The sequence below is a fragment of the Psychrobacter nivimaris genome, assembly GCF_904846365.1.
GTDB lineage: Bacteria > Pseudomonadota > Gammaproteobacteria > Pseudomonadales > Moraxellaceae > Psychrobacter > Psychrobacter nivimaris_B.
Genome location: NZ_CAJHAL010000008.1, coordinates 1 through 57,671 on the forward strand (window position 1 = coordinate 1; position 57,671 = coordinate 57,671).

General features: G+C 42.8%; 43 protein-coding genes and 1 pseudogene (1 of these 44 running past the window's edge). 13 read left to right on the forward strand and 31 right to left on the reverse strand.

Going from position 1 to position 57,671, the window contains the following annotated elements:
- Positions 1-71, reverse strand: a pseudogene (locus JMX63_RS14710) (transposase); the annotation flags it as partial.
- A 402-nt stretch (positions 72-473) separates the two neighbouring features.
- On the opposite strand from JMX63_RS14710, the gene JMX63_RS05110 reads away from it, so the two are divergent.
- The 3 genes from JMX63_RS05110 (at position 474) to JMX63_RS05120 (ending at position 5,889) form a co-directional block, all read left to right on the forward strand.
- A complete protein-coding gene (locus JMX63_RS05110; protein ID WP_201571462.1) occupies positions 474-1,772 on the forward strand; it encodes a CNNM domain-containing protein in 1,299 nt (432 codons plus the stop codon).
- A 385-nt stretch (positions 1,773-2,157) separates the two neighbouring features.
- A complete protein-coding gene (locus JMX63_RS05115) occupies positions 2,158-2,652 on the forward strand; it encodes a hypothetical protein (protein ID WP_101205368.1) in 495 nt (164 codons plus the stop codon).
- Between the two features lie 246 nt (positions 2,653-2,898).
- Positions 2,899-5,889, forward strand: a complete 2,991-nt coding sequence (locus JMX63_RS05120) for a LysM peptidoglycan-binding domain-containing protein (RefSeq protein WP_201571340.1) — start codon at positions 2,899-2,901, stop codon at positions 5,887-5,889.
- A 157-nt stretch (positions 5,890-6,046) separates the two neighbouring features.
- Here the strand turns inward: JMX63_RS05120 and JMX63_RS05125 are convergent, their stop codons facing one another.
- Positions 6,047-7,255: a transglycosylase SLT domain-containing protein gene (locus JMX63_RS05125; protein ID WP_160020845.1), complete on the reverse strand. Its 1,209-nt coding sequence runs from the start codon at positions 7,253-7,255 to the stop codon at positions 6,047-6,049.
- Positions 7,256-8,362: 1,107 nt separating this feature from the next.
- Positions 8,363-9,187: a Nif3-like dinuclear metal center hexameric protein gene (locus JMX63_RS05130; RefSeq protein ID WP_201571343.1), complete on the reverse strand. Its 825-nt coding sequence runs from the start codon at positions 9,185-9,187 to the stop codon at positions 8,363-8,365.
- Positions 9,188-9,567: 380 nt separating this feature from the next.
- On the opposite strand from JMX63_RS05130, the gene JMX63_RS05135 reads away from it, so the two are divergent.
- Positions 9,568-10,893, forward strand: coding sequence for a S1C family serine protease (locus tag JMX63_RS05135; protein ID WP_201571344.1), 1,326 nt, complete (start codon positions 9,568-9,570; stop codon positions 10,891-10,893).
- Positions 10,894-11,061: 168 nt separating this feature from the next.
- Here JMX63_RS05135 and yfaE read toward each other — a convergent pair whose 3' ends face one another.
- The 10 genes from yfaE to JMX63_RS05185 form a co-directional block, all read right to left on the reverse strand.
- A complete protein-coding gene (gene yfaE, locus JMX63_RS05140; protein WP_101205363.1) occupies positions 11,062-11,331 on the reverse strand; it encodes a class I ribonucleotide reductase maintenance protein YfaE in 270 nt (89 codons plus the stop codon).
- Between the two features lie 185 nt (positions 11,332-11,516).
- Positions 11,517-12,650, reverse strand: coding sequence for a class Ia ribonucleoside-diphosphate reductase subunit beta (gene nrdB / locus JMX63_RS05145; protein WP_201571357.1), 1,134 nt, complete (start codon positions 12,648-12,650; stop codon positions 11,517-11,519).
- A 74-nt stretch (positions 12,651-12,724) separates the two neighbouring features.
- Complete coding sequence (locus JMX63_RS05150) at positions 12,725-13,093, reverse strand: hypothetical protein (RefSeq protein WP_102090445.1); 369 nt, start codon at positions 13,091-13,093, stop codon at positions 12,725-12,727.
- 37 nt (positions 13,094-13,130) lie between these two features.
- Positions 13,131-13,961: a DUF6602 domain-containing protein gene (locus tag JMX63_RS05155; RefSeq protein WP_201571359.1), complete on the reverse strand. Its 831-nt coding sequence runs from the start codon at positions 13,959-13,961 to the stop codon at positions 13,131-13,133.
- A 181-nt stretch (positions 13,962-14,142) separates the two neighbouring features.
- The gene (locus JMX63_RS05160) at positions 14,143-14,523 is read right to left on the reverse strand and encodes a Mov34/MPN/PAD-1 family protein (RefSeq protein ID WP_201571360.1); all 381 of its coding nucleotides are present in this window, start codon (positions 14,521-14,523) and stop codon (positions 14,143-14,145) included.
- On the reverse strand, positions 14,520-16,178 hold the full coding sequence (locus JMX63_RS05165) for a ThiF family adenylyltransferase (protein ID WP_201571362.1): 1,659 nt from the start codon (positions 16,176-16,178) through the stop codon (positions 14,520-14,522). The genes JMX63_RS05160 and JMX63_RS05165 overlap by 4 nt, the downstream gene beginning before the upstream one ends.
- Before the next feature lie 2 nt (positions 16,179-16,180).
- Positions 16,181-17,122: a nucleotidyltransferase domain-containing protein gene (locus JMX63_RS05170; RefSeq protein WP_201571364.1), complete on the reverse strand. Its 942-nt coding sequence runs from the start codon at positions 17,120-17,122 to the stop codon at positions 16,181-16,183.
- Between the two features lie 112 nt (positions 17,123-17,234).
- Positions 17,235-19,511 carry a class 1a ribonucleoside-diphosphate reductase subunit alpha gene (gene nrdA / locus JMX63_RS05175; RefSeq protein ID WP_201571366.1) on the reverse strand — a complete coding sequence of 759 codons (2,277 nt, stop codon included), beginning with the start codon at positions 19,509-19,511 and terminating at the stop codon, positions 17,235-17,237.
- 502 nt (positions 19,512-20,013) lie between these two features.
- Positions 20,014-20,304, reverse strand: a complete 291-nt coding sequence (locus tag JMX63_RS05180) for a YbeD family protein (RefSeq protein ID WP_057762424.1) — start codon at positions 20,302-20,304, stop codon at positions 20,014-20,016.
- 555 nt (positions 20,305-20,859) lie between these two features.
- A complete protein-coding gene (locus tag JMX63_RS05185; protein WP_201571370.1) occupies positions 20,860-21,819 on the reverse strand; it encodes a bestrophin family protein in 960 nt (319 codons plus the stop codon).
- Between the two features lie 682 nt (positions 21,820-22,501).
- On the opposite strand from JMX63_RS05185, the gene JMX63_RS05190 reads away from it, so the two are divergent.
- The gene (locus JMX63_RS05190; RefSeq protein WP_201571371.1) at positions 22,502-24,001 is read left to right on the forward strand and encodes a SulP family inorganic anion transporter; all 1,500 of its coding nucleotides are present in this window, start codon (positions 22,502-22,504) and stop codon (positions 23,999-24,001) included.
- 255 nt (positions 24,002-24,256) lie between these two features.
- Here JMX63_RS05190 and JMX63_RS05195 read toward each other — a convergent pair whose 3' ends face one another.
- From JMX63_RS05195 to JMX63_RS05225, 7 genes are all read right to left on the reverse strand, one after another.
- Complete coding sequence (locus tag JMX63_RS05195; RefSeq protein ID WP_101204781.1) at positions 24,257-24,565, reverse strand: ArsR/SmtB family transcription factor; 309 nt, start codon at positions 24,563-24,565, stop codon at positions 24,257-24,259.
- A 542-nt stretch (positions 24,566-25,107) separates the two neighbouring features.
- The gene (locus tag JMX63_RS05200; RefSeq protein WP_201571372.1) at positions 25,108-25,638 is read right to left on the reverse strand and encodes a DUF2798 domain-containing protein; all 531 of its coding nucleotides are present in this window, start codon (positions 25,636-25,638) and stop codon (positions 25,108-25,110) included.
- A 30-nt stretch (positions 25,639-25,668) separates the two neighbouring features.
- Complete coding sequence (locus tag JMX63_RS05205) at positions 25,669-26,463, reverse strand: siderophore-interacting protein (protein WP_201571373.1); 795 nt, start codon at positions 26,461-26,463, stop codon at positions 25,669-25,671.
- 16 nt (positions 26,464-26,479) lie between these two features.
- Positions 26,480-26,923: a MarR family winged helix-turn-helix transcriptional regulator gene (locus tag JMX63_RS05210; protein WP_201571374.1), complete on the reverse strand. Its 444-nt coding sequence runs from the start codon at positions 26,921-26,923 to the stop codon at positions 26,480-26,482.
- A 400-nt stretch (positions 26,924-27,323) separates the two neighbouring features.
- Positions 27,324-29,246, reverse strand: a complete 1,923-nt coding sequence (gene rpoD / locus JMX63_RS05215; protein ID WP_101204784.1) for an RNA polymerase sigma factor RpoD — start codon at positions 29,244-29,246, stop codon at positions 27,324-27,326.
- A gap of 530 nt (positions 29,247-29,776) precedes the next feature.
- Positions 29,777-31,984 carry a DNA primase gene (locus JMX63_RS05220; protein ID WP_201571375.1) on the reverse strand — a complete coding sequence of 736 codons (2,208 nt, stop codon included), beginning with the start codon at positions 31,982-31,984 and terminating at the stop codon, positions 29,777-29,779.
- Between the two features lie 139 nt (positions 31,985-32,123).
- Positions 32,124-33,305: an outer membrane protein assembly factor BamD gene (locus JMX63_RS05225; protein ID WP_201571377.1), complete on the reverse strand. Its 1,182-nt coding sequence runs from the start codon at positions 33,303-33,305 to the stop codon at positions 32,124-32,126.
- Between the two features lie 757 nt (positions 33,306-34,062).
- Between JMX63_RS05225 and JMX63_RS05230 the strand changes: the two genes are divergently transcribed.
- Positions 34,063-35,298, forward strand: coding sequence for an RluA family pseudouridine synthase (locus JMX63_RS05230; protein ID WP_227673245.1), 1,236 nt, complete (start codon positions 34,063-34,065; stop codon positions 35,296-35,298).
- A 40-nt stretch (positions 35,299-35,338) separates the two neighbouring features.
- Positions 35,339-36,217 carry a polyphenol oxidase family protein gene (locus JMX63_RS05235; protein ID WP_201571379.1) on the forward strand — a complete coding sequence of 293 codons (879 nt, stop codon included), beginning with the start codon at positions 35,339-35,341 and terminating at the stop codon, positions 36,215-36,217.
- A 225-nt stretch (positions 36,218-36,442) separates the two neighbouring features.
- Here the strand turns inward: JMX63_RS05235 and JMX63_RS14605 are convergent, their stop codons facing one another.
- Together JMX63_RS14605 and JMX63_RS14610 are read right to left on the reverse strand one after the other, a co-directional pair.
- The gene (locus tag JMX63_RS14605) at positions 36,443-37,045 is read right to left on the reverse strand and encodes a YeeE/YedE thiosulfate transporter family protein (protein WP_265089092.1); all 603 of its coding nucleotides are present in this window, start codon (positions 37,043-37,045) and stop codon (positions 36,443-36,445) included.
- Positions 37,039-37,695 carry a YeeE/YedE family protein gene (locus tag JMX63_RS14610; RefSeq protein WP_265089093.1) on the reverse strand — a complete coding sequence of 219 codons (657 nt, stop codon included), beginning with the start codon at positions 37,693-37,695 and terminating at the stop codon, positions 37,039-37,041. Before JMX63_RS14610 ends, JMX63_RS14605 begins: the two co-directional genes overlap by 7 nt.
- Positions 37,696-38,428: 733 nt before the next feature.
- Between JMX63_RS14610 and JMX63_RS05245 the strand changes: the two genes are divergently transcribed.
- From JMX63_RS05245 to guaD, 5 genes are all read left to right on the forward strand, one after another.
- Positions 38,429-39,037, forward strand: a complete 609-nt coding sequence (locus JMX63_RS05245) for a flavodoxin family protein (RefSeq protein ID WP_201571381.1) — start codon at positions 38,429-38,431, stop codon at positions 39,035-39,037.
- Between the two features lie 919 nt (positions 39,038-39,956).
- Complete coding sequence (locus JMX63_RS05250; protein WP_201571383.1) at positions 39,957-41,675, forward strand: xanthine dehydrogenase small subunit; 1,719 nt, start codon at positions 39,957-39,959, stop codon at positions 41,673-41,675.
- A gap of 95 nt (positions 41,676-41,770) precedes the next feature.
- Positions 41,771-44,344, forward strand: a complete 2,574-nt coding sequence (xdhB, locus tag JMX63_RS05255) for a xanthine dehydrogenase molybdopterin binding subunit (RefSeq protein WP_201571384.1) — start codon at positions 41,771-41,773, stop codon at positions 44,342-44,344.
- A complete protein-coding gene (locus JMX63_RS05260; protein ID WP_201571386.1) occupies positions 44,337-45,308 on the forward strand; it encodes an XdhC family protein in 972 nt (323 codons plus the stop codon). Before xdhB ends, JMX63_RS05260 begins: the two co-directional genes overlap by 8 nt.
- 104 nt (positions 45,309-45,412) lie before the next feature.
- The gene (guaD, locus tag JMX63_RS05265; protein ID WP_201571387.1) at positions 45,413-46,819 is read left to right on the forward strand and encodes a guanine deaminase; all 1,407 of its coding nucleotides are present in this window, start codon (positions 45,413-45,415) and stop codon (positions 46,817-46,819) included.
- A 92-nt stretch (positions 46,820-46,911) separates the two neighbouring features.
- Here the strand turns inward: guaD and JMX63_RS05270 are convergent, their stop codons facing one another.
- The 6 genes from JMX63_RS05270 to uraD form a co-directional block, all read right to left on the reverse strand.
- A complete protein-coding gene (locus tag JMX63_RS05270; RefSeq protein ID WP_201571388.1) occupies positions 46,912-47,442 on the reverse strand; it encodes an ureidoglycolate lyase in 531 nt (176 codons plus the stop codon).
- Positions 47,442-48,584 carry an allantoicase gene (gene alc, locus JMX63_RS05275; RefSeq protein ID WP_201571389.1) on the reverse strand — a complete coding sequence of 381 codons (1,143 nt, stop codon included), beginning with the start codon at positions 48,582-48,584 and terminating at the stop codon, positions 47,442-47,444. Before alc ends, JMX63_RS05270 begins: the two co-directional genes overlap by 1 nt.
- Positions 48,585-48,704: 120 nt before the next feature.
- Positions 48,705-49,685 carry an allantoinase PuuE gene (puuE, locus tag JMX63_RS05280; RefSeq protein WP_201571393.1) on the reverse strand — a complete coding sequence of 327 codons (981 nt, stop codon included), beginning with the start codon at positions 49,683-49,685 and terminating at the stop codon, positions 48,705-48,707.
- 81 nt (positions 49,686-49,766) lie between these two features.
- On the reverse strand, positions 49,767-51,122 hold the full coding sequence (locus JMX63_RS05285; RefSeq protein ID WP_201571394.1) for a urate hydroxylase PuuD: 1,356 nt from the start codon (positions 51,120-51,122) through the stop codon (positions 49,767-49,769).
- A 111-nt stretch (positions 51,123-51,233) separates the two neighbouring features.
- Positions 51,234-51,602, reverse strand: coding sequence for a hydroxyisourate hydrolase (gene uraH / locus JMX63_RS05290; RefSeq protein ID WP_201571404.1), 369 nt, complete (start codon positions 51,600-51,602; stop codon positions 51,234-51,236).
- 65 nt (positions 51,603-51,667) lie between these two features.
- Entirely contained in the window at positions 51,668-52,201 is a 534-nt protein-coding gene (gene uraD / locus JMX63_RS05295) for a 2-oxo-4-hydroxy-4-carboxy-5-ureidoimidazoline decarboxylase (RefSeq protein WP_201571406.1), read from the reverse strand.
- 523 nt (positions 52,202-52,724) lie between these two features.
- Here uraD and JMX63_RS05300 point away from each other — a divergent pair.
- Positions 52,725-53,390 (forward strand): TetR family transcriptional regulator C-terminal domain-containing protein, encoded by a 666-nt coding sequence (locus JMX63_RS05300; RefSeq protein ID WP_057759606.1) that lies wholly within the window; start codon positions 52,725-52,727, stop codon positions 53,388-53,390.
- A 142-nt stretch (positions 53,391-53,532) separates the two neighbouring features.
- On the opposite strand, the gene JMX63_RS05305 is transcribed toward JMX63_RS05300, so the two are convergent.
- The 3 genes from JMX63_RS05305 to JMX63_RS05315 all read right to left on the reverse strand — a co-directional run.
- A complete protein-coding gene (locus JMX63_RS05305; protein WP_201571408.1) occupies positions 53,533-54,939 on the reverse strand; it encodes a nucleobase:cation symporter-2 family protein in 1,407 nt (468 codons plus the stop codon).
- 500 nt (positions 54,940-55,439) lie between these two features.
- Positions 55,440-56,732, reverse strand: coding sequence for a PD40 domain-containing protein (locus JMX63_RS05310; RefSeq protein WP_201571410.1), 1,293 nt, complete (start codon positions 56,730-56,732; stop codon positions 55,440-55,442).
- A 136-nt stretch (positions 56,733-56,868) separates the two neighbouring features.
- Positions 56,869-57,671, reverse strand: the 3' portion of a protein-coding gene (locus tag JMX63_RS05315; protein WP_227673246.1) for a cell envelope integrity protein TolA. Its footprint extends 220 nt past the window's final position; the window shows 803 of its 1,023 coding nt (coding positions 221-1,023); the start codon falls outside the window, past its right edge — the gene reads right to left on this strand; it ends in the stop codon at positions 56,869-56,871.

The window sequence follows — 57,671 nt, forward strand, 5'->3', positions numbered from 1 at the left end:
ATGTCATCGAAGCTTTTCATGCTGCTGGCCATTTGCTCAGCCAGTTTCTTGATGTCAGATTGGTTAGTCATTGCTTATTCTCCTGTTAGTGGATTATAAGCAGTTACACAAAGTTTGGGAAACTCTCGGCTAGTAAAGATGTCGTCATACAACCGTTAATAGTAGGGCAATAAAAGTCATCAAAAAACAAAAACTTAAAAATGGTGACTTATTGTGAAATGGTATCATCAATGCTACTATCAAATGGCAATGATTGCATGGATTTAGTATGCTACATATTGAACCATATTACGGCTTATTAAAGCATAGTATGGCTTTGAAATAGCGATTAAATCAGCTTTGAGTAACTATTTATACGATAGACAGATGTCTTTTATTACTTTGTTAAAGATAATCTAAAAATCAATATAAATTGCTCATGACATTATCTTCCTTTTACTCTTTTTAGGTTACCTAACTTGTTCACCACTTTTATGTTTGTACCTCGTTTATGTCGTCCGCGCGCTCATCGTAAAGACGCATCTGCAGAACCTCCCCCGAGAATGACTACTAGTTCTCGATTTGGTTATACTTCTTTTTCAGCACTATCTGCATTGGCAATTCTTATGCTACCGCAGGCAGTGTGGGCAGCTGGTGCTGTATCAACATCCAGCGAGGCGGCAGCACCAACTGCGCTTAGCGTTTCTTTATTGATATTTTTTGTCTTACTCGCTATTGGCGTTTCTTTTGTCTGTTCATTAGCAGAGTCTGTTTTGCTGAGCATGACGCCATCGTTTATTGCGGATGTACAAGAAACCAGTCCCAAAAAAGCAGAAATGCTTAAAAGCCTGAAAGTGGACAATATTGACCAGTCACTAGCCGCTATTTTAACGTTAAATACCGTTGCCCATACACTTGGCTCTATCGGTGCGGGTGCACAGGCTACGATCGTCTTTGGTAGTGCGTGGTTTGGTCTGTTTTCTGCCCTCATGACGCTTGCTATCTTATTCTTGTCTGAGATTATCCCAAAAACTTTGGGTACAGTTTACTGGCGTCAACTAAGTGGTCTGGTTGCTTACTTCGTTCGCGGCATCATCATGCTCTTGTATCCATTAATCTGGTTCTCAGAGCGTCTGACGAAACTATTAGTACGCGGTAAAGAGCCGCAAACATTTAGCCGCCGTGAGTTTGCTGCTCTTGCTAGTATCGGTGAAGAGTCAGGACAAATTGACCCACTAGAGTCGCGTATCATTCGTAACTTGCTCGCATTTGGCGCTATTAAAGTCGAAGACATCATGACACCGCGCTCGGTGATGCTTGCATTTGAAGAGAATAAAACTGTCGCTGAACTATTGGTTGATCGTCCAAAACTGACATTTTCTCGCTTGCCAATCTACGATGGTGATTTGGATAACATTACAGGCTTTGTCCTAAAAACCGACATGCTACTGGCTAAAGTTAATCATGCTATGCACAAGCCGTTGACGCAGTTTCAGCGAGACATCACTTTTGTTTTCTCTAAAATGAAGCTGTTTGACTTGTTAGAGTTGATGCTAAAAAACCGTATTCATATTGCGATTACAGTCGGTGAATATGGTGAAGTTAAAGGCTTGGTTACGTTAGAAGATGTATTTGAGACATTGTTAGGTCTTGAGATTGTTGATGAGATAGACCGTGTCGAAGACATGCAGGCCTTGGCTCGTCAGATGATGGACAGACGGGTAGAGCGTTTGGGCATGAAGCTCAGTGATGATGAGCAATATGAAGACAGTAACAACGAAACTAAGTCCTAACGAAGCCTTAACGATGCTTTAATGACGCCAAACTCTAACGTTGATAGCTTAAACATAAGTATTGATGGTTCTAAAGATTGTGGTTTAACAATGGTCAGCTCATTATGGGCTGACTATCAAACTAGAGCTGCAAAGCATCTAACCGTTTAAGCTAGGATTTATAGCATAAAGTGTTAAGAACATTTGATTTGATAGCTTGGGTTTTTATTCGCAATAATTACACAGGGTGTCACATGGCTGTGAGAATTCGATGATAGGCTCGGCATATGATATGAGTATACTTATATAGATATATCTATACAGATACACTGCCAAAATAAATGATAAAAGAGCGTTAATCGTCAATATATGACACTAACGAAAAAAAATATCGCTAAGGATTATCATGAAAAAATTATTGGGAAATAGGCTATTAGCTCTATTGGTGAAAAGCGCCAGCATCACTGCAATCGTAGCAGTAGCCAGCACCATCAGTATCAATGCACAAGCAGCAACTATGACCGAAGATTTGGTACAGAACTATGCCGCCGCAATGAAAGCATCAGCGAATAGCCAGAGCATCAATCAGGTATCGCGCCTTGTGTCAGATGACGCGCTTATTTCTTTATCTAGAAAGGGAAAGTCTACCAGTCTAGACAAAGATGCCTATTTAAAGCTGCTTCAAAACAGCTGGAATGATACGTCCAATTATCGCTATGATATTTCGGTAGATAATGTGGTGATTACTGGTTCACAAGCCAAAGCCAATGTGACGACCAATGAAAGCTGGGTAAAAAATGGTCAGCAAGTATCATTTGTTACCACATCTCGTGTGACCTTGACCTTATCTACTGGTAATGCAGTGCTCTTGCGTGCAGTGTCTCAGGTGGCTATTAATTAAGTCATCATCGAGCAAGTAAGACTCAAAAATACAATAGGTAGCATAAACAATAGCTGATTGAGCTAGCTGCGATTTCGACCTATAAAAAGTCTTAGCTGGCTAATAATAGTCATTACTTAGTTTTATAGGCTACTTGAGCGTCTATGATTATCTTTTATATTAGGCTAGTCTTTGCTTTACATTGCATACTATACTATCCATCAACTTTATCTTATTAATTTCTGTCGTTAGGAAACCTCCAATATCATGTCTACTGTGCTATCACACTCTCGCTCATTTATTGCGTTGCCATTGACGCTTGCGGTATCCACTTTACTGATTAGTGCGTGTAGCAACACATCAGCGGTAAAAAACAAAGGTGCGACCAATAGCTCATCTGTCATCACCAAAAGTCCTGCCAATCAAGGGGCTAATACAGGTAGTGCAGACTACTCAACTGCGTTTTTAGATGCAGAGAGTTTGGATGAGTTGGCTGACTTGTTAGAAGCCACTGACATGACCATGGTAGAAGGTAACCAGCTTGCTATTCAGCAATATGGTGATTTGTGGAATCGTCTACGCGCAGGCTATCGTATGAATGGTGGTAAGCCAATCTATAATCAGCGTATTGAAGGTCAAAAAAGCTGGTTTACCAGTAGACAGGATTATCTCAATCGCCTAACTGCACGTGCCAGCCGTTATATCTATCATACGGTACGAGAGGCAGAGCGTCGCAATATCCCAACAGAGCTTGCCTTGTTACCAGTTATCGAGAGCTCTTACGATCCAAGTGGTACGAGTAGTGCGGCAGCTGCGGGTTTATGGCAGTTTATCCCAAGTACAGGCCGTATCTATGGCTTGAACCAAAGCAGCACTTATGACGGTCGCCGCGATGTTATCGAATCAACACGTGCTGCCTATGACTTTTTAACAGCATTGCACAACCAGTTTGGTAGTTGGGAGCTAGCATTGGCTGCTTATAATGCTGGACCTGGCCGTGTACAGAGAGCAATCGATGCCAATGCAGCGCGCGGGCTACCAACAGACTATTGGTCACTTCAATTACCGACTGAAACGATGAACTATGTGCCGCGTTTCTTAGCCGTAGCCGAAATCGTCGCCAAACCTGAGCAGTATGGTGTGTATCTACCAGCTATCGCTAACCGTCAGCATTTCCGTAGTGTACCTGTTAACTATGGTGTGAGCTTGGCAGAAGTATCGCAGTTGACTGGCGTTAGCTACGATGAGCTAGAGCGTCTAAATACTGCACTGACATCAGGTCGCGTTGACTCTTCAGGTCCACAGCGCGTCATCATTCCTAACGACGTTAGCCTCAATGCCGACGCCAAATTAAGTGGGCTCAGAGGTAACGGTACAGGCAATGTGCTTGCATCAAGTAACACAGGTAGCTCAAGCACGACAGCGACTACGCCAAGCTATAATAACAAACCCTATACTGCCTCATCACTACCGTCTACTGGTAGTGCATTGGCTGATTATGCCGCTAGCGCAAGTGTACCTCAGCAGACTACCAGCTACATCTCACCATCTGCGACGCCAACTAGCAGCTCGGTATACAGTGGCAATTCTTCAGCTCGTACTGAGCCACCACTGACCACAGCAGAGACTAACAAAATCAATGCTGAGCTTAAGAGCAGTAACAGTCTACCGACTACCTCAGCTCAGATTACTCAGAACAATACGATTGTCCAAGAGCCACCGCTTAGCAAAGAAGAGCGTGATTTCATCGCCAATCAAATCCGTAGAAATACTTCTGAGACCAATGTCATCAATGCTGACGGCAATATTAATCTATCAGCCGTACAGACACAGCAGTCTATCTTAGAAGCGAGTGGTGCAGAGAAAAAACTTAGCTTTGCCAAAACCTCGGTAAGTAAGCCAAAACCACAAGGCGCACGTACCACTTATACGGTAAAACGTGGCGATACGCTCTCGAACATTGCGAGTCGAGCAGGGGTTAGCTGGCGTGATATCGCAGAATGGAACCAGATAGATGCTAGTGCCAATCTGCTCTCTGGCAGCACGTTATATCTATATGACGCCAAGACTATCGAGCCATTGAGTACTGCTAATAACGCCGCCGCTAGTCAGCCTGACAGTTATGTTGTACAAGGTGGTGATACGCTCATTGGTACGGCTAATCGTTTTGGCTTATCGGTCACTCAGCTAGCCAGCTATAACAACTTGAGCAGTCGTGCTGATCTACTCAGAGGCCAAAAGCTATGGCTCATACCGGGTAAAGTGACTGCCCCTGCAACGACGCCTGCCGCGCCTTCTACCAAGCCGAGTAAATCAAGTACTGCGACCAAGAATTATAAAGTAAAAGCAGGGGACGGCTTAATTGCATTGGCACGTCAATTCAATGTGTCGACCGATACTTTAGCCAGTCTCAACGGTATTAACAGCACCAGTTCGCTGTATGTTGGTCAGACGCTTAAAGTGCCAGCTAGTGTTGATTTTGATGCTGCAAGCATGACAAGTGCGAGCAGTAGTAACAGCTCAAGCTCGGTCGCGACCACCAATTACAAAGTAAAATCAGGTGATACGCTGATTGGTATTGCGAACAGCATCGGAGTGAGTGCAACGGAGCTGGCTGCAGTAAATAGCAATTTTGATGCAAAAGCTCGCTTGCAACGTGGTCAAACGATTAAAGTTCCTGCTTCTAAAGAATTGGTCGACCGTCAGTTAAATGACAAAGCGGTCAACTACAAAGTAAAATCAGGTGATACATTAACGGGTGTCGCTAAACGTTACAATATTGGCTTAAGTGATTTGGCATCAGCGAATAACTTGAATACCAATTCGAATCTGATACTGGGCCGTACTATCACCATCCCTGCTAGCGGCAGTGTGGCAAGTGCATCTAGTAGCAGTCAAAGCAGCAGCTCTGCTGCTAGTAGCAATAGTAGCTCAGCAAGTAGTGGTACGAAATTAGGTAACACTGAAAGCTACAAAGTTAAATCTGGCGATGGTTTGATTGCTTTGGCACGTCAGTTTGGCATCTCAGTAGAGGATTTGGCGGCGACCAATGATTTAGCGACCAATGCTCAGCTACAACGCGGCCAAACACTTAAAGTACCAAAAGCGACAGTAAGCTACACGGTTGGTTCGGGCGACAGCTTGATTGGTCTAGCACGTAAATATGGTGTCTCAACACAAGAGCTGGCTGATATGAACAATATCGCCGCTGATACGATGTTGCAGCGTGGTCAGCGTCTGACTGTACCTAATCGTTAACGAATAAGATGTTAATGGATACCGTTTACATAAGGCGTCACTAATATTAATCGTATCGCACAAAAAAGCTGCTCTTTATAAGAGCAGCTTTTTTTATTGAATAAAAATGACTTACTGTTAGAAGTTAGCTTGAGAACCGTTTAGTAATAGCTACGAATTAGACAGTCTGAGTTTTAATAGTCTCAAGATAGCTTCGGATATTACTGACATAATGCATGGCTTGACCATAGCGGCTATTCGACGCTCTATTATCTGCTAAATAAGCATAGACGTTTGCCCAACTCTTATCATCGATACCTTGAGCTCGCAGTTCGCGTTGGATTCTTTTTACTGCATTGGGACCCATGTTATAACCTGCAAGGGCAAACCAGATACGGTCAGTTTTTGGCACATCAGAGAAGTCTGCTTTTACTTGCTCTAGATAGCGTGCACCGCCGCCAATGCTTTGGTAAGGATCGACACGGTCTGAGACGCCCATCGCTTTTGCAGTGTTATTGGTCAGCATCATTAACCCGCGTACGCCAGTCGGCGACACAGCATTGGCATCAAGGTGTGACTCTTGATAACCCATCGCGACCAGCAGTTCCCAATCGTGATTGTAATTACGTGCTTGCTCTTCAAACGAAGACTGATAGTCCGGTAACTTTTCTGTCAACGTTCTCTGGAAGTGATCCTGACTATATGCATCTTTAAGCAAGTTTTGATTGTAGAACGCAGCAAGTTTTTGTGTGTTTTGTAGCTTAATACTATCGCACAAAAAGTAACTAGCCTTTCTTGATAGTGGATCATTGGATGAGCTAAACGTCCAACTTACCTTAGGATGTAGACCGTTCTTAGTCAGACTAGAGTCATAACCGCAGCTGACATTGATAGACGATAGATTCAGCTGACTTTTTAGCTTGGTGCTAGCCGTAGTCAACGCCATGTCAGCGTTGCCGGTTCTGAGTGCTTTTAGCGCCGCTTCTTCACTGGCATAGGCTTTTAGATTGATATCGACACCGAGCTCGTCGGCATAAGTGCGCACCAGATCAAACCCAAAACCATGTTGGAAGCCATCGGTAGCAAAGTAAGTGCTATCGCCAGGCACCGCAGCAATGGTCAAGGTGTTTTCCAGCATGACGTTGTCATAAGCTGGTACCGATGTGTTCATGGTCGTCAAACTCTCAGCGGGCAACGAGAGTAGAGCGATGCTAGAGATTTGTGCCAGCTTCTTGGTTCTGGCAAAATGATTAGACGCAATAGGGGTAACGGATGAAACGATGTTACTTTTGGTGTTCAGTAGGCGTTTAGATGGACGCAGTAAATAAGAAATACGGCGTTTGGCCCCTTGCGCAGATACTTTTACACGATAAGTAATACGCTGCATGGATGTCTCCTGATTTTAGCCATCCTTCTTACCGCAAAAACACGTATAAATATATGTGCATAATATTGACATATATCGATATCGTATCTTAAATAGAGTGGCATTTTTAATAGGATGAATGCCACTCTATCTTGTTTGACTATAGCGCCACTAGCGTACTCTCTCTAAGAGTTAGTGGGATAGTTTGTCGTCAGCCAGCTATCGATATGTCATAAAAGCGTTCTAAACAGTGTTTATAAGTACTGGTTTAAAATACTGAACGCACAACGACGCGAAGGATATAAATCAGATGATTCCTTCATCGATAACTAAATATGGCTAGTGGCCAAACAACTATATATCAAACATAGGTAAGGTCATGATTAAGTTATTGAGACAAAGACATAGCTTGAAACATTGATGTAAGGATTCGCCAATGAGGCAAATACATTCATCTGTTTTAACTGTGCTAACTTTGATGGCTGGCTATACTTTGAATCACTAATATTAAGTTACTAGTAATAGAATAGCTGGCTACTAAAGTTGTTCGTCCAGCGACAAGGGTAAGCAAAATAACCAGAATTGATAGTTTATAGCTGTCTATCAAACTGGCTAGGTCATACCGTCATCGCGACACCAAAAATAAAAAATACCATGCTGCTAACATATATAGTGCAAACATAGTATTTCAATGAGTAGCAGTTTAAAATCTTATCGCTGATATAGCATGATAAAGTCTTAAACAACTACCAGCATTATTTTAGTGCCATAACCGGAAGCTGTAATAATGGGAAGTTTCATGACAAAACGTTCTTTCTTACGGGTAGTAATATGCGGTTACTAATTGCATTATTCAAGTGGAGTTAAGAAAAAAGCGATAAAACTTAACAATTGAGATATAAACGGTTAATTTCCCAGATATTTGGTACATAATAATCAAAAATAGAATAACAAAGCTCAAATAGTAGTCAAACTAGACTTTATGCTTATGGTTTGACTGAAGCTGTTAGCAAGTCTGGTTTGGCTTTTGAACTATCGTTTTCTCTAGAAGTTTTTCTCTGCAAATTTTTCTCTATAAATTTTTCTCTATAAATGACCACCGTTTCAACTGGTCTGTAAGTGGTTAGTTTATGCTGGATTTTCGATATCGATTAAAGTAACTGGCAGACCAAATTTTTGAGCGACTATCTCTCCTAACGCCTGAATACCGCCACGCTCCGTTGCATGATGACCACAAGCAAAATAGTCAATCCCAAGCTCGCGCGCGCTATGTGTGGTACGCTCAGATATCTCTCCTGAGATAAACGCATCACAGCCCATGCTAGCCGCTTGCTCAATCATGTCTTGCGCACCGCCTGTACATATACCCACACGTTCGATCAGCCTGCCATTTGTCTGAGCAGAAGCGTCTGTATGATACTCAGCTGAGATATGTAATGGCGCGCGACCTAAAGCTTGAGTAATGGTTGAAATGAGATCGTCAGCAGTTTGCGGTGTGCAAGTAGCGATATTGCCCACAGGATGGGATTCGGTAGGATAGAGCGCACCAGTAATCGTCATGCCGAGCATGTCAGCAAGTTTTGCGTTGTTGCCAGAGATTGGGTGTGCATCAAGCGGTAGATGATAGCCAATCATAGAAATACCGTGTTGCATCAGCTTGCGCACGCGTCGACCTTTCATCCCAGTGAGCGTAGCAGGTTCGCCTTTCCAGAAGTATCCATGATGTACCATAATCGCATCGGCATTGTCAGCGATGGCAGCATCTATCAAGGCTTCACAAGCCGTGACACCAGTGACGATACGTTGAATCGGGCGTCCACCATCGATTTGTAGACCATTTGGCGCGTAGTCTTTGAATGCACTGGCAGATAAGTAGTCGTCACAGAACTGTGTCAATGCCTGAGCGCTAATGCTTTGAGTATTGGATTCAGCTGTCGTATGATTTGCAGTCATTATGTTTTCCTGTCATCAATAAAATGTATGTCGTAAGGTGCTGTAGATTCACTAAGCAAAAATTATGTATTATCTGTCATGTTTGAGAGTGTTTGGTTTTGGACTTCTCGCTTTATGTTCAATTCTCGAAATGTTGAAGTGTCGAGCATCGTAAAAGCTATTTTAACATGCCGTTGTAAGCAAGCAGACAAGCTGGATAACTGAAATGGTACACGATACGTTACTATTTACTGGTATTGCGGTTATAATTTATATACGTGAGTCTGCCTAGCTGTATAGCATTTGACCATCTGATGAATGGGTCAACACTAGCTAAGCGGTCGCCATTATCTCACATCGTTTTTCACTGTCTGTTTGCAATAAATTTATAGAGGTTTTATATGTCGTCATCCCGGAACACCAATAACAAGGCGTCTTTATTAAAATGGTTACCTTGGGTCTTATTGCTGCTAGTGTTGGCAGCGTTTATCTGGTTGTTCACGAGTATGAAGTCGACGTCAGAGGCCACATGGGAGCCGCCGAGAACCCCGCCTGCGGAGCAGCAAGCAGCAGAGCCAGTGTCGGACACGCCAGCGCCTATCTCTTCTTATCATAATGCAGTGGCGCGTGCGTCGCAGTCTGTGGTCAATATCTATACGACGCAAACGATGACCGAGCATCCTTATATGGATGATCCCGTACTGCGCCGGTTTTTTGAGTATCATGGTGGCCCATCACAAGAGCAGGGCAATACCAATTTAGGCTCTGGTGTGATCGTATCAGAAGATGGCTATATCGTGACCAATGCCCACGTAATCGAAAAGGCCGATGAGATCACAGTCGCGTTCAATGATGGTCGTAAGAGCCGTGCTAGAATCATCGGTACAGATCCTGATAGTGACTTAGCCGTGATCAAGGTCGATATGACAGGGCTGACACCACTTGGCTTCCGCGAAGATCCAATTCGTGTGGGGGATTTGGCGCTAGCAATTGGTAATCCATTTGGTGTGGGTCAGACAGTGACGCAGGGGATTATCTCAGCGACTGGTCGTACTGGACTGGGCGTTAATAAGTTTGAAGACTTTATCCAGACTGATGCGGCGATTAATCCGGGTAACTCAGGCGGCGCACTGGTCGATGCTCATGGCGAGCTAGTTGGTATCAACACTGTCATATTCTCGCGCTCTGGTGGCTCGATGGGTATTGGCTTTGCCATTCCGACGGCATTGGTTGAGCAGGTGATGAATGCATTAATCAAAGATGGCCGTGTCAGTCGTGGTTGGTTAGGTATCGAGATTCAGTCACAGTTACGTGACCCAACGCAGCTAGAGACATCAACAGGCGTAGAAGTACTAAACGTCATTGATAACAGCCCAGCAGCGAAAAGTGGTCTACGTGTCGGTGATATTGTACTGACCATCGATGATGTCGAGATGACAGATGCCAATACCTTGATTCAGTATGTTGCTCGTAAGCCGCCAAATACTGAACTGGATGCGCAGATATTGCGTCAAGGTAAAAACGCCCAAGTAAAAATCACGCTAGAAGAGCGTCCAGCACAAGAGCCACTTGAGCGTCCTGTCGTACTACAAAATGAGAGCATGGGCGGAATGGAGCAGCCAACCATCCAAGGCGATGAAGAAACGCCAATGATGTCAAAGGCAGAGCGTGATCGTATGCGTGAAGAGCTGATGAAACTGTTTGAACAAGATGCCGCATCGCAGTAAGTTGTAGTTATTCTTATCACTAGGTGCTGACTCATTATGTATATATGAGTCAGCACATGCATTTAGCTGATAACAACAAAAAGCGCGCTCCTTTAGATAAGGAGCGCGCTTTTTGTTGGAGCTGATTGTTTGAATTTTAAAGGCTAGGTTTATCTATACGTAACGCTGCTATAACTTTTCGATTGGGTCATGATTGATATAAATGACGCCTTGCACACGGCAACAGCAGGGCAGGATCTCATCTTCTTCAATCATCGCCAATGGGTCAAATGGATAATCGACCGTATGCGAGCTAGCAATACGTTTGACTCGGCAGCTACCACAGTAGCCTTCGCGGCATTGATAGTTTACCTCGTGTCCGGTGCGTAGCAGTCCATCTAGCAGACTCTCGTCATCGTGTAGATAGAACTGCTTTTTACTGGTCATTACCCAAGTCATCGTTAATCCTATTGGGATATGTCTGTGCTATTGCTATCCCTACTATTAACCCATAAGACGATTATAGCGGCAGAAATTTTATAATTTCAAATTTCTACCGCTTAAGCCTTTATCATTCCAAGCTTTTATAGTTCAGTCTTTCTAGCTCAAAGCTCTTACAACTCAGCTCTTATAATTCGGAGCCTTTATAGCTCAAAATCGTCAAAATCACTGTCTGACAAATCAGAGTCAATCTGACCGACCAAGTATGAGCTAATCTCAGTCTCTTGCGGTGCTACTTGCACATTGTCAGACGATAGCCACGTGTTAATCCACGGGATTGGGTTTGATTTTGAGTTCGGGAACGCCGCTGGCAAGCCAACGGTTTCCATACGTAAGTTGGTGATGTATTCGATATATTGGCACAAAATGTCTTTGTTTAGACCGATCATCGAGCCGTCTTTAAACAGATAGCCTGCCCATTCTTTTTCTTGCTCAGCCGCCTTGCGGAATATCTCGATGCTTTCCTCATAGCACTCTGCGGCAATTTCAACCATCTCTGGATCGTCACGACCGTTGCGCATGAGGTTTAGCATATGCTGCGTACCAGTCAAATGCAGCGCTTCATCACGAGCGATGAGTTTAATGATTTTGGCATTACCTTCCATCAATTTACGCTCAGCAAAGGCAAACGAGCAAGCAAACGACACATAGAAACGAATCGCTTCTAGAACGTTGACCGCCATAATGCACAGGTACATTTGTTTCTTCAATGATCTCAAATCAACAGCTACTTCCTCGCCATTGATGTTGTGCGTACCTGGACCATACAGGCTATATAACTGCGAGTTGCGATACAGCTCGTCATAATATTGAGCGATGTCTGAAGCACGCTCTAAAATGTGCTCGTTTTGCATAATATCGTCAAACACAATACCGGGATCGTTGACGATATTACGAATGATATGGGTATAGCTGCGTGAGTGAATGGTCTCAGAGAATGACCACGTCTCAATCCATGTCTCCAGCTCAGGAATCGATACCAGCGGCAGTAGCACGACGTTTGGGCTACGACCTTGGATAGAGTCGAGTAGGGTCTGGTATTTTAGGTTACTGATAAAGATATGCTGCTCATGTGAGGACAGATTGCCGTAGTCCATACGGTCTTTTGACACATCGACTTCTTCTGGACGCCAAAAGAATGACAGCTGCTTTTCAATTAATTGCTCAAAGATGGGGTGCTTTTGTTGGTCGTAGCGGGCAATATTGACTGGCTGACCAAAGAACATCGGCTCTTTCATGGCGTCATTTGGTGTTTGGGAAAAAATCGAATAAGTCATGGGACTGCCTTTATAATTGATACGGTTATTAATTTATAGGGGTTTGACTGGTTTTTGGATTATAGCGTTTTAGCTTAGAGGTTCTCTAGCGATATCTGCGACGACTCTTGCCCATCGTTCATATAGGCTTTGAATATCTCGCTCAGCTCACTATCATCGAGTGCTTCTAGTTCATCAAGTGCGCTTTTGCGTAGGGTACTCACATCAGACTCTTCCGCTATTTTTAAGTCTTTTTTAGCCGCTCTCGATACGGGTTTTTTGGCTGCTTTTGCCACGCTTTTTTTGGCGACGGCTGCCTTTGGTGCTTCATTCATGCCTAACTGCTGACGCACCTCTGCAATATCAACCTCGACTTGTACGATATGCGAGCCACCATCGTTTAGGTCTGAGAATACGTTTGGGATAAACAAACCACCGTCTTTGATGATTGCGGTATATTGCACATGACCTCCGTTTTTGGTGTTGGTTCTTTGATAGCGTTTAAAGTTCTTGATCTATTTCTTCACCTATTACATTGAGATAAGCTTGCAAATCAATAGCTGGAATAGTTCCTATCGCTTGCTGAAGATAGCGAGTTAATTGCATAAAGAAAGTAATTAATGAATTTTCAGCTTTGCTAAAATTCACATCATCAAATTGTCTAGACTCATAATAATCACTTATTCGCTTAGAGAAATCATCTTCTGTGATATCTTCTTCACCATTATAATCAACATAAAAACTGCCATAGTCCACAACACACCCTAAATCTATTCCCTTTAATCCATCTAATTTTTCAAGATGTTGCTTAATAGTATTGTTGTTCTTATGACTATAGGTATTTGTAGTAGCTAAAAATCCACCTAGGATTTTAGTTAGTGGTCTACGTGCAACAGGGGTTCCTGAGTTAATCATTGAGGTAGAAGTGCGTGTCAAGCGTCTAACACTTTCTATCTTCTCGCCTGCATAAGTTATATAGTTTCCCGAACCTTTAACACTTCCTTTAATGTCTGGTTTTACTTCAAAAACTGCATAAACACCTTCGGCAGGAACATAATGGAAACCATTTTGTGTAAAAATAAATGGAGTAAAATAATTATCATAAATAACTACATCGATTTGATGACTTGTGTTTCCTAGATAGTCAATGATAATTGCTTTATCTACGCTATAACGGTTAGGCAGGTAACTTCTTAACCACTCAATCCATGCATTCTCTAAAGAGTCACCTTTTGAACCAGGATGATGTATGAAAGCTCTATTAGTACTTAGTTGAGCAGACATTTGCTGTTGCATGCTTGCAAACAACTCTGGTAGTGCAATCTTATTCATATAGCTCTAACCTATTGTTATTAAGAACAAAGAAATTAAAATCTTTTAGGCTATCGTTAGTAATACTCAAAATGAGTAAAATGGGATTGGAAATATAGTCAAGCCTATATAAATCCGCTACATCGTTATCCTCGCTAAGCATACTAATGTATAACTTGCACTCGGTTTCCTTGTATCGAAATTATATTGAACTGACTATACTAACACCTTGATCCTTCTTAATGTTTATCATTGCGCTTAAATCTGTTGAGCTATACCATGCTTCGCCATCTGGATGAGTATGCCACTCACCAATATAGTAGAGTCTTTTGTCTATAAATAATTTTTTAAACTCGGATTTCAGATAGTTAGACTCTCTAGTAAACTCAATTCGACTACTCTTAAAAACCTCTGCTGTGATTGATTGTTCAATATACAAGGTTTTAAAATCATCAGAATATTTGCCAATTAAAAAGCCACCATACTCTTTAGGGTAGTGTCCACAGCTTGACTGATAAATACTTTTTAACAAGCTATCTTCGACTACTAATTTTAAATTCTTGTAGTGTTTGGTAATAGTCAAAACTTACTCACTTTCAAAGACTCATAATTATTATCTTGATTAATTACAAAGCTATTCAGCTGTTTGTTACTAACCATGATATTGATATGTTTTAGAGCAAAATGTATAAGTGTAGAAATATCGTTGTAAGAAGCCTTGAAAGTAGGACTCCAGCAGCCTAAAGGATTATATAAATCTTCGACGTCATTTTCTAAAATATTATCAAACTGATGTCTAACGAACTTATAAGTATCTGGTGATACACCACAGACGAGTGATTGAGCATGATTGGTAATAGATAAGTTAATAATAATGGATGTAATATCAATTTTATCTAAAATATGCATTAAATCATCATCTGTAGAGCAGTCAAATATATAATCATAGTTTGATAATTCTGCTCTGATATTATCAGCAAAAAGTTCGACGTAAGAATCAGATTTCAAATACTCTGTAAAAAGGCTATTACTAGCTATAATATCGATAAAAGGCGATATTTTATAAAGTAAAGATCGTAACTCATCTACCTTATTAGCATAAGCATATATAAACTCATATTCAGAACGACAAATATTTTCGGGTTTTTTAATATCATAATCAACTAATGATATGTCTCTGCAGCCACACCTCGTTAGAATTTTGGCAACATTACTTCCAACTGCACCCACACCAATAACCAATATCTTTGCATCAGTTAAAGCTTTGTTGAAGGCTCCACGTCCAAAAAAATAAGAGTAAGATGAGTTATTTGTTACTGCCCATGTAATATCCTTATTTTTCAGTCTATAAATATACTTACCGTTTATATCAGTTGAACCTTCAAGGATACTCTCGTCGATACTAATCAATGCTACTTGCCAATGTATATTTTTATCTTTCGTATAAAAACCTATAAATAAAGGTATTGGTAATTTGGGATTATATGTGCTTCTTACACTAATCACATATCTAGAGAGATACTTTAGAAAATCTTGGCTAATTAGACTTTCGAAACTTTTCCAGTTATCAAAAGAAAATCGCTGATTAACAGCTGGAGCATCTTCAATAAAGACATACAGTCCTTGGTCACTCTGATTAGCACTCATGTAGTGGGAGTTCCAATCACAATTTTTGACCGTAAAACTTGAATGGTCAATAAAACTTTGAGCTAAATAATTACTCATACGACTTTTATAGTATGGCGAGCTAGTTAATGGTTTGAGAGAAACTATCCCAAACTCTCCTTTTTTGAAGCCTTCTTTTAAATCAGTAAACTGATAAGAATAATAACCATCATAGAAAGAACTACTGTTGACAATTAGATGCTCATAATGACTATCTGTTTCTTCTTTAACTATATATTTAGTAATCCAATTTTTAATTGCATCGAAGTCCTGTATTAATTTTTGCTTAAAATCAATACAGTGTCGATTATGAAAACATACTGAGCCATCATCCATTACATGACTATATTCAATAAGATTAATATTCCGAAAAATTATTGTTTCAAAATCACTAAATTTAAATGGATATTGAGGATTGATTATTACTTCAAAAGTTATTTCCTCATCGAGACCTTCGAGATTAAAAGCTATGCTAAAACTTACAAGATCTTTGTTGAATTTAAGATCTTGTAAGTTTGAGATATAGCTTATGCTACTGATAGTATTTAGTAGTTCTTCTTGAGAAAATCTCATATCTAACCAAAACGCTGTTTAGATGAAGGAGTAGAAACTGGAGTAGCTCCAGCAACACCATAGCTCAAACTACTATTACTAGCTTCTTCAGAAAATTCTTTATTTTTCTCAAAATAGTATTCAATTTGTTTTTCGTTGTTCTCAATATTGGTTAGCATCCATTCAAAATCATTTTTTAATGATATTTTTTGATATGAATCTAATGTACTCATTAAATCATTGTTACTATTACCTGGGTCAAGCAGTTTAAATGTAGAGCTTTCAATATTATTTACAATATATTGGAGTACAGTCTTAAATTGCTCCCATAAATTACCTGTAGGTGAGGTAATGTCATAAGCTTTGATAACTAAAAGTTCAAAGAAAAATGACTTATATTTTTTAGAATTCTGAAACTTCCAGATCTTCAGCAATCTAATAATTTTTCGTTCATTTTCCTTACCATTTATATGGTTAATCTGACTTTGGATATTAGTTTTTAAATATCCAGTCTCCGATGGATCTAAGGAGTTGATATGAAGGTTTAGGTTTCTTGTTTCAGTATAGCCATCTACTCGTGTTTCTCGAGCAGGTACAATATCTATATCAATACCATCTTCTTCAAAGGCTAGTCCAATAGAAACACCTTGCTTTCGAACCGTAGTTCTATCATTAAATTTATCATTTAACTTGTCATAAATGTCACTGAACATATCTTCTAATGTATTGAAGCTTTTATATTTAAAAGGTACAACTGCATCTAAGTCAAACTTTGTATTAACAGCAGTATGTTTACTATAAGATCCTGAATCAAAAGGACTATAAATTCTGCTACCGTATTCGGCATTTAAGAAATCTTTAATTTCATTACGTCTATCTCTATATTTATCAAAAACATCTTTTATGTGCTTCATCTTATGTGTTTCAAGTACTTCTTGTAGGTGGTTACTTTTATAATCAGCCATTATCTTAGTCCTTTAAATAGTGTTTATAAATCCATCTGAATAAATTAATACTGAATAGCGGGATTTAACTAAGAAGCCAAACCCGCCATCCTTTAGAACTTCCCCTGCAAACCTAGATCTTACAAGCACCGCCAGCACAATCATCTTCCATATCCGCTTGGGCATCATTCGCACCATCACGAGTGTTATGGTAATACAACGTCTTCACACCCATTTTATAAGCGTTTAGCAAGTCTTTTAGCAATATCTTCATCGGTACACGGCCACCTGCATAACGAACAGGATCGTAGTTGGTATTGGCAGAGATACTTTGATCGACGAATTTTTGCATGATAGCGACCAGCTTTAGGTAACCGTCATTGTTTGGCATTTGCCATAGTAGCTCGTACTGATCTTTTAGCTTATCAATCTCAGGTACGACCTGCTTTAAGATGCCATCTTTTGACGCTTTGATAGAGACCAGACCACGTGGTGGCTCGATACCGTTGGTCGCGTTGGCGATCTGACTAGAGGTCTCAGACGGCATCAAGGCGGTTAGGGTAGAGTTGCGTAGACCGTGCTCCGTGATCTCGCCACGTAGCGTTTCCCAATCGAGATGTAGCGGCTCTTGGCAGATTTTATCCAAGTCGGCTTTGTACGTATCAATCGGCAAGATACCTTGTGAATATGTAGTCTCATTGAACGCAGGGCAAGCGCCTTGCTCTTTTGCCAATTTGTTTGACGCTTTCAAGAGATAGAATTGCAATGCTTCAAACGTCTGATGGGTTAGACCAAGCGCGCTGTCGTCTGAATAGCGTACGCCATTCTTGGCAAGGTAATAAGCATAGTTAATCACGCCCACACCTAGTGTACGACGACGCATGCTGCCGTTTTGAGCGGCTTTAACAGGATAGTCTTGATAATCGAGCAGGGCATCAAGCGCACGGACGATTAGCTCGGCTGGCTCTTCGATATCGCTGACGTTTTCGACTTTACCCAAGTTGACCGCTGATAGCGTACAAAGAGCGATTTCGCCTTCTTCGTCATTGATGTTATCCAGTGGCTTGGTCGGTAGCGCGATTTCCATACATAGGTTTGACTGGCGAATCGGGGCAACCGTCGCATCAAATGGGCTATGGGTGTTGCAATGATCGACGTTTTGGATATAGATACGACCCGTGCTAGCGCGCTCTTGCATCATCAGGCTGAACAAATCTGCTGCTGGGATTTGACGGCTACGTACGTTAGGATCGTTTTCGTACTTGGTGTATAGCTCTTCGAATTTGTCTTGATCTTCAAAGAACGCATCATACAAGCCTGGCGTGTCACCTGGTGAGAATAGCGAGATGTCTTGGCCTTTGATTAGGCGCGTGTACATCGTTTTGTTCAACTGTACGCCGTAATCCATATGACGGACACGGTTGTCTTCGACGCCGCGGTTGTTTTTGAGTACCAGTAATGACTCAACTTCTAAATGCCATAGTGGGTAGAACAGGGTCGCAGCACCGCCACGGACGCCACCTTGTGAGCAGCATTTAACTGCCGTTTGGAACAATTTGTAGAACGGGATACAACCAGTATGCTGTGCTTCACCGCCACGGATAGGGCTACCAAGGGCACGAATGCGACCTGCGTTGATGCCGATACCAGCACGCTGTGACACATAGCGTACGATGGCGCTAGTGGTTGCGTTGATAGAGTCTAGGCTATCACCACATTCGATCAGTACGCACGAGCTAAACTGGCGCGATGGCGTACGTACACCTGACATAATTGGCGTCGGTAGTGAGATTTTGAATTCTGAGGTCGCATCATAGAAGCGTTTGACGAAATCAAGACGATCTGACTTGTCGTATTGGCTAAACAGACACATACCGACCAGCATATATAAGAACTGCGGGCTTTCATAGACAGTCTTGCTCACACGATCTTGTACCAAGTATTTGCCAGCCATTTGCTCAACAGCGGCATAAGCAAGATTCATATCGCGCCAGTGATCAAGGTACTCTTCTAACTCATCAAATTCAGCACGGCTGTAGTCCGCTAGGATGTGCTGATCGTATTTGCCAGCATCAGTCAAAGTTTTGACATGGTCATATAGGTGCGGCGGGGTAAATTTGTTATAAGCAATCTTACGTAGATGGAAGATAGCCAAACGCGCAGCCAGATACTGATAGTCAGGCGTGGTTTCAGAGATTAGGTCGGCGGCAGACTTGATGATGGTTTCGTGAATATCACGAGTCTTGATACCTTCATAAAACTGGATGTGCGACTTTAGCTCAACTTGAGACACAGACACGTTGTCCAAGCCGTGAGCTGCCCACGCTATTACCTTGTGAATTTTGTCTAAATCAATAGGCTCTAAACGTCCATCACGTTTGGTTACTTGGATTTTGTCAATATGTGTCATGCTGGCCTCTATTTTGATTGCTTATTGTGATGCTGCGCGCCGAGTGGGCGGCAGACATTCTTTATAACGCTATTATGCGGGGTTGTGCTAGCTGGTTTTTTTGGACAAAAAGCTACCACTACTCATAGTGACGGTTAAAATCACTGAGTACTACATATAGCGTGTTTGTTAATTGGTAGGCACAATATAGCGGGAAAATTTTGAAAATACTATATTGATTTTAGAATAAAACTATGTTGCTACAAGGTTGTAGGCAGTCCAAATTTTGGCAAAGGACGATGGGATAAGGGTTAGACGCAAATGCGGTCAATAATAAAATTTTTGTAAAAATATCGTAAGATTTACTTTTCATTCTCTCGGTTATTGTCGACTGATAATGCGAGTCATGGCGGCAATAATGCGGGCGCAGATTGTACATCAAACCATAAAAAATCGCCACCCATATGTTATTACTAGCGAGTGACGATTTGGACTAAAAAGGAGTTAAAGTTTTTTATGCCATTTATAAAACAATACGAACCGTTTTTGCATTATCCAGTGAGGCATAAAGCGCATTTACTTGCTCAGCAGCGGTGAGGTACAAATTAACCCGTGCCGAGTGAAAACGTCCCGTTTTAGATGGCTTAACTTCGATAGATGCCAAATCAAAATCAGGGAACTGGCTACCCAAAATTAGCTTTACTTCATTAAGCAAGCTCTCACGCTCGCCTTCATGACCGATGATGCTTAGTGGGTAGTTCATCGGGAACTCCCAAAGCTCTGGGTTTTGAATATCAGTCTTTTTGCCTACCAATGCGCCTTTATTTGGCGTCAGGTCAGTGACTTTAACTGATGGCTGATTGCTGGTTGGGTTATTTGCGTTGTTGTCGTTGTTGTCACTGTTGTCTTTTGAATCATCACTCATGATATGAGCCTCGCTTATATAGGTAAATAGGAAAAAGTTAATCAGTCATTAGCAGTAAATAAGTAAGTAACTAATATTAAGTCATTCGAAAATCGCTGCTTGCTATAGACATTTAGTTAGTTAGACATCTGCTCAAATCATGTCAAAAGCATAACGCCAGAAACTGAGACAGGCTCAGTGTAGACATTAGTGGCACTTAAATCAGTCAGGCTATAGTCGATTCAATTTAAAAGTAGTACAAGGCAACCGAGTGTAGATGTACATGTGATACTTCAAGCGAGGTTAACGCTGTCATACTTTTATAGTGGAATGGCTATATTAGGCAGAGAATATATGCACTGTTTATAGTGGTCTATGAGCGATTATTCAAGTGAAGTCTGTATTTAGTCTGTTCTATTAAGCAGTATAGGTGAATTAGCCTTTGTTAATGGCTGTTAATAAAAGCTACTGCAAATAGCCATTGATAGGAGTGATATCAGGTGGAATATCTGTCTCTCCCAATGCTTCTCGCAGGTTAATCTCGATAGTGCGTGACAAGGCAGTCAAAGGTAACTGGTTAGCGGCCAAACCAAAAGGCTCTTCTAACTCTTCACTAAGCGCATCCAGACCAAAAAAAGTATAAGCAATCACCGCACAAACCAACGGGGTTGCCCAACCGAGTGAAGCTACTAGACCAAAGGGCAACATAATGCAGTATAGATAGGTGGTGCGATGTACCAGCAGCATGTAAGCAAAGGGCAGTGGTGTGTTATGAATGCGCTCGCACGCTGCCAGTACAATTGTCATAGAGGTCAGGCGTTCATCCATATTTTGTATGACTTGTTCCGATACCAGTCCTTGACGCCGAATATCGCCAAGCTGTTTACCCATTAGGCGCATTATATAATCAGGTACGTTTTTCGCTTGGCGCATACGGTCATGATGCCTCGATGCGACAAAAGGCTCGATATCCGCCCAAGGTGGCGTACCACGCAATCGGTGGCGCACCGCATGGGCAAACGCAATGGTCAGATATACCATCGTTCGCTGAGTATCGTGTCCAGTCGCATTGTCATCCTCGCCATCATCTATGGCAGTCGCATCGTCATCATCTATAAAAGACAGCACTTGGCGCGTTAAGCTACGAGAGTCATATACCAGCTGACCCCACAGTCCGCGCGCTTCCCACCAACGCTGATAACTGGCATTGTTTCGAAACCCAAGAAACAACGATAAGGCAATCCCGAGCAAGGTAAACGTTGCCATACCATAATAAGGAAACGAGTCAGGCATCCAGTGCTGAATAATCGTGATGAGCGTACTAAGAATAGTAATCAGCAAAATTTGCGGATAAATTTTTGGAATGATTGATCCACGCAGAGTGAAAAATATCTTAAGGGCATTGGGTGTTTGCCGGACAATCATGTCAGTTTCCTAGCGATGGGGTACATGTAGACACTATTAAATGTCTCGTGTAATTCTAATACAGAATCAAGATCTGTAAAGCCCAAAAGACTATAAATTTATTCAAACTAAGAAGTAGGGTGGTCACTTAAGCTCGGTAATTGGGATAGCTAAAAAGTTAAATCCTCGGCGAAAAGGGCGATGTTTTTATTAATCTACTTTATGTATGTTAAAATGACGCCAAATATCACTTCTTAACTCTATAAAAGCTGTCACCACAAAGATGAATACGCCACCCTAGCCTAGCTGTACCCCTCCTCAGTAATGATTGCTTCCTATAGCAATTACTCTCATAAAGCGTCTAACGCTTTTTCTTGTGCGCACGCACTGCTTTAACGTTTGTATCACTATTCGATATATCTAGTGGATCATAAAGATTATCCCACTAAAAATATGTATGACGATAACTCGCTAACTATGATCGTTCACATCCTTATATTTATTACCTGATAAGCACTGGGCAATGTACCTAGATAGAGATATGCCTAGATAAAGATGCGTCAGACTTTTCATGTAAGCTAGTTTTTAACTACTTTTTAGATGCTTTCCAATTAGATGCTTTCCAATTAGATGCTTTCCTAAGTAACTATTAGATACTTCGTTTATTGACAGACTACAGCAGCTCCCCAAAACTGAGTTAAATATGTTAAATACAATTAAAGAACATTGGCTATCCAATGTGAGAGGCGATGTCTTGGCTGGCATGGTCGTCGCTTTGGCGCTTATCCCTGAAGCGATTGCGTTTTCTATCATTGCCGGTGTTGATCCCCAAGTAGGGCTTTATGCCTCATTTTGTATCGCGGTAGTGATTGCGTTTGTTGGCGGTCGTCCAGCGATGATTTCGGCGGCGACTGGTGCGATGGCGTTACTAATGGTGACGCTGGTCAAGGACTATGGCTTACAGTATTTGTTAGCAGCCAGTGTACTGACAGGTGTTATACAGATTATCTTTGGCTTCTTAAAGCTGGGGAATCTGATGAAATATGTGTCTCAATCCGTAGTGCTCGGCTTTATCAATGCCTTAGCTATTTTGATTTTTATGTCGCAGGTTCCTGAGCTGATGCCGCAGGCAGGTTCAAACCTAGTACATGTTTATGGTCTTGTGGCGCTAGGTCTCGTCGTTATCTATGGCTATCCATATATCCCAAAGATCGGTAAAGTGATTCCATCGCCATTGGTCAGTATTGTACTGGTCACGGCTATAGCCATCTTATTAGGTGCAGAGGCTCGAACCATCAATGATATGGGTCAGCTACCTGATACCCTGCCGATGTTTTTGATACCTGATATCCCGTTGAACTTAGATACGTTGATTATTATTTTTCCGTACTCTATCAGTTTGGCGATAGTGGGCTTACTTGAGTCTATGATGACCATGACAATCGTAGATGATTTAACTGATACCAAAGGCGACCGTACGCAAGAGTGCAAAGGTCAAGGTATTGCCAATGTGGTTAGTAGCTTTTTTGGCGGGATGGCAGGCTGTGCGATGATTGGGCAGTCGATCATCAACGTCAAATCAGGCGGCTATACACGTCTCTCTACCTTAGTGGCAGGCGTATTTTTATTATTGATGGTTGTGTTCTTAAGCGATTGGCTAAAGATTATTCCAATGGCCGCATTGGTCGCTGTGATGATTATGGTGTCTATCGATACTTTTAACTGGGGCTCTTTTAAAGAGCTAAAAACCAAGCCTCTGCAAAGTAATGTGGTCATGATTACGACCGTTGCTGTGGTGGTCGCAACGCATAACTTGGCCTATGGCGTATTGATTGGCGTGCTGCTGTCAGCACTGTTCTTTGCCAATAAGATTGAGCGCTATATGAGCGTGCATAGTCACATGGATGAAGCAGCGCAAACGCGTTATTATCGAGTTGACGGACAAGTATTTTTCTCATCAGCAGAGCGTATGATTGACTCCTTTGATATTAAAGAATCCGTCTCTAACGTGGTCATTGATGTGTCGCGCGCGCATTTTTGGGACGTGACAGCAGTCGCCGCCATAGATAAAGTGATTATTAAATTTCGCCGCGAAGGTACTGAGGTAGAGCTTATCGGTTTGAACGAGGCGAGCCAAGCGATGATAGATAATTTCGGTGTGCATGATAAGCCAGATGCTGAGCAAAGTTTAGGCGCGCATTAGTTTAGCTACGTATTAATAGTATTATACTGATAAGGATAAAAAAGCTGAGTATATCTCGGCTTTTTTTATGCGAATTAAAACCTGATTAGAAGATTATACTATTTATGAATAAATATTTTAAAAGGAAAAGGTAGCTAGCAGAGAAGAGGGTGCTAGTTTAGACGATGGTGTGATATTAAGATAATTAATCGTTATATTGAAATATCTAGATGTTCTATAGTGGAGCAAAGTGTTTCTAAAGATTATGAGAAATTTTTAAAGCTTTAACAGCTCTTTTTCAACTTCATTGAGAAATGCTTCGATGTTAGCTTCATGACGCTGATAAAACGTCCATTGTCCATGGCGTTCGGACGTAACCAATCCTGCTTTTTTTAACACACCCATATAGTTTGAAATGGTTGATTGCGACAATCCAGCTTTTTCTTGGATGTAGCTGACGCATACACCATCCAGATTAGCGTGCTCTGGTAATGACGCTGGAAAGTTCGACCTGTCCTTCAACCACTTTATGATTTGGCGACGCATGGGGTTGTTAAGTGCAGATATTATGTTTTCTGTATTCATAAAATGTGTGATATCGATACCTAGTTAATAATCAACAACTGTCAGAGTGGAACATTAGGTTTTTAGTTTACTCATTATAAGTATAAACACTAAAGCGGTGTAGATTCTATTTACCGCCAATGTGCCAACCATATACAAATAAACGGCTACTAGTAGGATACTGCTTATAACTAGCGTTTATATTCTGACTATACGTTTCTATAACAGTAGAGTATACAGCCAAAACTAGCTTAATTATGACAGTTGTACTGTCTAGTCATCGGAATATTGTCGAATAGTAACAATATATTATGGGCAAGAAAAGTCTGTTTCAAACCGTATTTAACACTAACGTTGTTACGACTGACTTATTAAATACACGTTAGTTCTTTGCCAAACCAGCAGTAAAATAGTATTAGAAAGCTTCTGACATGACAAGGGCGTGTTGAATATTCAACACGCCCTTAATGCTTTATGTTCTTAAATTTTATTAAACTTTTTTATTAATCTGGTTAGCGTCGCGGCAGAGTGCCAAAAAATCTAATAAACATAGTCTTGATACTTTAGCTTTTTAGAAATGCCTCAATTTTTGGTTTAATAGTCATATAAACGATGACCATTAACGTCAATCCTACTGGTAATGCAACTAGAAACCCTTCTAACCAACCGTTCAAAAATGCTGTTTGATTGGCAAAACCAATCGTCTTTGAGGCAGTACTAAAGGCCAACATAGACTCCATTATGCAAGCCATCAACACGCCTGTAATGAGATTGCGCTTGTACGCTTTGGTATTAGGTAGCTTGTGATTAATAAATTTTGTGACCAGACCCATCAGTAAAAAGCCAATCGGCATGATCGCATACGCTGCAAGTAGCGCTCTAGACCAGTCTATAAAAAATGTATCGGAATATCCGACATTCATATAGGTCATCACACCTGTTAAGAGACCACCTATGACAGTCATTAAGGCAAGTATTAATAACACTTTGTAGAGCAATGGTGTTTTTTTAGTGCCATCATTCTTAGCGCCACCACTTTTAGAGCCATCAATGAGCAGGGTCTCGGTATTTGACGGCATAGTATTTGGAGCCATAGTCATTTTCCTATCATAAAGAGCAATTACTTAGTCGGTGTTTTTTTCTGCTTGTCGATCGCTTACAGACTGGTCTTCTGCAACACCTGCTTTCCAGTAAGAAAAGGCATATAGTTCATCTTTAGACCACTGTTGCTCGACCTTTAGGTAATGACGTAGGGCTTTGACAGATGAGAATTCGCTAGCGATATAAGCAAAACGGCTCTGTTCTACAGTTGGTAATGTGAGAGATTTTACTGTGTCGATTAATTGACTGCCTTGTGTTGGATCTGGGTTATGTAACCATGTCATGTTGATGTTGGCTGCTGTCGGTAATTCTTGCTCATCTTCTGTACCGTGCACTTCGATGATGCATTGACCAGTCGCACTGGCAGGCAAGCTTTCTAATATCGAGCCGAGCACTGGTATCGCTGTGGCATCGCCAATCAGTAGAAAATTATCTGCATCGGGACAAAGCGCTTTGGTTTTAGGCTTCATTAAGATACCGATCTCGTCGCCAACCTCAGCATGAGTAGCCCAACCTGAAGCAGGCGCCTTGTCACCATGAGCGACAAAATCAATCCAAATCTGTTGTTTTGCCACATCGGAGCCGCGGTGAGTATAAGTGCGAACAACGAATGTAGTATTGTCATTTAGGTCAATTGGCTGAGCTTTATCGACAGGAATAAGTACTTTATTGTTTGCACCAACTGTCATAGTCGCGATATTGGCAATAGTATCTGCTTGGCCTGTGAGGTATATACGGATGTAGTGCGGAGTAATCATTTGCTTGTGAGCCACGGTCATGATTTCGCGTACTGGTTTTTGATTTATGGTGTTATTCATACGGATCTGTCCTTACTTATTTATCGGTAGTCTTGCTGCTGCCAACGTTGTCTATCATGGTGCGACTGACACGGAAAAATAACGCAAGCTCTACGAGGCTTAAATCTTTCGTTAATTGCTGCCTTGTCCATTCTTCTGCTGCATCAAGCTTTGTCATAACTTCTTCGCCTTTAGAGGTCAGCTGTAGTAATTGGCTGCGACCATCAAGCGGGTTATCTGTCTTCAAGATTAGCTCAGCCGCCAAAAGGTCATTTAAGGCGCGGGTGATTTGCGCTTTGTCTCGCTGCATGTGTTTAGAGATAGATAGCGCAGTGCTATTTGGGTTATAACAAACGCCTTTTAAGGTTCTGATATTGGTCACGGACAACTCCACACCTTGCTGGCGAATGCCTTCTAGTAATAGATTGGTATAGGTATGCATCAATTGATGTAGTGTTTCGCTCAATGAATTATTAGACATAAAAACTCTTTGATATAGTTGATAGAAGCAACTATATAGAATAAGGTTGATAGTGTCAACTATAAAGTGGTTTTTGAAAGAGTGTGTCTATCTATAATTTGATAATTTTGAATAAGAGAAGATAGTAGAAGGTAAAGTAAATAGGGGTGTATATTGAACGAGGAGCTCTCGGATTAAAGGGATTTATGACTAGGAAACTTGGTAATTAAGGATCTTTATAATTAAACAGCTTTGCAATTAAAAAAATTGCAATTAATAAACACAGTGATTAATAAGCACATTGATTAATAAATTCTATAACTAAAAAAGCAGGCACAAAAAAAGCTGAGATATACTCAGCTTTTTTATTTTTAACGATTATCAAAAGCCTATTAGCTAGGCTCAGTATTTCTCTTCGAGTTTAGTCGTTTTCAAGGAAAGAGCGCAAGTGCTCAGAGCGTGATGGATGACGCAATTTACGCAATGCTTTTGCCTCGATCTGACGAATACGCTCACGCGTTACATCGAACTGTTTACCGACTTCTTCCAAAGTATGATCCGTTGGCATATCGATACCGAAACGCATTTTTAGGACACGCGCTTCACGTTCAGTCAGGTTACCCAATACATCACGCGTCGCTTCTTGCAGACCAGCAGCAGTCGCATCATCAACAGGGCTTGAAATCGTACCATCTTCGATAAAATCACCTAGGTGCGAATCTTCATCATCACCGATAGGGGTTTCCATAGAGATAGGCTCTTTAGCAATTTTCAGCACTTTACGGACTTTAACTTCGTCCATCTCTAAGCGTTCGCCTAATTCCTCAGGTGTTGGCTCGCGGCCCATTTCTTGTAGCAATTGACGTGAGACACGGTTTATCTTGTTGATCGTCTCAATCATATGCACAGGAATACGAATGGTGCGCGCTTGGTCAGCGATCGAGCGAGTAATCGCCTGACGAATCCACCAAGTAGCATAGGTCGAGAACTTATAACCACGGCGATATTCAAACTTATCAACGGCTTTCATCAGACCGATATTACCTTCTTGGATAAGATCCAAGAACTGTAGGCCACGGTTGGTATATTTTTTGGCGATAGAGATAACCAAACGTAGGTTAGCTTCAACCATTTCTTTTTTCGCGCGGCGCGCTTTTGCTTCACCAACAGCCATACGACGTGCCACATCTTTCATGTCGTGGATTTTCATGTCGAGCTGCTGCTCGTAATCACGAATACGACGTTGAAGTAAAATGACGTCATCAGTGACTTTTTCTAGCGTACCAGCAAATGCAGGCTTACCTTTGATACGTTCAATCAACCAATCAACATTGGTTTCATTGCTAGGGAAGGTCTTACGGAACTCTTCGCGCGGCATACGACCACGGCGAATCACCAAACGCATGATTTGACGCTCTTGCTTACGCACGTCGTCGTAGACGTCATGCATGATAGCCATGACTTGGTCTGACAAGCGATTGTTTAGCTTTAGCATCATAAAGCGTTCAGCAAGTAGGGCATACGCGGTATCAGCCTGTACGCTACCACGGCCATAATCAAGCAATGCTTGCTTGGCTTTGATAAATAGATGCTCGATCTCTTCTAGGCGTAAACGAACTTCTTCTGGATCAAGACCGCTGGTTTCTTCTTCAGCTTCGTCTTCAACGTCATCTTCATCTTCGTCGTCATTATCAAGCGCGGCTGCTTTCGCATTGACCTTAGCTTTGATAACCGGTGGGTTTTCTTTTTCTTCTTTGATGCGTTCACGCTCTTCTTTCGCCGCTTCCTTTGCTTCTTGGGCTGCGATTTTGTCTTCTTCGGTCTCAGGGTCTAAGAAACCAGTGATGACGTCAGATAGCTTTTTTTCGCCGTCTTGGACTTTTTGATACTCGTCAAGGACAAACTGTACGGTACCAGGCCAGTAAGACATGGCATGCTGTACATCACGAATACCTTCTTCGATACGCTTAGCAATGGCAATCTCACCTTCGCGAGTTAGTAGGTCAACCGTACCCATTTCACGCATATACATACGTACAGGATCAGTGGTACGACCAGGCTCAGTTTCAACAGAGGCGAGTACTGCCGCTGCCTCATCTGCTGCCATATCATCATCACTTGAATCATCGTTCATCAAGATGTCATCGGCATCAGGAGCTGATTCAAAGATTTTGATACCGACATCGGTCAGCATTTGCACAATGTCTTCGATCTGATCGCTTTCGGTAATAGAGTCGGGCAGCTGGTCATTCACCTCAGCGTAGGTAAGATACCCTTGCTCTTTGCCCATTTGGATTAAGGTGGCCAGTTGAGATGTGGACTTAGAAACTGACTTATCGTTCATAAATACTCGCTTACTTGCATCGGACATTTTTATATTGTGACTCGCTATCGCTCGCTCTTTGCGTTGATCTTATCAATCGATTGATCAAAATATGGCGTAGAGGTTGTCAATAATATCAAAAATGAGTTGATATGAATAAAGGCTCAAAACACTACAATAACAATGCTGATAAACAGCTAAAAATTAGAAAAGCTAAAAAGACTTCAATACAGTACCTAAAAAAATATAGTACTTAAAATTTAATACTCAAAAATAGTATCTAAAAGCTAATACGTAAAAATAATACCTAAAATTTGTGCTTAACGATGCATGCTCACAATCATTCACCAAGCAGTGCTGTCAATATACAGCGACACAGTTTAACACAGACCACAGTCGTCAAGCACGAGCTAGTGATAGCTACCGACCATTTTTTACTGATTATTTGCCATCAGCTAAATGATTTAGGAGCGACTCATGCTACTGGGCATAATCATTAGTAGTGGGGGCAACTGCTAGACTTTTAAAGGGTCAACATTTGAAATTAAACATTAAGACTGCACAGTGACCATCTGTGCCGATTGCTCTGCCTGCTGTGCGCGTAGCCAATCATTTAATAATTGGGTTTGTTTACGGACGATCGCAAGCTTAATATGATCAGGGTTCTGTATCAGCTCTTGTATTTTTTTCTTCATATTACGCTCAAGCAGCTGGCTGACTAGCTCTTCGATTAGGCCATCAAGCCCCAGAATATTACGTGCAGTTAGCGCTTTATAGAAGCCGCCCCAATTACGGCTGAGCATGTCTTGGGTCGCAGGCTTTACGTTCGATAAGATAAAATGCGCCGCTGCATTGACATCTTTTGGTAGGTAATTAAGACAGCGCTTGATAGTGCTTACGATGTCTAGCAGGGCAGCATCTTGCAAGTCTTCCCAAGCAAGAGGACGCAGGGTATCAGGTGATGCTTTTTGTTTGATATGAGCAGGTAGGTGTAAGCCATTAATCCCTGACTGTTGCCAAATCGACTCAATAGGGTCGTCGATTAACGCGCGCGGCTGAAACAAAAAGCAAAGCTGCAATTGCTGACTGATGGTCATATCACCATCAAAATCTAGCAGCGCATCTTTGGCCTCGACATTCTGACTGCGCCTGCCGCCAAGCTTTTGATAAACGTCATTGTTGAGCAAATAGCGAAAGCTACTGCCTTTGGGTAACGCAGTCGTCAGCGAGCGTACTTGAGACATAAGCTTGGCTTTGCCTTCAGCCAGACTCATGTCATAACGCTCACTCAAGTATGCAAAAATATACTGTGATAGCGGCATGGCATTAGCGATTTGCTCACGCATGGCATCGCTGCCCTGACTCTTAATAAAAGTATCAGGATCATGATTGTTAGGCAGGGTTAAAAACCGCAACTCTTTATCATCGGCCAATACAGGCAGCGCAACTTCAAGTGTACGCCAAGCGGCTTTTTGGCCTGCGCTATCTCCATCAAAGCTCAAAGTAAGCGTTGGATTGAGTGTCAGTAGACGTGATATTTGGCTTTCATTAATCGCTGTACCCATCGAGGCGATTGCCCCATAGATACCTGCTTGATAAAGAGCGATCACATCCATATAGCCTTCGACCACTAGCCAGCTATCTGCGCGCTGCTGACGTGATTCATAATAGCCGTATAGTACATGCTGCTTATGAAAGACGGGTGAGTCTGAGGAGTTGATATATTTAGGCTTTACTTCGTCATCAAGCGCTCGACCGCCGAAACCAATAGTGCGGCCTTGGTTATCACGAATTGGGAAGATGACTCGGTCTCGCAATAGATCGTAGTCGCGGCCAGACTCTGACTGACGTACCAATCCTAAGGCTTTTAGTCCTTCAATATCCTGCGGAAATTGATGCTCAAGATGCTGCCAACCAAATGGCGCATAGCCAAGACCAAAGGTCTCAAAGATGTCTTCAGTGAGTCCGCGCGATAAAAAGTAGTGCTTGGCATGGGGGTGCGTGATCAGATTGTGCTGATAGAACTGCTGGATTTGCTCTAGCAGCTCATATAGGTTGCCATCTTTATCATCGCTTTGCTCAATGCCATGAGCGTCCTGCATACCAGCGCCAGTATCCGTATCTGTCAGCCATGCTGGTGGATAGCCACTGTCATCTGCATGGTTTGGCGTATACGGCTCTGAGGAATACGAGTCCATCGAGTAGGAGGCTGAATCATACGCCTCTAATGGTGGAAAGTTCTCATAGCCCTGATTGTCATCATAACTGGGCTGATCGATGTAATTTTGGTCACTTTGGACGACATTATTTTGATGACTGTCTTGATAAATGCCTTGATGATTGTCTTTATTTGTACCGTCTTGGCTTACTTTGCTATGTTCTACAGTTGGGCTAGGCACATTGCGAACTGGTGGCGGTGCAATAGGTTTGGGTGCGCGACGTTGATAACTAACGTTTTGCTGTTCTTCTTTCGGTACTTCAATGCCTGTTTGCTTTGATAGTTCATTAACAGCTTCAATAAATGTCAAATTTTCATAATCACGCAAAAAACTGATGGCATTGCCACCGACGCTACAGCCAAAGCAGTGATAGATGTTTTTTTGTGGATTGACATAAAAGGAAGGCGATTTTTCACCATGAAAAGGGCAGCAGCCTTTATATTCACTACCAGCCCGTTTAAGCGTGGTGTGTTTGCCAATGATGCTGATCAGGTCAGCTTGGCTATTTAGTTGTTCAAGAATATGGTTAGGAATGCTCATACAAAAAACAGTTTACCATAGGTCGATTATGTTGGGGCAGAGGTAATAAGGTGCTGCTAGAAAAATAAGGCCAACATAATGTTGACCTTATTATCAATGAATACAGACTGTGTTAGTTAGGCTAAAAGACTTAACGTAATCAATTATTATCCATATCATTCACACTGTCGTCATTTAGTGTAGTGCGACGTGTCGGATTGGTATTTAGTGGATCGACGTTGGCTTCTCTTGCAGTTGAGCCAGTACTTGATTGGCTGGTCACGCGCTCAGCTGACGCTTCAGGCAGACCTAAGCCTACGCTAATACCATTACGCGCAGCAGCATTATTGGCGACTGAAGTATTGGCAGGCGTCGTGTTAGTCCCTGCTAGTCTCAACTGGGCTGCATTACGAATCATTTGTGTCTTGGTGGCGCCGTTATACTCGCCAGACGCGACTGATTTGTCAGTCGTGTTCGAACGACCAAGCTTGCCAAAGGTAATCTTATTGAGCCAAGTACGGTCACGTTTGGTGCTTAATTTTACACTACCGTTGCTGGTCAGCATTTCTGGGTAATTGATCTGCAATAGCGTTTTGTACTCATTCGCCAAATCGGTTAGACCAAGTTTTTCATGGCTATAAGCTAGTACCGCAAGAGCATCTGGCGTTGACTCACTAAGCGGGTAATACTGGAATACCCATTTGGCACGGTTAACCGCTGCTACATAAGCTTCACGCTCGATATACCAGTTGGCTGCGCTCATTTCGCTCTCAGCAAACTGATTGTAGATAAACGTCATACGTTGAGCGGCATCTGGTGCATACGGGCTGTTTGGATATTTATTGATAAGCTCTTGGAAGTTGGCAAAGGCAATACGCAAATACGCAGTATCACGCTCAGCTTGGTTCAGCTTAAAGAGCTTTAGGCTCTCAGATGAACCTTCCATATTGGCAACGCCGCGCACATAGTAGGCGTAGCTGACTTGTGGGTTAGATGGGTAGAGACGGATAAACTGCTCAGCACTTGCTGCTGCCATTTCATACTTATCGCCTTCGTATTGTGCATACATCATGTCCAGCAAGGCTTGCTCAGCGTACTGTCCGGTTGGGTAGAATGTGCGCAGATTGGTCAGCTCTTCGATACCTTGGATATAGTGACCTTTGTCAATCTGATTGACGGCCTCGTTATAATACCCTTGCTCTGATTTTTCAGCTGTTTCTACTGCCTCGCCATCTTTGGCGCCAGTTAGATTTTTGAAAGTCTGGCAACCTACCAGATTGACGCTAAGCGCCAGTAGGGTTATTGAGGACAGTTTGATAAACGTATTGCCAACAGCTTGCATACTTCTTCTCCGACACAAGACGCATAATAGCAGCGGCGCTATCATGCTATATAAAAGGTTAGTGATAAAAAACGATGCTAAATAGTCAGCGATCCACCAGCAAAATTTTTTTATCGAATGCAGTTTTTGTTATGACCTATTGTACTGATAGATTGGGTTTGATGCATAGCGCTTGTATAGTAAGCCAGTCATAGACCACATGCATTTAGCCATAATCAAACGGTTTAAATGGCAAACATGATCAACAAAACTCAATGCTATTTTCAAACTGTATCTAAGTACGGCATTCGCATACAGTGCCATAGCATACAGCAAAACATGGCTATACTTTATAGAATAACATTTGCTACGTCTATTTTTTCGCCATCTATATTGTATAGGCAGTTTAACATGAGCGGCTGTCACGAGCGATATCGAATGTCGCTAGCATGAGTAAATATACAGTAAATTACAGCAATGTCATGTTCTAGAGAGTTAAGCGAGACGTCTTACAGCCTAAAAGCATGCTCAAAAATTAACAGATAGCATGCAGCTTCTATAGGGCTTATGCGTGCGACATGATACACTAGAGCGGTATAGTCTTCGCTTTTTTGTACCTTAAAGGTGGTTATCTGCCATTTATAGGCAAAGACCATAATAAAAAAACGACAATTTTTTATACTGCTATTTATAATACTATCTTCGAAGTCACCTCACAAAACACTGTCAGGGACTTTGCCATGTATCAATGTATCAATCCGCTATGAATAATGATGCCATGACTACCAATTTATCACCGAATCAATCGCTAGATACTGATTCATCAGCACAAGAGTCACCAATGCCAAATGATGTTTTGAACAATAATGAGCTACCTGATAATCAACCAATGATGAGTGATCAAGTGCATGATGATGCGCTTGATAATGAAGGGTTGCTCATCGATGATGGTAATGATCTGAACGATAGCGACATTGATGATAATGATATTGATGACAGCGACATGGACGGTGACGACGATGAAGCCCCAGTAGCGGGTCAAGCTGTACCAGTGATTGTAGATATGACGCATGTGGTCACAGAAGATCAAGCTGGTCTGCGTATTGATAAGGTCGCATCACAAGCGTTTTCAGACTTTTCGCGTGTACAACTTCAGAACTGGATTACTGACGGCAGTCTGCTTTATAACGGCAGTGTTCAAAAACCGAAAGTCCGTGTCAAAGCAGATGACGTATTGCATCTATCAACGACGTTACAGCAGCATGGCGAAGACCAACCAGAAAACATAGATATCGATGTTGTCTATGAAGATGATGACGTATTGGTAATCAATAAACCTGTCGGTATGGTGGTTCATCCAGGCGCGGGTAATCAAAACGGCACCTTGGTCAATTCATTGCTATATCATTATCCTCAGCAGCATCATTTACCGCGTGCAGGTCTCGTACACCGTATTGATAAAGACACCTCTGGATTGCTATTGATTGGCAAAACCAAACCTGCTCAGATGGCACTGATGGAACAACTAAAAGACAAGTCTGTTTATCGTCACTATAAATGTGTCGTAGCAGGGGACCAAGCAAGCTTATCTCGTCATCGTCGTATCGATGCGCCGATTGGCCGACATCGCAATCAGCGTACTAAAATGACGGTGATGACCGCTGGCCGCGAAGCGGTAACGCATCTACTAAATGTCACACCATTGAACGAAAACTACTGTCTACTAGATGTGGGGCTTGAGACTGGACGTACGCATCAAATTCGTGTGCATCTAAGTCATATTACTTATCCATTAGTCGGTGATCGTGTCTATGGTGGACGTCGTCAGTTGCGCTCTGGATTGACAGAGGCTCAGCGCCAAGCTATCAATAATTTCCCGCGCCAAGCATTGCATGCCTATACGTTAGGATTTGTGCATCCGACGACAGGTGAAGACATTGAAGTAACGACGCCACTACCTGAAGACATGCAAAAACTCATGGCAGTACTAAGCGACGGTTATTATGAAGAGTAAACGCTAACGTTTACTAGATGAGAGGTGAGAGCGAGCAGCCATGACGAACACGTTCCCGATGACAATGATTGCGCAAATTGATGATGTGGCTGTTTTTCAGACGGCTGCTTTTGTGTATGATGATATTGATGATTCTGCTGCTAAAAACCAGCGTACAGGGTATGAGGGTCAGTCAAATTACGGCGAGCTAAATCTAGGTCTGCATGTCAATGATAATGCACTACAAGTATTAGATAACCGCATGAGTCTATTGGCTGCTATCAATGAGCAACTGACAGATAAGTCTGCACAAAATGAGCAGCATGAGGCTATTAATCGCTTGCATTGGGTCAGTCAGGTTCATGGTAAACATATTCATGATGTCGATGCTACTACACTGAATATGGCGCCAATGTCTGCTGATGCGATGGTCAGTCAACAAAATGGTCGCGGTCTGGCAATCATGACGGCAGATTGTGTGCCTATCGTGTTATATCAACCTACCAGTGGCAAAATCGCAGCGATTCATGCAGGCTGGCAAGGATTGGCCTGCGGTGTGATACAAGAAACTGTTAATCGCTTTACCGATTCAGGCCCTATACAAGCTTGGATAGGCGTTTGTATCAGTCAGGAAAACTATGAAGTAAATACAGACGTTCGCGATAAACTATTATCTGGGTGTATAGCTAACCAGACTTTATCACAGGCACATATCGATAACTTTGTGTCGCTATTTTCTATATCGTCTTATGATGACAAGATAAAGTTGGATTTACCGAAGCTTGCTGCCATGCAGTTAGAAGCTGCTGGTGCTACAGTTGTGAACGACTCGCCTGTTGACTGTAGTTACGCTGATACTCACTATTACTCTTATCGCCGCCAGACTCATATGCAGCAATCTGCAACGGGTCGGATGGCACTGGTCATCGTTCGTCGTTAGCAGCTTTATAGTCAGCGAACTACTAAACCGCTACGGTGTTACCCTCCCTAGATGTACAATCTACGGTCGGCTGCCTTGTAGCTGTTTTAGATTTCTTTGACTATATAATAATGAATAGTAGAAACAAAGTGATAAACAAATAAAAAACAGCAGATTATTCTGCTGTTTTTTATTTGAATGCTACATTTGTATTAATACAAGGTCTGTATTGGTACAAAATCTGTATTAACAAACAGAGTCGCTAGATTTTGGTACTGATAAGCCAAATAGAGGACGTAAATACAGTGCCAAGAACGTACCTGCCATTGCCAGTATGCCCCAGATATAACCATGTAAGCTAAAAGAAGCGATACCACCGAAGTAAGCGCCGATATTACAACCGAACGCGAGACGTGCACCGTACCCCATCATCAATCCGCCAATGACTGACGCTGCAAAGTTACCTGCAGTAATCTTAGTAAACTTAAACAAGCCACCCGCAGCAGAGGCGATAAACGCGCCAATGATAATGCCGATATTCAATACAGTGGTCGAATCTGCAAAGATAGAAGCTTCAAGAGCCGCTGCATTAGCCCCTTGCCAATAGCCCCAGCTAGCCACATCCATGCCAAAGCCGCTTGCAATTTTAGAGCCCCACAATGTAAATGCTGACGTAATGCCCCACGGTTGACCACGTGTAAGTAATGTCAGACCGTTAAGTAAAGCCAGAACGATTGCGGCAGCAAAAAGCGGCCAAGAACCACGAAAGATTCGTTTCCAACCAGACTCAGAAGGTACGGGCGCCATCTTTGGTGCGTTTCTTTTTTTCTCAACGACTAACGTCACCATGCGATAATGCCGAATATGGCCAGCGACACCAGCCATGCACCTGTATAACCAAGACCTGTAGAGGTTGCCAAAGAGAAAGGCGCATAAGCGGGCATCTCTTCTGTCCAGAATGGCAAGTGATAAGCACCAATCGTGGCGCCCACTATGAAGAAAATAAAGGTGATGAACATAACAGAGCGTCCACCGCCTACCGCATAGAGCGTACCAGAGGCACAGCCGCCACCAAGTTGCATGCCGATACCAAATACAAATGCACCTACGACTAGACTGACCCCTAATGGCGCGACATAACCTGCGACAGGACCGCCAAATAGCGTCGTGCCATAAGCAAGGATTGGCGCAAATAGCGTGACAGCAACTGCCAACATCAGCATGTGTGAACGCATCGCCTGACCGTTACCCACTGCCATCATACGTCTAAAAGCAGAGGTAAAACCAAAGCGAGCATGAAAAAGGGTATAGCCTAACAAAAGACCTATGCCAAGCAAGAGTGATTGAGAGATATGTTGAGTGGCTAGTAGGTATGCAAGCACAATCAATCCTACGATGCCACCACCCATAATTAAGGGTTTTTGTGGTGCATTTAGGGCCATATCATCTCTGACGATAGGATCTTTTGTGTCGTTTACAGGTTGAACGAGAGTAGTCAAGGTAATAGCTTCCTTATCCGATGATGTTATCAGATATCATTTTTATAAGAATTTATATGAGTATAGTTGCGCAGGTTTGCAGAATTGGAAACTGTACGGCTGTTAATTCGATTGATTTGGTTTAGCAGTAAGAAGCGCTACATCATAATCCTATTGTTATCAATGTAAATACGAAGTGGTTAGAAAAAGTAGAATTAGTATATGATGATATGGAATAAATAAACCGCTGTGTATATGACCTTATATCAATAGTTATCTATAGTGCTGATAATTATAGGTTTATTAGGTATCAGGAATTTGTTTGTGTCACATTATCAGTTAACGCGACTGACCCATTTATACAAAATATATTAAAAGTATATGTGATCTGATTAGCCAGACTTTAATAAATAACTTAAAAACAAAAATACGTCTGATACAATGGGCTTGAATTCAATGAAGGTCGTCGCATATATACTGGTATGTATACGCTGACGTATAGAGACTATGTAATTAAAGACAGTGCAGTTAAAGACTATGCGATTGCTCTATCATTATTGATGTTTTTACCAGTTAAATTGACTCAAAGAAACGTTGCTCGGCTCGATTTTATTGTATCGCCTGAAAGCTTAAGAGCTTGAGCTATCGATAAGCATTTATTGTGAAAGTGAGGCCACTAACTATCGACTGTGGCTAAGTATCCAATATTTTATAAGTTTCATTATTCAACCAATTATTTATTATTAGAGTACGTATGAATACACCTGCTAACACCTCTACATCTACTGATAACGCGCCTAATGTCTCAATCGCTGTTATCTTCCATAGTAATTATGGTCATACCAAGCGTGTCGCTGAGGCGATAGTACAAGGTGCGCATCAGCAGTTGCCAGAAGCGCAAGCCAAGGCTGTCGATGTGTATGATGTTGATTGGGATTATTTAGATCAGGCAGATTTGCTGGTTTTCGGCAGCGCAGTGTATATGGGCAGTGTGACGGCTGAATTTAAGACTTTTATGGATGAGACATCTAAGCGTTGGTATCATCGTAAATGGGAAGGTAAGTGGGCAGCAGCGTTTGCCAATTCAGGCGGCCTGAGTGGTGATAAACTTGCTGTATTGCAGCAGATTTCTCTATATGCGATGCAACATGGTATGAATTGGATTGGTCTGCCATTGATGCCGACAGGTCATGAGGCTCACGACTTAAACCGTCTGTCTAGCTTTTTGGGACTAATGACTCAGTCGCTTGATGGGCCACCTGAAGAGACACCAGGTTCGGGCGATATTGATACTGCTATTTGGTTTGGAGATCATCTAGCCAAAACGATTATTAAGCATCAACCAGCTGATGCTAAGCTCTAAAAAAAGCTAGAACCGACAGAGCAATTAAATAAAAAAGCAGACATTATTGATGTCTGCTTTTTTTTGTGCCAATTTTTATTGAGCGATAAGTTCTATTAAGTGCTAGGCTTTTTATGGAGCAACAAGCTTAGTAGGGGCGGGCTTCACGGGGATAGGACTGTCAACGAATTGAAACGATTGACAACCTCCTAACAGCATCGTTGCTATTAGCAAATAGGTAAAGGCAAATGACTTCATAGTAATATCTCAAAAACGATTTTAGCCCAACGATATGTCACGATTACTTATCATTAGAAGTCACAACAGTGAAGAGTCAGGCTTATTTGCAGACATTATATATAAAAATCAGCTGCTGATAGCAGTTTAAAGGCGATATATGTATTCGGTACTGTTTTTACGCAGGCTATCTCGCTGTTTATAGTATGGCTTATCTAACGCTCAGCTTTATTATTCACTATGTATAAAATTAGAAATATTTATAAAAACAGTGTCTGGTTTTGAGTGGCTGAGTAATGAATAAAATCTACAAACCGTATAGATATTCCCTTAGATTTAAGTTATTCACCAATTATTTGCCAACTGTTCGATAGTATCTATAGGCATTTTAACGGGTTGTGTTATAAATAAGAATAGTGATAATATGTTGAAAGCTGACCAAATAGTCAAGTATCCTATAGTACGAGTTTTCTAACAAAATTGTTCGATGCTTGCTGATATTTGCAACCGATTTACCTGATATAAAAAGTGCGCTGTGCTGATTTTTTTATCTCTTAAGAATGTATTAGCAAATAAAACAGAATAACCGTACTTAAAAGGTTGCAGCATGATGTAAACCAAGTGCTTACGTTCAGCATTTAAGCCGTCAAACTCCTTAAGCCTTATGCTTATGTTCATTATTTTATTTTAGCCGAGTCTTGCTATGATTAGTTTTTACTTAAATGGGAAACGCCACGAGCTAACCCAGCTTAACCCTAATACGACGGTGCTTGAGTATCTACGATTGCATGAAGGCCAGACGGATACGAAGGAAGGCTGTGGTAGTGGTGATTGCGGTGCCTGTACTGTGATGGTTCAGCGCCTGCCTAACGCTAGCCAGCCAGCGCTTAATGATGAAAATGGCGACGAAAAAAATGCTACGCCACCGTTCTATACGATCAACTCCTGCATTACGCTAGTGTCGCTCATGGATGGTCATCATCTGATGACGGCTTCTTATTTGGCAGATAATCCTGAGCATCATCCAGAACGTGCTCTGCTGCATCCAGCGCAGCAAGCGATGGTTGAATGTCACGGGTCGCAGTGCGGTTTTTGCACGCCTGGGTTTGTGATGTCGCTGGCTTGTGTTTACGAAAACAATCGTATGCAGACAAGTCAAGAAGCAGCAAGTCAGAAGGATACCAAGCAATTAAGTTACGATGAAGTGGTTGCTTCAATATCTGGCAACCTATGTCGCTGTACAGGCTATCGACCGATTATCGAGGCAGGCCTATTGATGAGCGATATCGGTCAGCAGAGAGAGGCGGAGCATTCAGCGGTGAAAGACCTGACGATCAGTCTAGCAACAGATGCTATGGCAAGTACAAAAGAGTCGATAGTCTCTGAACATGTGCCAGCTGAAACTAAATTAAACAATGCAGAGTCGAAAGCGATTGCCCCTGCAATCAGTGATGCTGGGCGACAGTTATATATGCCCAAGTCACTAGATGAGCTTAATCAAGTATTAGTGGCCTATCCGCAGGCTACGATTTGGGCAGGTGGTACGGATTTAGGATTGAGCGTAACGCAGCACTTAGTCGATCATGAGGTGATTATCCAGCTTTCAGCTGTCGAGGCACTAAAGTCATGGTCATTACTTGACGCAAAGTCTGACTCAAGCAATGAAGAGTCGGATAACGAGCAAGCTTCTAACCAATCACTAGTATTAGGTGCTGGCATGAGCTATCAGCAGATGTTGCCTGTGCTTGAGCAGTATTTTCCAAGTTTTGCGCAAGTATTTGAGCGTATTGCTTCTCCGCAAATTCGTAATATGGGCACCATCGGCGGCAATATAGCCAACGCATCGCCGATTGGTGACTTGCCACCGATTTTATTAGCATTAGATGCGTCAATTCAGCTGCGTTATTGTGCGCCTAATCGTAAAGAATCAGGTGAAAATTTAGATAATAGCGATTCGATTTATACGGATGAAATCATACTGTTATCAGAATTTTTCTTAGATTATAAAAAGACCAAACTGCAAGCAGGCAGTTACGTAGTTGCTATCCATATTCCTCTGATGCATGACAATCAGCACTTATTTATTCATAAAATTAGCAAACGCTATGAAGATGATATTTCTGCGTGTTTACTAGCGGCGCGAATTGATGTGTCGGCAGATGGTATGAAGATAGAGAATGCTAAGATTGGACTTGGTGGCATGGCTGCCATACCGTTATTAGCCACAACCTGTCAGCAAGCGCTCATTGGGCAAGCTGCTGAAGTTGCGAGTTTTGAGCAAGCAGCACAAGTCTTGTCTGCAGACGTTACGCCTATGACTGATGTTAGAGCTAGCCGTGAATATCGCTCACATGTGGTACAGCGTCTACTGGTGAAGTGCGGTAAGCAATTGGTAGCAGGTAGACAGACCGAGACTGCTTAATTAGCAGAGTTGTTGTTTGGTAATACCGCCTTATCGTTATATTTGCCAAGAACAAAAGAGCATTAATTAAAGCGTCCTAATAAAAGAGATCCGCCATGAGCCATCATTCGTCCTTATTTGACAGTTATAGTATCCGCCGCGTGCGTCCGCCAAAAAACAAAATTGGCACCTCGGCTAAGCATGATAGTGCGATTAGCCATGTCATGGGGACGGCGACTTATGTGGATGATATTGCAAAACCGCAAGGCACGCTACATCTAGCAGTAGGTAAAAGCAGCCACGCTCACGCACGTGTATTAAGTATGGATTTGAGCGCTGTCAGAGATGCGGATGGGGTGGTAGATGTCTTAAGTTTTAAAGACTTACCGGCGCAGACCGATATCGGTGCGGTGTTCGACGGCGAGCCATTGATGGTGGATGACATCACAGAGTATGTTGGTCAGACACTGTTTGTAGTGGTGGCTACCAGTCATCGCGCTGCCAAAAAAGCGGCTACTAAGGCAGTGGTAGAATATGAGCCATTGCCAGCGGTACTTAGTATAGATAAAGCGTTAGAGCAAGAGTTATTTGTGCGTCCGAGTCATTTTATGAAGCGTGGTGACGCGGCGACTGCACTTGATAACTCACCGATTCGCATTGAAGGTCATATTCATATGCGCGGGCAAGAGCACTTTTATCTCGAAGGCCAAGTATCTTATGTCGTGCCTTGTGACGATGGTGGGCTAGAAGTATACACGTCGTCACAGCATCCAAGCGAAGTACAGCAGTTGGTCGCCGAAGTGACGGATTTGCCATTTCATGCGGTAAATACAGTCGTACGCCGTATGGGTGGCGGGTTTGGTGGTAAAGAAACGCAAGCCGCTGCATGGGCATGTCTGTGCGGTATCATCGCCAAACGCCATAATGTCCCTGTCAGTATGCGTCTAGATCGCCAAGATGACATGGTGGTGACGGGTAAGCGTCATGAGTTTGCCAACCGTTACGAAGTTGGTTTAGACGAGTCTGGTCGTATATTGGGCGTCGATATGCAACTGGCTGGTTTGTGTGGTTACGCGCCAGATTTGTCTGATGCCATCGTTGATAGAGCGATGTTCCATTGTGATAACGCCTATTATTACCCAGCTGCTCATGTGGCAGGGCATCGCTGCAAAACGCATACGGTATCCAATACTGCCTATCGAGGATTTGGTGGTCCGCAAGGTCTGATGACTGCTGAATATATGATGGATCATATTGCCTATACGCTGGGGCAAGATCCATTGCAAGTGCGTTTGGCAAACTTATATCAAGATGGTCAAAGTACCCATTACGGTCAGACGATTGAGCATTTTGATTTAGCGACCATCATGACCAAACTGGCAACCGATTGCGATTATGACAATCGTCGTCAGCAAATCCTAGAAGCAAACCAAAAAGCTGCCGCTGAAAGCAGTGATAAACGCTTAGGGCTTGCTCTAACGCCAGTAAAATTCGGTATTTCATTTACGGTGCAAACACTAAATCAGGCAGGTGCATTGGTACATATTTATACTGATGGCAGTATCCACCTCAATCATGGTGGTACGGAGATGGGGCAGGGTTTATATATTAAAATTGCCCAGATTGTTGCCAATGAATTTGATGTTGATCTGGACACGGTTAAGGTGTCAGCGACACGTACGGATAAAGTGCCTAATACATCACCAACAGCTGCGTCATCAGGTACCGATATTAATGGTAAGGCAGCACAGAACGCTTGTCTAAGCATTAAAGCTCGCATACTTGAATTTGCCGCTGAGCATTTCGACGTAGCGCAAGAAGACATACGTTTTGAAAAGAACCATGTCTATATTGGCGATAAAGAAACACTGACTTTTGCTGAAATGATTCAACTGTCGTACCAGAACCGTATCAGCTTGTCGTCTACTGGCTACTATAAAACGCCTAAGATATTTTATGATCGCTCTAAAGCATGGGGACGTCCGTTCTTCTACTTTGCCTTAGGCGCTGCCTGCGCTGAGGTTGAGATTGATACGTTGACAGGTGAGTACAAAGTACTACGCTGTGATGTGCTGCATGATGCAGGACAATCGATCAACCCTGCCATTGACATTGGTCAGATTGAAGGGGGTTTTGTGCAAGGTATGGGTTGGCTCACGGCAGAAGAGCTGATCTGGAATGATAAAGGTAAGCTCGCATCTGATAGTCCTGCTAATTATAAAATCCCAACCGCGCATGACTTGCCTAAGCAGTGGAATGTCAAATTGTACGATCGCAAAAACGAAGAACAAACGATTTATAACTCTAAAGCCGTTGGCGAGCCGCCGTTTATGTTGGCAGCCAGTGTTTGGTGTGCCCTCAATAATGCGGTCGCGAGCCTTGGTGATTATAAAAAGAATCCAGAGCTGACCATGCCTGCGACGCCAGAAGCGGTCTTAAAAGCAGTGATGCGCATGCAAGGCACGTCGTGGGATTTAACAACTAAAGCAGATACAGATACGGTTGATAGTTTAGTAAAAGGCGCAGAAGAGAACAGTGACCTTTACAATGAAAAAGCAATGCCACAAGACGTACGTCATGCCAAAGACATCGATCCAAAAGAAGTTAAAGGGAAACAAACTGATGACCAGCCTAATGCGATAGAGCATCCAAATGTAGCAGGGGCAAGAGGTCCTGCACACAGTGAATGAGTCGCTAGCACCGCCAGTCGTCTGGTATGAAGGTCTAGCGCGATATCAGCAGCGCGGCATCGCTCATGTGTTAGCGACAGTCGTGGCTGTAAATGGATCTGCTCCTCGAGCGCTACAGGCAAAGATGATCGTCGCGCAGGACAGTATCGTAGATACGCTAGGCGGCGGCGGTCTAGAACATGACGTTATCAATACGGCACGGCAGCTATTGAATGGTGAAATAGCGGCAACGGTATCAAAAGAAGTCAAACCAAAAGTTTCTGCAATTGATAATGATAGTACGTCAGCACCTTCTAAAGCGGTGCGCCGTGATTCTGTCTATACTAAGCATTATCCGCTAGGTGCGAAATTGGCACAGTGTTGCGGTGGTAGCGTCACCGTTATGTTCGAATGCTTCAATGTAACGCCACCGATGTCAGTACTAGTGTTAGGTGCAGGACATGTGGCATCAGCGCTAATGACCATACTCGCTGAGCTACCTTGTCAGGTAGATTGGGTGGACAGTCGCCCAGAGATGTTTAAGCGTTACTTATTTGATGAATCTACTACTAATCAATCCACACTTTATAACTTACCAGCGCATATCCGTCCGCATATCGATGATGAGCCTGTAGATTTTGTGCGCCCATTTATCGAGCAGGGTGGTCAGCGTTTTATTCTGGTTATGACTCATGACCATAGTGTTGATTTTGAGTTAGTACGGGCGGCATTAGATACTATTTCTGACACTAGCTCACCTCATGATAAACGCTCAGATATTTCAGCACCTTACATAGGCTGCATTGCCTCGGCAACCAAAGCCAAGCGTTTTAGAGATCGTTTGATTCAGCGTGGCTACAGTGAGCAACTGGTCAATCAGTTGGTCATGCCAATTGGATTGCAAATTGGCGGAAAAGAGCCGATGGCAGTGGCAGTTGCTATCGTGGCACAACTGTTGCAGCAGTATCATCAGGCTACTCCTTGAACGGTTCACTCCATATAACTTTTATACTTTTTATCAAATTATTAAAGCGCTCAGTACTATTTATCAAAACGCTCAGGACTACCAAGCCATTGTGAGATCTACGAATGACCCTACATATTTATCAAGCTCGACTGCTGCACTACTTGACCGAAAGCGATCGTACTGAGCGTACAACCTCTGATCATTCACAGACATTAGCTGTGGAACGAGACATTACGTTGCTACCAGTGATTGAAGGTGTACAGGTTTATCCTGAATATATCGCTGATGGTGCGCTTGTCGTAGATAGCGTGACAGGGTGCATTGTAGAGTATGGGCATAATGAGACAATATTAGCGAAATATACTAATACCTCTGAGCAAGCAGGACAGTTAGTAGTCAAGGTGCATGACTATAGTGATAAGCTTATCATGCCAGGCTTTATTGACACTCATGTACATTATCCGCAAATAGATATGATTGCTGCTTACGGTGAGCAATTACTTGATTGGCTTAATAATTATACTTTCGTCACCGAGGCCAATTTTGGCGATCCAAAAGTAGCACATGACACAGCGCAGTTCTTTTTAAATCAGCTGCTGGCCAATGGTACAACGAGCGCCATGGTATTTTCTACCAGTCACCCTGAATCAGTGAGCGCATTTTTTACGGAAAGTCACAAGCTTAACACCCGCATGATCACGGGTAATGTCTTGATGGATCAAAATGCGCCTGATAATTTGTGTGTGCCTGCTGAGAAAGGCATTCGAGATACCCAGAACATCATTGATAACTGGCATGAGCGCGGACGTCAGCATGTGGCAATCACGCCACGCTTTGCGATTACGTCGAGCCCTAAACAATTACTTCTGGCAGGTGAGTTATATGCCAGTTACGAGAGTGTTTATCTGCAGACGCATCTAGCAGAAAATCATGATGAGATTGCCTTTGTAAAACAATTGTATCCCGATCATAAAGGCTATCTCGATGTCTATGATACGATGGGATTACTGGGTCGACGCACAACCTTGGCACATGGTGTTCACCTTGAAATATCTGAGTATGAGCGTCTGCGTGCGACTGGTACACAGATATCACACTGTCCGACGTCCAATCTTTTTCTGGGTAGTGGATTGTTCGATTTACCCAAAACGTTAAGTTATACCGGTGTCAGTATCGCCACTGACGTTGGAGCAGGGACAAGTCTATCGATGCTGACGACTCTGTCAGAAGCGTACAAAATCCAACAACTACAAAGCAATCAGTTATCCGCTCATCAAGGGCTATACCAAATTACTTTGGGTAATGCCCAGTCGCTATTATTGGATAATAAAATTGGTAACTTTATGCCAAATAAAGAAGCGGATTTTGTGGTCATCGATATGGGTGCAACGGAATTGCTTGAGCGACGTATGGCGCAGACCAAGACACTGGAAGAACAGTTGTTTGTGCTAATGATGCTAGGCGATGATAGAGTAATTGATCAGACGGTAATCGCAGGCGTGAGTCGTTATCGTAAATCAACTGCTTAATAAATTAGCGAAAAATATGAATAAAGAAAAAGCCCTGTTTATGTTAAACATAAACAGGGCTTTTATCAAATTGATTTGTGCTTAATGACAGCTTAGTTGCATTCGCCTTTTAACTCAATAAACACATGCCAATCCGTGATATCAATCTCATAACAGTTATTACCCTCGCCATTGATACGATCAATAACTAAGAAATCACTGTCACGACCAAGCGCGAGTAGAGGGTGATGCCAGACATTAGCGTCGTACTGTACACCTTGGTGAGATTTTGCATAAAACACCACTAAGTCATCAGGCGACTGTGGAGGGTTACCAGCTTGGGCGACGACGACAATATAATCTTGGCCTTCCATAGATACAAACGCCTGTGTTCCAAGCGGATGGTATTCCATGACTGAGAGTGCAATCGGGTTCTCACGTTTCTTGGCCCGAAAGATACTCATACCAACTGAGCCACCGTCTAGTTTACTTTCGGCAAGTGCATGATGACGAACCGCATAGCCATTATTGATCTCATAAGTATTGTCAGCGGTTTGCTCATCAATATTATAGAGCTCGATGACCGAACCATAGGGGGCAAAGTTTGCCTTAGTCAAAGGCTTAGCCGATAGTGTGACACTCATTATTTTGCCTCTTTACTGTCAGCACCAGCACCAGCACCAGTATCAGTATTAGTCTCAGTCTCAGCAATCTTGCCATACACGCGTACACGGCTGATACCACCATCTGGGAAGATATTGACCCGAATATGCGTGATAGGCTGGTCTATCTGAAGCTTGTCTTTACCAAAGTGATGAACGTCGTCAGCATTGGTTTTTTGCGGCTCAAGCAAGGTATCCCAAAACATACTCTGAGTCACTAAAGTTTGCTCTGGTGTATTTGGTGAGTAGACGGCTTGGATCGAGACCTTATCAGGGTAATTGCCTTTAAAGTGGGCAGTATCTATCTCGATGGAATCAACGATACCTGCTTGACCTAGCGCAATGATGCACCAGTCATTGCCTGGCTCACGGCGACGACGAGTCTCCCAACCATCACCCATATTAGGCGCTTTAGTTGGTAGTAGTAAATTACTAGCAGCACCAAAATGCGCATCGTTACTAGCAATGGCACGACCACCATTTAATGCGCCCGCTAAGTCAAGTGTCTCGCCTTGTGTATTTAGGCTGGCATCAAGTTGGATATCACCATAGACACGTAGTCGGGCAACGCCGCCATCTGGATAGATGTTTAAACGAATATGGGTTACCGTTTGCCCATGATCAATCTCGATAAGCTCATGGTTGTGACCTTGCAACGGGGTCATACCCACTAGTGCCTGCCAATTTTTATTGTCCCAGTCTTCTTTACTTAGACGGGTAAGTTCAGTTTCATCTTGCTGCAGTAGCTCTGGCGCGTATAAAGCATCGACACTGGCGGAAGATGGGAAGTTACCCGTGAAGTGACTGGTATCAATATCTAGACCAGCTATTTTGGTTGGGCGAGCAAGTTGGATAACTAAATAATCGTAACCCAAGTGGCGTTTACGACGTGTTTCCCAGCCGTCCATCCATTTACCGTTGTTATCGAATTTACCCACGACAAAGATAGGCGCATCAGGATTTAGAATACGGCTTTTATCCGCAAAGAAATCGTCGGTGGCGAATAGTGATTTTGCCCCCAATCGACTGTCAGCGACATTTGATTTTTTGGTAAATGCTGGCAGGGTATCAGGTAGGTTGTTTGCGGAGATAATTTGTCCAACTTCTGAAGTGTTTTGACTCACAGTGATTCCTTTTTTAATAATGGTGTTTATTAATAACGTATGGCTTATTTTATATATTAATCTATGCCAATTCGTACGCGCTTAGCTAAGCAGAACGAGTGCTATGACGATAGCCTAAGCTTACATCCAGTTAGCAGTGTTGTCTGACGTAGCAGGATGGTTTTCGTACCAGTGTTTAGCGATATCATCACGGCGGCATATCCATACGTCGGGCTTATTGGTGATATATTGCAAAAACTGCTTTAGTGCTTTGATGCGTCCTGCACGCCCAATAATGCGGCAATGCAAGCCAATGGTCAGCATTTTAGGGGTATGTGCGCCTTCTTCGTATAAGGTGTCAAAGCTGTCTTTTAGATATTGATAAAATGGTTCAGCATGGGTGAATCCTGGGCTAGAAGAAAAACGCATGTCATTGGTCTCGAGGCTATAAGGTATGACCAAGTGCGGCTTGCGCGTGAGCAGATTGCCATCTTGGACCTTTACATTGAGCCAATATGGTAACTCATCACCGTACGAGTCAGAGTCATAGGTATAGCCACCTTGTTCAGCGACCAGTTCACGAGTATTTGGACTATCGCGTCCTGTATACCAGCCGAGAGGTTGACCACCGAGCATACGTTTAAATATCTGGGTGGCACAGCGAATGTGTTCACGCTCCGTCTCACGGTACATATCCTGATAAGTGATCCAGCGTAGACCATGACTGGCAATCTCATGACCATCTTCTAATACACGCTCGATAATATGCGGTGTTTTTTCAGCAGCGGCTGCACAGGTAAACGTGGTGATAGGAATACCGTACTCTTTAAAAACATCTAATACACGCCACACGCCGACACGGCTACCGTATTCGAATGCAGATTCAATAGACTGGTGACGGTTGTTAAATTCTGGTGTGCCCAAAATATCAGACAAAAAACGCTCTGATTGACCATCGCCATGGATGACGCTATTTTCTGCACCTTCTTCGATGTTTAATACAAACTGTACGGCGATTTTTGCGCCGCCTGGCCAGTTTGCTTTTGGTGGATTGCCAGCATAGCCTTTTAGGTCGCGCGGATATGTGCTCAGATCAAAGTCACTGGTAATTTTTTTGCTCATTATCTATATTCCTATATCGCTTAGAGCCTTAAATGTTTATTAAAATGTTGCTCGTAAAGGACAGTTATTTTTTATCAAAAATTAAAGTGATGATGCATAGGCCACAAGCTGTTGGCGCTCGGCATCTGTCAGCTGAGTAATATTACCAAGCGGCATATAGCCAGTTTGTACCGCAGTGACGATTTTAGCTTTATGTATTTTTAAATCTTCTGGCGTCTGCAAAATGATACCTGCTGGAGGAGCGGCAAAGCCTTGTTGTGTTGGTTGCACAGCATGACAAGTACTGCAGCGTGTATGCACGACATCCATCATAGCGTCATCTGCTGACGCGCTCACTGGTACGGCTTCAGCAATAGCGGCATCATTGTTAACGCTATTAGTAGCATTACTATTAGAATTGGTATTAGCGTTAGCAACAGCATCAGTGCTTGAGTTAGTAGTCGCGCTTGTAGCTGGCGGCGTGCTATCAGTTGTCGTAGGTGCTACTGAAGTAGTAGCAGGCATTGCAGGCACTGGCTCAATCGGTTCAGGTCGCATCCAGATAATCAATAATACTGTCAGTATCGCTGGAACAACCAAGTAGCGTGGTTTTTTATGACCCAAATGCTTCTGGTTAAAGTAATGACGTGCCGTTGCAGTGATAACGCCAACAAACACCAAGACCAACCAACCTTTCTCATGAGCATACATCATCGGATAGTGGTTGCTAATCATGGTAAAGATGAGCGGCAGGGTAAAGTAGTTATTCATCAGTGAGCGGTTTTTGGCTTGCAGTGCCAATTCAGCGACTTCTTTGCCCGGTTTTTCGCCGCGCCGCACACAGTCTACGAGCGCTCGCTGCGCTGGCATAATACCGAAGAATACGTTACCGACCATCACCGTGCCCAAAATCGCCCCGATATGAATGAATGAGGCGCGATCACTAAACAGCTGATAAGAGCCCCAGCTCGCGATGACCAGTAAAATAAAAATCAGGGTACTAAAGATAAAGGCGTTTTTACCCAAATGACTGCGCACAATGACTTCATAAATGAAGTAACTACCAAATAAAAACAGCAAGCTTGTCGCAATGGCACCGATACTGGTAAAAGGCACTTTGCTTGGATCGATCAGATAGGCAGTTGCATTGGCATAATAGACGATCGACATCATCGCCGCACCCGTCAGCCAAGTAGTATAAGCTTCCCACTTAAACCAGTGTAGCGTCTTTGGCATCTCCTCTGGTTCGAGTTTGTATTTGGCAATCTCATAAAATCCACCACCATGTACCGCCCAAAGGTCGCCTGAGATGCCTTTGTCTGTTTTCCACTGTGGTGGTTTTCGTAGACTTAGATCCAGCCACACAAAATAAAACGATGCACCAATCCATGCTACCCCAGCGATAACATGAAACCAGCGGAAAAATAAACTCAACCATTCGAGAAGATAGGCGCCCATGTAATAAATGTCCTTTAATGTGACAGTGTCTTAATAATATGTCTTGGTAATTTTTTTTGGCAGTATTTCTTGAAAACTAATAACAAAGCAGAGAGCTAAACAACGCCAAAGCTATGATCCGCGATAGGTGCTATAACCGTGCGCACTAAGCAGAAGCGGCACGTGATAATGACTGGCATCGTTTACTACAAAGTCGATAACTACTTGCGGGTAAAATGCTGTCAGCTGCTGAGCATCAAAATAAGACTGAGTATCGAACGTTACGGTATAGCGTCCGGTATCTAGCTGACGGTCAGTACTATCGATGGCTGTATCAAACTGCCAAGCGTCTGGTGTGACACGGCCATCACTATTGGTTGTACCATGTGCTAGTAATGCGCTGGCACCATTGTCTTGTACGCGGTGTAAGGTAACGGCGACATCAGAGGCAGGTTTGCCAAGATGAGTGTCTAAGATATGTGATGATAGGGTGGCAGACATAATGCTTCCTTTAAATTTGTGAGAAATATAAATCGGGTAAAAATACTAGTCTAACTCTGCGACTACTATTTGCTTGTCGAAGCATTACCTAGCAATTTAGTTAAACGTAGACGCGTAATTTTATTTTGTTCAGTGGCTGCATTTGCCAGTTCAGTAGCGCGATCATTAGGCAAGCGCGCTAATAGCAGATCTAGCATTTGCTGCGCGCTTTTACCGGTCGCAAAGACAATAAAAATAAAACCAAATTTATCAAGATAGTCGCGATTGCCTTTGGCAAGTGCTTCGAGGACTTCATCTGCTGCATCATTAGCGCCTGATTGTTCGTGTGCGGCGCTACTTTGTGTGTTGCGATATTTTTCTTTTAGAGATGCCACATTGCCGATTTGCGGATGCCCATCAAACGCTTCTAATAAGTTAGGCTCATCATTTTGCACTTTGTTCCAGATAGCGTCGCTACTTGCTAGCAGTGCATCAAAGTTTGCAAAAGGGCGGGCGTCTGCAAGCTTATAGGCCCAGCTTTTACTGGTGCAACAAGTCAATAATTGGGCGATGGCGACTTCTTGTGATAAATCGTTGAATTGCGCTAAGGTTAAGCTCACGATGACATCCTTTTCTAATATGACAGCCCGTTATCTATATTGGGCGATAAATGTTTGATAGAGGTTTATACCTTATGATTATTTGCATAAACTTATAGGTATAAGCAGTAATTTTGATAAGTAGCGGTTGCTTCAGCTTCATGGATGATTTGATTAAGCTAGCAGATATTAATTCGCTTAAAATCAAAATTCGATAATCTGTGTGTTCGTAGTCAGACCTTTAGCGCTTATATACGCTTTGCATAATTTCAAGCTATAGTGAACTGACAATATGAAACAGATTTGCTAAGGAAACACTGATATTTTAGCCGTCCAAAACGTCTGGCAAGAAGTGATTAATGACGGCGTGATTGATTTACAGTTCCCATTTTGCTAAAACCTGACTAATTGGTCAACTGTTTTATGCGAAATATTTTTATTTAACAGGTTATGCTGATCAAATCTATGTATTTATATAAGAATACACAGCGAAATATAGCGACTATTTTGTCGAACCTGTCTCTTAAAGTGAGATACCACTGCTATGACTCAAAACAATCAAAAGGAAGAAACCTCAGTGACTGATACGCCCTCGCACCGTAGCCAACAAGCCATTCGCGCACAGAACCAAGCGCTTATCTTAGCGGCAGCTGAAGAAGAGTTTGTGCTCCAAAGCTATCGCGGCGCTACGATGCAGGGTATTGCCGATAGAGCAGGCTTGCCTAAAGCCAATGTTCACTACTACTTTAAAAACAAAAAGAATCTCTACATGGCAGTGCTGCGTTCGATCATTCAAGAATGGAACGAAGGTTTGGTAACCATGACAGTAGATAGCGACCCAAAAACAGTCATCGAAAAATTCGTCCGTACCAAGCTACATCAAGCCTTTGTCAATCCAAGTCGCCATAAATTGTTTGCGATTGAAGTTATCGGCGGCGCACCGCATTTGCATGAATTTATGTCCACTACGATGAAGGAGTGGGTACACGATAAAGCACAGGTAATGAAAGAGTGGCACAAGCAAGGCAAAATTGGGATTACTGATCCTCTACAACTACTGATTTTGATTTGGGCGACTACCCAACGTTATGCTGAATTCGAGATTGAAATCGTTGGATTAATGGATAAGACGGCGTATGACGCAGCAGATGAAGCACGTGCGGCAGACTTTCTGGTGCCTTTTATTTTAAAAGGCTGTGGCCTTGAATAATGACAAGGTACCTATTTGACAGGGTGCCTATTTAATAAGTCAGGTGCTTAATCAGCGAAGTGCACAGATTATTTCTATTTTTTTGTGCACCTCGTTTACGGCGAAACACTTCGATATGTTCAGCCCTAGCTTGTGTTTAGCATTAAGCGACTTCTTGCGTTGGTTCTAATTTGTCTTTTGCATGCTGTGCTTTGGTATCAAACTCGATGCCATAGTTTTGAGGTAAAATCATATCAAGGGTGATGGCCACAATCCCTGCCATCGTTACCGCTGAGCCAAAGATATTCTGAAAGAACTGGGGCGTTTGTGACAGTACATCAGGGACAAAGGCGATACCCGTTGCCAGACCCAGTGAGGTGGCAATGATTAAGACATTACGATACGTGAATTGCACGGTAGATAAGATACGAATACCAGCAGTCGCTACCGTCGCAAACATCAGTAGCGTGACGCCGCCAACAACAGGCTTCGGTAATTGGGTAAAAATAGCACCAAGGACGGGGAATAGCCCCATCAGGCATAGAATGCCGCCCACATAGAAACCCACATAGCGACTGGCAATACCCGTCATCTGGATTACACCGTTGTTTTGGCTAAAGGTTGTCACAGGGAAGGTATTGAATATCGCCGCAATCAGAGAGTTAACACCATCTCCTAGTACACCGCCTTTGATGCGTTTCTCATAGAGAGGGCCTTTGATCGGTTCACCTGATATCATTGAGGTCGCCGTCAAATCGCCTGAGGTCTCGATACTGGTAATGATATACATAAAGGCAATAGGAATAAAAGCTTGCCAATCAAAACCAAAGCCATATTTAAAAGGGATCGGCACCGTAAAAAAAGCCGCTTCAGAAACCAATGAGAAATCGATATGTCCCATAAATACGGCCGCGATAAGGCCAAGCATCAAACCGATAAAGATGGCGCTTGAGCGAATGACTTTATTATTGATGATGCTAATCAGTACGACACTTGCCAGCACACCACCGCCCAAAAGTAAGTTCGGAATGCTACCAAAATCTTCAGCACCAAACCCGCCTGCTAAGTCAGTCAGACCTACCTTGGTTAATGACAAACCAATCGTGACAATCACGCAGCCTGTAACAATAGGGCTCATAAAAGATTTGAGTTTGGTAATAAACTGACTCAAAAATATCTCAACAAATGCACCGAGAAATGAAACGCCAAAAATAACGGATAATATCTCTTCTGGACCACCACCGCGGTTTTTTACCACAAAACCTGCTGTCAGCACCGCTGCCAAAAATCCAAAGCTGGTACCTTGTAACGCCATGAGACCAGAGCCAACAGGGCCTACTTTACGGGTCTGAATAAAGGTTGCGACGCCAGATACTATCAATGACATACTGAGAAGGTAGGGGATATGCTCTCCTAAACCTAATGTGCCACCTATGATAAGAGAGGGTGTGATGATACCTACAAACGCTGCAAGTACGTGCTGTATAGCACCTAAAAAAGCTTTAATGGGGGTAGGACGGTCATGCAGTCTATACAGTAAGTCGGTATTCGCTGGAACGTTTTCACTCATGGTGGTTTCCTCCTAAAATAACTGCTTAGCACCCGCTTAACTGTAGATATCAGACAATGTGGTAGATCACGAGATCAAAGTCTTAACCCAATCCTTGACTTGTTTTTTATCGATGTAAACAATAGGGTACGCATCCGTCTGTAAGATAAACAATGAAAATAGCTAATATATGTTGGCTAATATTTGAACAACCTGACCAATTAGTCAGGTCTATTTAGGGTATAGGTAAAATACAAATCATTGCAATTTTTTTTTGATACTAGTGCGTTTACAGGTTTGTTACGAAGGAGGGAGGGTTAGGTAACATTGGAAAGTAGATCAAAGACGAGGGGGTGCTGACCATTTAGAATATATAAGTACTAAGATTTATCGTTATTTCTATTGCTGTTTTTTAATCAAAAAAAGCCCCAACCATAACGACTATGATTGGGGCATTTTAATTTTGCTTGCTTGATATTTATTCCACTATAACCAAAATTGCTACTTTGGTGTACGACCAATTATTTTGGACTTGATGACCATACGGGTGAGCGGATGATGCCTTGTCCTGATTTACCGAACGCTTCGCCACCATTCAATGATTTAATCGTTAGTACACCTTTGCCGCCTTGGGTTGACGCATAGACCACGCGCTTGCCATTGGGTGAGAAGCTTGGGGCTTCATCGATACCCGTATTACCAAGGTTGGTCGTCACCGCACCATTGCTATTCATAATCGCGGCTGAGCGTCCACTTAAAAAGGCGATTTGTGTTCCGTCGCTGCTAAACTGCGGGCTAGTCGCATAGCCACCATTTGATACTTTGGTTGTGCGTCCCGAGCCAAATTCATAACGATAGACTTGTGGTTTATTGAATCCAGTTTTGTCACTGACAAATACAAATGACTTGCCATCAGGAGCGTAGCTTGGCTGCACCTCACTGCTTGGCAAATTAGTGAGGCGTCTAGGTGTACCGCCGCTGGCGCTCATCTCATAGATATCAGCGCTACCTTCAAAACTACTAGAGAATAATATCTTGCTGCCATCAGGAGAGAACGAAGGGCTTAGGTTGCTACCTGAAAAAGGCGTCAGAGCAGTTGCGCCGCCGCCACTGACGTTTTGCACGTAGATAACAGGATATGATTTTTCACGCTGTACCGAGTAGGCAATACGGTTGCCATCAGGTGACCATGCTGGTGAAAAAATAGAGCCTGCGACTTCAGTAATGGTTCTAGCATTTTCGCCATCAGCATCCATCACTTTGAGACGAGAGATCTTTTGTTTGCCAGTTCCTGTTTCTTCAATATAAGCAATGCGTCCTGAGAAATCCCCTGGAATACCAGTAATCAGCTCGTACACTTTGTCTGCGATGACATGACCGGCATAACGCATACTTTCCCTATTATTGTCGGCGGTTAGGCTTTGCTTGCCTTCTATCACACGACCAGATTTGACATCGATGACTTCATAATCGGTGATTATTTTGCCACGATTGGTACGCGTACTGCCGACAACCAGATACGGTATGCCCATGCTTTGCCAAACGGGTAATGTACCTGTCAGCTCTTTACTGCTGTGCGGCTGCTGTGGTAGATCTTGATTGGTTACTTTTAGCTCGGTTTTACTCAAGTCATTTAATATAATCGGTGATAAGACAGAGTCACCCGCAAACGATACAAACGCAACTTGGTTTTGCTGAACCGGAATCTCATAGTCCAATTCTAGTACAACAGGTGCAGCGAGCACGCTTTGCGATATTAGCAATGCTGAGGTACTGGCGAGTAATGAGACTAGTAGTTTTTTGTGGGTACGCATGAGTAAAGGGAGCTCCTAAAATTAGTATGATATTCATTTTTTATTTAATGAGACAAGCATCTAGATGAGGCAGCAACCTATGCGAGACAAGCCGCTTAACGTCACGTTACCAATATTATAAGAACCTAGCAACTGATTAATTGCTGCCTTTAAACTGTATGGTAAAAGTCGGGTATTTAGGGTCATCAGCATCAATCGGGAGACTGCCAGTATTGAGTACCGCTTGTTTTGCCGCTTCGTTGACCGTGTTATCAGGTCCAGAGGCCGTCACGTTGATCACATCGCCATTTTCATTGACAGTGATGGTCAAGATGGCACGTTGAGTAGAGCCTCGCGCGGCGGTAGGCGGCGTATAGTTGCGCTTGATTAAGTTGATGATTTCGCTGTTGCTGGCACCGCGACTGCCACTGGATGCAGAACGACTACTGCCCTTGGACGTACTAGAGGTTGACGTATCACCAGACATAGTAGACTGCCCATCTGATAGGCTAAAGGTTTTCCCTGCATTGCCAGAGCCGGCAGTATCAATCTCAATATTGCGATCGCTAGCAGTGGGACGTTTTATCTTTGGTGGATTGTTCTGCTTTTGACGAAACTCTCCCAGTCTTTTTTGTTCTTCTATGAGCTGGTCGCGTTTGCTTTGATCGACTTGGTCAAGCTCTTCCATAGCGGATTCGTCTAGTTGTGCTGCCCACTCAGCCATTTTGCGCTCATACTCTTGATTTCGCTCAAGCAGACGTTGTTGATGGTCTTCGCTCATCAGTATGGGTTGACCAGCTGGCTCCTCAGATCGTGTAAATACAGGCACGCGCTGAGAGCTTGACTGACTTGAATTTTGCGCACTGACGCTACTACCAGATATTTCTGGCTGGGCACTACTAGACGAGTCGCTAGTGCTACTATCCATCTGCATTGCGCTAGCTGCTGCACGGTTGGCCA

What these genes read in the sequence shown, in the direction of transcription:
- JMX63_RS05110 (WP_201571462.1), top strand. Translation starts at nt 474, where the DNA reads ATGTTTGTACCTCGTTTATGTCGTCCGCGCGCTCATCGTAAAGACGCA.
- JMX63_RS05115 (WP_101205368.1), top strand. Translation starts at nt 2,158, where the DNA reads ATGAAAAAATTATTGGGAAATAGGCTATTAGCTCTATTGGTGAAAAGC.
- JMX63_RS05120 (WP_201571340.1), top strand. Translation starts at nt 2,899, where the DNA reads ATGTCTACTGTGCTATCACACTCTCGCTCATTTATTGCGTTGCCATTG.
- JMX63_RS05125 (WP_160020845.1), bottom strand. Translation starts at nt 7,255, where the DNA reads ATGCAGCGTATTACTTATCGTGTAAAAGTATCTGCGCAAGGGGCCAAA.
- JMX63_RS05130 (WP_201571343.1), bottom strand. Translation starts at nt 9,187, where the DNA reads ATGACTGCAAATCATACGACAGCTGAATCCAATACTCAAAGCATTAGC.
- JMX63_RS05135 (WP_201571344.1), top strand. Translation starts at nt 9,568, where the DNA reads ATGTCGTCATCCCGGAACACCAATAACAAGGCGTCTTTATTAAAATGG.
- yfaE (WP_101205363.1), bottom strand. Translation starts at nt 11,331, where the DNA reads ATGACTTGGGTAATGACCAGTAAAAAGCAGTTCTATCTACACGATGAC.
- nrdB (WP_201571357.1), bottom strand. Translation starts at nt 12,650, where the DNA reads ATGACTTATTCGATTTTTTCCCAAACACCAAATGACGCCATGAAAGAG.
- JMX63_RS05155 (WP_201571359.1), bottom strand. Translation starts at nt 13,961, where the DNA reads ATGAATAAGATTGCACTACCAGAGTTGTTTGCAAGCATGCAACAGCAA.
- JMX63_RS05165 (WP_201571362.1), bottom strand. Translation starts at nt 16,178, where the DNA reads ATGAGATTTTCTCAAGAAGAACTACTAAATACTATCAGTAGCATAAGC.
- JMX63_RS05170 (WP_201571364.1), bottom strand. Translation starts at nt 17,122, where the DNA reads ATGGCTGATTATAAAAGTAACCACCTACAAGAAGTACTTGAAACACAT.
- nrdA (WP_201571366.1), bottom strand. Translation starts at nt 19,511, where the DNA reads ATGACACATATTGACAAAATCCAAGTAACCAAACGTGATGGACGTTTA.
- JMX63_RS05185 (WP_201571370.1), bottom strand. Translation starts at nt 21,819, where the DNA reads ATGATTGTCCGGCAAACACCCAATGCCCTTAAGATATTTTTCACTCTG.
- JMX63_RS05190 (WP_201571371.1), top strand. Translation starts at nt 22,502, where the DNA reads ATGTTAAATACAATTAAAGAACATTGGCTATCCAATGTGAGAGGCGAT.
- JMX63_RS05195 (WP_101204781.1), bottom strand. Translation starts at nt 24,565, where the DNA reads ATGAATACAGAAAACATAATATCTGCACTTAACAACCCCATGCGTCGC.
- JMX63_RS05200 (WP_201571372.1), bottom strand. Translation starts at nt 25,638, where the DNA reads ATGGCTCCAAATACTATGCCGTCAAATACCGAGACCCTGCTCATTGAT.
- JMX63_RS05205 (WP_201571373.1), bottom strand. Translation starts at nt 26,463, where the DNA reads ATGAATAACACCATAAATCAAAAACCAGTACGCGAAATCATGACCGTG.
- JMX63_RS05210 (WP_201571374.1), bottom strand. Translation starts at nt 26,923, where the DNA reads ATGTCTAATAATTCATTGAGCGAAACACTACATCAATTGATGCATACC.
- rpoD (WP_101204784.1), bottom strand. Translation starts at nt 29,246, where the DNA reads ATGAACGATAAGTCAGTTTCTAAGTCCACATCTCAACTGGCCACCTTA.
- JMX63_RS05220 (WP_201571375.1), bottom strand. Translation starts at nt 31,984, where the DNA reads ATGAGCATTCCTAACCATATTCTTGAACAACTAAATAGCCAAGCTGAC.
- JMX63_RS05225 (WP_201571377.1), bottom strand. Translation starts at nt 33,305, where the DNA reads ATGCAAGCTGTTGGCAATACGTTTATCAAACTGTCCTCAATAACCCTA.
- JMX63_RS05230 (WP_227673245.1), top strand. Translation starts at nt 34,063, where the DNA reads ATGACTACCAATTTATCACCGAATCAATCGCTAGATACTGATTCATCA.
- JMX63_RS05235 (WP_201571379.1), top strand. Translation starts at nt 35,339, where the DNA reads ATGACGAACACGTTCCCGATGACAATGATTGCGCAAATTGATGATGTG.
- JMX63_RS14605 (WP_265089092.1), bottom strand. Translation starts at nt 37,045, where the DNA reads ATGGTGACGTTAGTCGTTGAGAAAAAAAGAAACGCACCAAAGATGGCG.
- JMX63_RS05245 (WP_201571381.1), top strand. Translation starts at nt 38,429, where the DNA reads ATGAATACACCTGCTAACACCTCTACATCTACTGATAACGCGCCTAAT.
- JMX63_RS05250 (WP_201571383.1), top strand. Translation starts at nt 39,957, where the DNA reads ATGATTAGTTTTTACTTAAATGGGAAACGCCACGAGCTAACCCAGCTT.
- xdhB (WP_201571384.1), top strand. Translation starts at nt 41,771, where the DNA reads ATGAGCCATCATTCGTCCTTATTTGACAGTTATAGTATCCGCCGCGTG.
- guaD (WP_201571387.1), top strand. Translation starts at nt 45,413, where the DNA reads ATGACCCTACATATTTATCAAGCTCGACTGCTGCACTACTTGACCGAA.
- JMX63_RS05270 (WP_201571388.1), bottom strand. Translation starts at nt 47,442, where the DNA reads ATGAGTGTCACACTATCGGCTAAGCCTTTGACTAAGGCAAACTTTGCC.
- puuE (WP_201571393.1), bottom strand. Translation starts at nt 49,685, where the DNA reads ATGAGCAAAAAAATTACCAGTGACTTTGATCTGAGCACATATCCGCGC.
- JMX63_RS05285 (WP_201571394.1), bottom strand. Translation starts at nt 51,122, where the DNA reads ATGGGCGCCTATCTTCTCGAATGGTTGAGTTTATTTTTCCGCTGGTTT.
- uraH (WP_201571404.1), bottom strand. Translation starts at nt 51,602, where the DNA reads ATGTCTGCCACCCTATCATCACATATCTTAGACACTCATCTTGGCAAA.
- JMX63_RS05300 (WP_057759606.1), top strand. Translation starts at nt 52,725, where the DNA reads ATGACTCAAAACAATCAAAAGGAAGAAACCTCAGTGACTGATACGCCC.
- JMX63_RS05305 (WP_201571408.1), bottom strand. Translation starts at nt 54,939, where the DNA reads ATGAGTGAAAACGTTCCAGCGAATACCGACTTACTGTATAGACTGCAT.
- JMX63_RS05310 (WP_201571410.1), bottom strand. Translation starts at nt 56,732, where the DNA reads ATGCGTACCCACAAAAAACTACTAGTCTCATTACTCGCCAGTACCTCA.